Genomic DNA, 57,671 nt, shown 5'->3' on the forward strand with positions numbered 1-57,671 from the left:
GGCGTTCGCCGTCGAATTCGAGGCGGCTGATGTCGATCCCTTCGAATACCTTGACGCCGTTCTTCTGCGCATTCCTGAGCAGAATCTCGTCGAATTCCTCGCGCTTGACGTGGAAGGTGTAATCGTAGCGGAGCTTCTTCCAGTCGAAGAGCCAGCGCTCCCCTCCCCACTCCCAGAGCACGCCCTTTTTTCGCTGGAAACCGTGGGCTTCAACGGCCTCGCGTGCGCCGAGCAGGTCGATGATCGGCTGTACGGAGATGAGCAGCGATTCGCCGATGTGATAGCGAGGGAAAATGGCCTTCTCGACGAGCGTGACCTCGAAGCCTTCACGGGCCAGGAGGGTTGCCGCCGTCGAACCGGCAGGGCCGCCACCTACGACAAGGATCTTCGTTGAACTCGGCAATTGCATGTTGGGTGTGTACTTCCTGACATTCAGTGCGCGATGTCAAGTGAGGAACCGTTCAAAGAAGCGTGACGACGCCTCGCTCGCCATCCACCTCGACGAGCTGACCGTCACGGATGCGCTGCGTGCCCACCTGCGTTCCAACGACGGCGGGAATGCCGTACTCCCGCGCAACGACGGCGGCATGACTCAGCATGCCACCGCTGTCGGTGACGATGGCGGCGACGGTGGCGAAGAGCGGTGTCCAGGCGGGGAGCATGGCCATGGCGACGAGGATCTCGCCGGGCTCCAAGGTGGGGACGTCGGCGAGGTTGCGCGCGACGCGGGCCTTGCCGCGGGCCTTCCCTTTGGCACCGGAGAGGCCGACGATTTCCTTCTCGTCGTTCGAAGGGCTCGGTGCCACGCCGGTGAACCTGGCGCTCGCGAGCGAGAGTGCGTCATGGAGGGCCGGCAAGGGGGATGGCGTGCCGAGGAAGCGCGGGGGCTGAACGCCGTGGAAGCGCTTGGCCTCGTCCTTCCGGGCGCAGGCAAGATGATAGAAGCGCTGGTTGGCGGAGAATGGTCCCCCTCGCTTCGTCTCGACCGCCGCTCGGCTCACGTCATCCATCGACAAGTAGAAGATCTCCTCGCAATCGCCGAGCAGCTCCCAGTCCTTGAGCTGCTCACCGAGGTAGAGGCACAGGTGACGAAGGCGGTGGGTGATCTTGTAATCGATCCAGTAGTTGTGATCCTCGCTGAGGACCGTGGCCGTCTGCGCCGCGGTGAGCGCCTGCTCGAACTCGTCCACCACGGCTCTCGGGTAATGACGGAGGCGCGCCCGGAGGGCATCGAGGCGCTGTGTGCGCTGCTCCGAGAGGGCGTTCAGCTCGGCGTCGAGATCGCGCTCCGGCTGCGTCATGTACGCCTGCAAATTGCGAATGACGGGCGTCGGGTCTTCTTCCCAGGTGGGGGCGTCGAGGTACGTGCTGTCGTTTCGCTGACCGTAGGTCGCGAGGTACGCATCGAGTTGCGCGACGAAGGCTCTCCCCCCGCGTGTGCTTCTGAGCTTCCAGCTGACGCGCGACGCCTCGTTGCTGGTCAGGATGCTGGCCACCTCGGGGGTCTCCAGGGCGAGCCGGCTGAGCGACCACAAGGCGCGGTTGCCCTCGGTGGTCTTGTTCGGGAAGCCGACCAGAAGCGCGTAGGGGTCGATGGGGTCGTCGTCCGTGGAGAGGTCCTTGCAAAGGTCGACGAACCGGCTGATCGCCAGCATGACCGGCTGGAGCAGGCGAAAATGAATCTCCCAGAGGCGCGCCGTCCGACGATGCGCCTCGGCGAGGGCCTCCACGAGGGTGTGCCTGTGGACGAAGTCGTAATTGTTCTCGGGATCCAGGGCTTCGAGGTGCGCCTCGATCTCGGGCAGCAAGGTCTCCGTCCACCAGCGCCCGAGGTCGGGGAGGAGGGCGGCGACGCTGGCCTCGGCTCGCTTCATCGCCGCGGCGAGCTCGGTCGGCGACGCGGTGGTCGGGATGATCTTCTGGTAGACGTACGTGTTGATCAGGCGGATTTCGCCGGTGAAAGGGACCCCGTACGCGAGGTTGGCGAGGTTGCTCCCCTCGACCATCGCCTGCTGACGGAGACAGAAGTCGAGGGGGGTCATCTGCTCTCGGCAGTGGGTGACGTCATGGACCCACAGCATCCGCGCGTCCTCGGGGTGCTCCCAGACCACCGGAAACTCGGGCGGGGTCGGAAGCCCGGGCGCTTCGTCCGTGCGCTCCAGGGCGAGCTCGTCGATCTCACGGCGTAGCTTGATGGCGAGTCCCCGGACGTCCGGCTCCCGGAGCATCGTCATGTGGTCTCCCGGGACCTCGTGCGTCGTCACCGGGTTCGCGCAGAACGCTTGCCAACCCTCCGTGCTCACCTGGCGACCGTTGCGCATGGCGAACGCGGCGGAGAAGACGAGGAGTTTTCCCTGATGGGTGTCCGTCGGGACGTGGTCCCGGACCACCCGGACGACGTTCTGGTTCATGGCGCACAGGTGCTGGAGCTGCTCGACGTCGGCGTCCTTCGGCATCCATCGCGCCGCGATGAACGCATCGAGGGTGCGCTGCCAGGCAGCGGCTTCATCGAGCTTTCGCAGCTCCTCCGGGGTGACGAAGAGCACGCCCTCCCCGATGGCTTGCTTGATCATGGTGACGTAGCCGATCAGCCCGCCGATCTGGGTCCACTCGGCGCTCTCGTCCGACGTGGCGCCCCTGCCCGGGGGGCGCATGTCCACGATGCTCACCAGCGGGACCTCGGCGCCTCGACGCTGTAGCTCCAGGGCGACCGCGAAGGCGATGCGTGCGCCCGCCGAGTGTCCGCCGAGGTGGTACGGGCCCGAGGGCTGGATCTGCTGGATGGCGCCGATCAGCGTGTCGACCAGCGTGGCCATGTCCGTGATCTCCCCTCCCTGCGCCGGGGACTGGAGGGCATAGAAGGGCTGGTCTTCGCCGAGGTGCTCCGCCAGAGGCCGGAGATAGTGGGCGTGCATCCCCATGCCGGCAGCGAAGAACAAGGGGACCTTGGTACCGCGCTCGCGGAGGGGAACGACGAGGGAGAGCGCTCTGCGTGCGCCCGTGGGCGCGAGGGCCTCGTCGATGACCCGGGCGAGCACCGCGATCGTGGGCGCGCGGAAGATGCTGTCGACCGTGATGACGTGACCGAAGCGCTTCTGGATCTGGGTGGTGATGTTCAGGGCCAGCAGGGAGTGCCCGCCGAGCTTGAAGAAGTCGTCGCGGATGCCGACACGCGCGACGCCGAGGGTGCTGGACCAGATGGCGGTGAGCGTCTCCTCGGTCGCGGTGCGCGGGGCGACGAACTGCTCGCGATCCAGCATCGTGTCGTCGACGGGAGGCAGGCCCTGACGGTCGATCTTGCCCGTGGCATTGAGGGGGAGCGCGTCCATGCGGACGAACACCGACGGGATCATGTACGCCGCGAGCCGTTTGCTCAGGGCGTCGCGCAGCGCCTCGGTGGTCGTGGGGGGGGTCGACTTCGCCGCCCAGTAGGCGACGAGCCGGTTGTCCCCTGCCCCGTCCTTCTGCGCGACGACGACCGCTTCCCGGACGCCGGGGTGGTCGTTCAAGGCCGCCTCGACCTCACCCAGCTCGATGCGGTAGCCGCGTACCTTGACCTGGTTGTCCCGGCGGCCGAGGAAGTCGATGGTCCCGTCGAGCTGGTAGCGAGCGATGTCGCCGGTGACGTAGAGCCGCGCGCCGGGTCGGTCGCTGAAGGGGTGCGGGATGTAGCGCTCCGCCGTCAGCGCGGGGCGGTGGATGTAGCCGCGCGTGAGCTTGGCGCCGCCGATGTACAGATCACCAGGGACCCCCACCGGGACGGGGCGCAGGTGCGCGTCGAGGATGTAGATCTCGGTGCTCTGGAGGGGGCATCCGATGGGCGGGGGCTGCTCGGTCTCCTGGAACATGGTGACGGGGCACTCCATGGCGGTCGCGGCGACGGTGATCTCGGTGGGACCGTACGCATTGACGAAACGCCTTCCCGAGGCCCAGGTGCGCACGAGCGAGGCGGGGCAGGCCTCTCCGGTGACGATCAGGACGTCGAGCGCGGGCAGGCCCCTGGGCGAGAGCCAGCGCAAGGCCGCAGGCAAGAGGGTCACGTGGGTGATGGCGCGCGTCGCGAGGAGCTTCTGGAGCGGAGGACCCGGCACCAGCTCGTGCGCCGGCGCCAGGTGGAGCGCGGCGCCTGCGCCCAGGGCCATCGCCACCTCGGAGATGGATCCGTCGAAGCTCAGCGAGGAGTACTGGAGGACCCGGCTGCGCGGGGTGACGTCGAAGGCCGTGATGAGGGCCGGGGTCAGGCGAGACAGGTTGTCGACCGTCACCTGGACGCCCTTCGGGGTGCCCGTGGAGCCGGACGTGTAAAGAACGTAGGCCAGGTTGTCGCCAGCGGTCCTGTGCTGGTGCGACACCTCGGGCTGCGCTTCGATCTCCGCCCACGCGGTGTCGAGCGCCACGCGGCGGGTGGCCTGCTCCGGGAGGCGATCGTTCCAGCGTTGCTGGGTCAGGACGACCTCGGGCCGCGCATCGGACACGAGGTAGGCGAGGCGCTCGAGCGGTTGCGAGGGGTCGAGGGGGAGGTAGACGCCCCCCGCCTCGAAGATGGCGAGCATGCCGATCACCAGCTCGATGGAGCGGTCCAGGCAGACGCCGACGGTGACCTCGGGCCCGACGCCCAGCCCCCGGAGATGGCGCGCGAGCAGATGGACGCGGGCGGAGAGCGCTCGGTAGGTCCGTGACACCGGGCGCTCGTCGGTCGACTGCAGGGAGGGACCGACGAGGGCGAGCGCGTCAGGGGTCTGCGCGACATGGTGCTGGAAGAGGTCGAGGAAGGTGCTCTCTGCCGCGAGCTCCTCGCCGAAGGGCTCCTCCTCCCCTCGGTACTTCCTCTGTTCGTCCACGTAAGGCCTCGCATTCCACGTCACGAGGAGCTTCTCTCGCTCGGCGCTGGTGAGGTGAGGCAGCGTGTGGATCCGCGCGTCGGGACGCCTGGCCATCCCTGTCAGAAGCTCTACCCAGTGCGCCGCGAGGCGCTCGACGGTGTGCTTGCTCAGGCGCGAGGTGTCGTGGTCGAAGAGCGTCTCCACGGTTCGACCTGGCACCACGGCGATGACGAGGGGGTAGTGCGTCGGGCTCGCCATGGTGCTGACGGTCAAGCGGAGGCCACTCTGTTCGAGCAAGGCGCTGTCGAGCGGGTAGTTCTCGAAGACGAACATGCTGTCGAAGAGCTGAGTGCCTCCCGGGACATCGCTCCAGCGCTGGATGTCCACCAGCGAGACGTACTGGTGCTCGCGCTGCTCGATCTGACGCGCTTGCACCTCCTTCAGCCACGCGCCGAGCGTCTGGCTTTCGTCGACGTGGAGCCGGAGCGGGACGGTGCGGATGAAGAGCCCGACCATCTCCTCGATGCCTGGCACATCCGCTTCGCGGCCCGATACGGTGACGCCGAAGAGCACGTCGGACATGCCGCTGTAGCGGTGGAGCAAGAGGGCCCACGCCGCCTGGTAGACGGTGCTCAGCGTCACCCGAAAGGACTCGGCGAGGGCTTTGAGGGCCTGGCTCGTCTCGGCGGAGAGCTTGCAACGGTGATGGAGGTGCTTCTGCTTCCCGGTGGGCTCCTCGTTGTCGACGACGAGTGGGGTCGGCGCGCTGAACCCGCGCAGGTTCTCGCGCCAGAATCGCTCGGACGCCGTCCCGTCTTGTCGCTTCAGCCAGGCGACGTAGGCCTCGTAGGGGGGCGGATCGGCCGCGGTGCGCGACTCCCCGAGGAGCTGGGCATCGTAGGAGGCGAAGACGTCCTTCAGGATGAGGGGACCGCTCCAGCCGTCGAGCAGGATGTGGTGTGACGTCCAGATGAGGTGGTGCTCCGTGTCCTCCGCGCGAAGGAGGTTCAGGCGGAACAGGGGGGCTTCATCGAGGAGCATCCCTGCCTGTTGTTCCCGGCGGGCGTGGACGCGCAGCGGGGAGGACCAGGAATCCTCCTCCAGTTCGTCTTCTTCCCAGCGGAGGTCGGCGCTGCGGAGCACCACCTGGAGCGGCCGTTCGCAGCCCTCCCAGACGAAGCGTGAGCGCAAGAGCGGGTGACGCTGGACGGTCTCTTGCCAGGCCGTGCGGAACTTCTCGGCGTCCAGGGGGCCCTGGATGCGAAAGACGAGCTGGGTGACGTAGACGTTCTCGCCGTCGTCGTCCTCCTCCTCCTCCTCGTCTTCATCTTCCTCGTCGACCTCCGCATCGAACTCCTCATCGAGTTCGTCGTCCTCCTCGTCATCTTCATCCGCCAGGGCGGGGACGGGCGCGGGAACCGCCGACAGGCTGTGGAAGAGCAAGCCCTCCTGGAGCGATGTGAGGGGGTAGATCGCGGCGACGTTGTCGCGATCCGCGCCCAGGGCGTCGAGCACCACGTCGAGCTGGTTCTGGGAGAGCGTGACCGCCGGGAAGTCCCCCGGCGTGGGATGGCTCTCGTGGGCGAGGCAATGCTGGGTGAGCCGCCGCGCTGTCTCGGCGAAGTCGTGCGCCAGCTTCTGCACCGTCTCCGGGCGATGCAGCTCGCGGCTGTAGGTCCAGGTGAACTGGAGCGAACCGTCTTTGACCATGCCGTTCACCTGGAACAGGTGCGTCCGGTCTCCGGTGGGCCCGTCGCTGGGTCCGATCTCCTCGGGGGCGAAGCCGAGGAGAGGCGCCGTGTCGGTCATCGCGTCCAGCTGGCCGAGGTAGTTGAAGTTCACCTGCGGTGCAGGCCAGGAGGCGAGGCTCCCCTCCCCGCTCGCGTAGCGGAAGAGGCCATAGGCAATGCCGCGGCCAGGCTGGGCGCGGAGCTGCTCCTTCACGGCCCTCAGCGCGAGGCTCAGCTCGCGGCCCGGGAGGCGCAGCGCGACGGGGTGCATCGTGGTGAACCACCCGACGGTGCGCGAGAGATCGGCGCCGACGAGGTCCTCCTCTCGGCCGTGACCTTCGAGATCGAGCGCGAGGGTCGCGTCGCCGGTCCAGGCGTTGAACGCCAGCGCGAGTGCGGTGAGGAGGAGGTCGTTGACCTGGGTGCCGTAGGCCCTCGGCGCGTCATGGAGCAGGGCGTGGGTGTCGGCCACGGAGAGGGCCACCTGGACCTGGGCCGCCGAGGCCTTGCGGTTCGTTCCCTGGGGGTGATCGAGCGGCAACGCGGGGACGGGCACGGAGCGCCAGGCATCCCGCTCAGCGCGTGAGGATGCGGTGTTCGCTTGCTCCTGCTGGGCCGTCGCGTGGAGCCGCTCGGACCACTCCTTGAACGAGGTGGTCTTGGGCGGAAACCGCGCTGGCTGGCCTGCCTCGAGCTGGCGAAGCACGGTGACGAGGTCGTCGAGCAGGATGCGCCACGAGACGCCGTCGACCACGAGGTGATGGAGGATCCACAGCAGGCGCGCTGGTTGTTCCGCCCCCAGGTGGATCAAGGCGATCCGCGAGAGGGGGCCCGAGGTGATGCTCAGGCGCTGCTGCAAGCTCGTCGCCGCCTCGGTGAGGGCCCGGGTCTGTTCCGCGGCGGGGAGGTGCGCGAGGTCGATGACGTCGACGGTGACGCCCTCGATGGGGCCGAGATTGACCTGCTCGAAGCCGTCGGCGGTGCGAGAGAAGCGCATCCTCAGGGCGTCGTGGTGGGTGAACAGGTGATGGAACGCTTGCTCCAGCCGTGATGCCGAGACGTCGGCAGAGACCTTCAGGAGGATGGCCTGGTTGAAGTGGTCCGGCGTCTCCTGGTGGGTCTCGAAGAACCACCGCTGGATGGGGGTGAGCGGGATCGATCCTTCGACGAGCCCCTGTTCGGCCTGGATGGACTTGCTGGCACTGGCGACCTCGGCCAGGGCGGCGATGGTCTGGTGCTCGAACATCTGCCGGGAGGTGAGGCTGAACCCCGCCTGCTTGGCCTGGCCGACGATCTGGATGCTCAGGATGGAGTCGCCGCCGAGTTCGAAGAAATTGTCTTCGACGCCGATGGGATCGACGCCGAGCACCTTGCTCCAGATGGCGACGAGGGTCTCCTCGCGCGCGTTCCGCGGGGCGACGTAGGTGGACGCGCGGCTGCGGCGCTCGATGTCGGGGGCAGGCAGGGCGCGGCGGTCCAGCTTGCCGTTGGAGGTGAGCGGCAGCGCCGGGAGGGGGATCAGGACCGTCGGCACCATGTATGCGGGGAGCTTGTCCTGGAGGTATCGGCGCAGCTCCTGGCCCAGGGTCTCGCGCACGACCTTCGCCTGGAGGGGATGGTTCACGTACGCCGAGAGCTGCTCGTCGGTGAGGTCGACGGCGGGACTCCAGGGGGCACGTCGCTCGGCCTGGGGTGGGGTGACGACGAGATCGAAGCTTCCGTCGGGGTGACCCGCGGCCCAGCTCAGGTGGACGCGGCCAGGCCACGTGGTTTCCAGGGCCCACAGGGCCTCCGGCGCGCAGCCCTCCGGAACGTCGTGCTGGCGTGCGCGCCAGGCATCGAGGGACGCTTCGGCGCGGGTCGCGAGCCAGCTCAGGATGGCGAGGTCCGGTTGCAGGCGGGCGTTGGGGACTCTGCGCAGGCCGACGCCAGCATCCGGGGAGGTGGCCAGCGTGTCCGAGAGCCATGGGGGCAGGCTGTCCGAGGTCAGGCCTTCTTCTCGCCAGTCGAACCAGGTGATCGTCGGTGCGCCCTTCGGCGTTCCGCCGACCTGCAGCGCCACGTCGTAGCGGAACAGGGTCAGCTCGTTGCGATGCAGGCCTCGCTTCGGGGTGACCTCGACGTGGGTGATCTGGGGGAACTTCCGGGAGAGGGCGGTGAAGAAGCGTGGATCGATGACCAGCTCGTTCTCGTTCATCACGCCCTGCTGGACCCGGTAACGCAGCTCGTCGCGAGAGAGCGTGCCAGAGGCCTTCGCCGTCTGCACGGACGCATGGAACGCGTCCAGGAGGGCGAGGTTCCGGATGTCTCCGAGGAAGAGCGTCCCGCCCGGCTTCAGCACCCGCAGGGCTCCCTCGATCACCGCGCTCAGGTAATCGAGCGTGGGGAAGTACTGCACGACCGAGTTGAGGACGATGGTGTCGAACTGTCCCGCCGAAAAGCCGGTAAAATCGTCGGCCATGCGTTGCAGGAGGGTGACGTTCGACAGCTCGGGCGCCCGGGCCTTGCACGTCTCCAGGTAGCGGATGGCTTCGAGGGAGAAGTCGGTCGCGAGGTAGGCCCTGACGCGCGGAGCGATGCGTGCGAGCAGCAGGCCGGTCCCCGTGCCGATCTCCAGGACGTCCTTCGGGCCATGAGCGAGGATGCGCTCGACGGTCGACTCCACCCAGAGGCGCATCTCGGCGGCCGGCAGGGCTTCGCCGGTGTAGCTGCTCTTCCAGCCGGTGATGTTGAACGACCAGTCCTCGGGGGCCTGAGACTCATCGAGGAGCTGCTCGTGCAGCGTCTGCCAGGACGCGATGTGATCGCTCTGCGCCCCCTCGGGCTCCCATCCACGCCGGGGGACCACGTAAGCCACGAGGCGCTTGCCGTCTCGCTCGCTGGTCGCCTGATCGGCGGGGGCTTCGTGCACGATGACGGCGGCGTCGCCCACGTGCGGGTGCGACTTCAGGGCGCTCTCAATCTCTTCGAGTTCGATTCGCAGGCCACGCAGCTTCACCTGGTTGTCGACGCGGCCGAGGAAGACGAGGTTGCCGTCCGGCAGGTAGCGTGCGAGATCGCCGGTCCTGTAGATGCGTTCTCCGGGGGTCTCGCTGAACGGGTTGGGAAGGAACTTCTCGGCCGTGGCGGCCGGGCGGTTGATGTAGCCGCGGGCGAGCCCTGGTGAGGCGACGTAGATCTCGCCCGGGACACCGACGGGGACGGGCTGGAGGCGCGCGTCGAGGAGGTAGACGCGCTTGTTGTAGAACGGGCGGCCGATGGGCAATGCGTCGAGCTTTGCCAGGTAGGCGTCGTCGGCCTCGGTGAAGGCGATCATGGCGGCGCCCACGGTCGTCTCCGTGGGGCCATAGCCGTTGAGGATGCGCCTGCCGGGGAGCCAGCCCCGGACCGTCCCGACCGAGCTCGCCTCGCCCGCGACCATGATGGTTCGCACGTGTTCGAGGCCTTCGGGGGGCAATCGGGCGAGGAGCGATGGCGCGAGCTGGACGTGGGTGATGGCGTGGCGCTGAAGGAAGGCGTTGAGCGGAGCGCCTGGCAGGAGCTTCTCCTGGGGGGCCACGTGAAGCGCGGCGCCGCTGAAGAGGGTCATGGTGATCTCGACGACGGAGCCGTCGAAGTTCAAGGAAGCGAACTGGAGGACGCGGCTCTCGGGGGTGAGCGCGTAGGTCTCCGCGAGCGCCCTGGCGACGCTCCAGGTGTCTCGGCGTGGGATCAGCACCCCCTTCGGATTGCCCGTCGAGCCGGAGGTGTAGATGATGTACGCGAGGTGATCGGCGGTGGCCCGGAGAGGTGGGTTGCTGGTGGCGTTCGCGTCGAGCTGGGGAGCGATGGCGTCCAGATCGAGCACACGGGCCGTGTGAGGCGGTAGATCGTCGAACCACTTCTCCTGCGTGAGGATCACCTGCGCGCCAGCGTCGGCCAGGATGAAGGCGAGGCGCTGCTGCGGGTACGTCGGGTCCAGCGGCAGGTAAGCGCCTCCCGCTTTGAGCACGGCGAGGAGCGCGACGATCATGGTGATCGAGCGCTCGACGTGGATCCCCACGACCACATCCGGTCCGACGCCTTGCTGGATCAGGTGGTGCGCGAGCTGGTTCGCGCGCTCGTTCAGGGCGCCGTAGGTGATGCGGGAGATGGGGTCTCCGTCGAAGACGACGGCGATGGCGTCGGGCTGTCGTGCGGCGTTCTGCTCGAAGGCGTGATGGACGCCCTCGGCTTCGGGGCAGGCGAGCGCCGTGTCGTTCCAGTCGACGAGGAGGCGGTGGCGTTCCTCGGTCGTGAGAAGGGAAATGTCGCCGATCCGAGCGCCGGGATCCGCGACCATCGCGGCCATCACCGTGCGGAGGTGGGCGCTCATGCGCGCGATGGTGGCGTCTTCGAAGAGGTCGGTGTTGTACTCGACGACCACCTCCAGCTCCCCATCGACCTCGGTGACGAGGAGCATGAGATCGAGCTTCGAAGTGCGGAAGCGGAAGTCACAGGGTGACGTCGTCAACCCGGGAAGGGTGAGACGGTTGCTCGCGAAGCTCTGGAGGGTCAGCGCCACCTGCGCGAGGGGGTTGTGGCTCGCGGTCCGCTCCGGTTTCAGTTCCTCGACGACGCGCTCGAAGGGGAGGTCTTCGTGCTCGGTGGCTTCCATGACGGACGCCAGCACGCGAGAGAGCACAGTCCGGAAGGTGGGGTTGCCCGAGAGGTCGGTGCGGATGACCACCGTGTTCACGAAGAAGCCGATCAGGCCTTCCAGCTCGGCGTGCTTGCGGTTGGCGGTGCCCGACGCGATGGCAAGATCGTCCTGCCCCGAGTAGCGCCCGAGGAGCACGTTGAAGGCGGACAGGAGGGTGATGAAGAGCGTCACGCCTTCGCACTGGGCGAGCTCGTGGAGGCCCCTGGTGAGGCCTCGGTCCAGGCGGAAGATGGTGTGGTCGCCGCGGAACGACTCCACGGCGGGTCGGGGGTGATCGGCCGGGAGCTGGAGCGGCTGGACGTCCGAGAGCTTCTGTTTCCAGTAGGTCAGGTGCCGTTCGACGGCGCTCGGGGGAAAGCGCTCTTCCTGCCAGCGGCTGAAGTCGGCGTACTGGAGGGGGGGCTCGGTGAGGGGTGAAGGACGCGAGGCGGAGAAGGCGCCATAGAGGGCCTCGAATTCCCGGACGAACACGCCGATGGACCAGCCGTCGGCGACGATGTGATGGATGACCAGGCAGAGGACGTGCCGGGTCTCCGACTGGCGCAGAAGCTGGGCTCGAAGGAGGGGGCCGCGCTCGATGTCGAAGGGCTGGTGCGCGGCTCGATCGATCCGGCGCTGGATCTCGGCGGCGCGGGCCGGCTCGTCGAGGCTGCGGAGATCATGGAGGGGAAGGTCGAGGGGGGCGGGTGGATGGATGACCTGGACCGGGCCCTCCGCTTGCAACCGGAAGGTGGTGCGGAGGCTCTCGTGCCTCCGGATGATCTCGTCGAGGGCACGCTGGAGCGCCCGGGCGTCGAGGTGGCCGTCGAGGGCCGTGACGAAGGGCATGTTGTAGGCGACGCTCGCGCCGTCGAGCTGGCACAGGAACCAGAGGCGACGCTGCGCCTGCGAGACGGGGAGCACGTCGGCGTGAGGGAGAGGACGAGGGGGGGCGTGGGCGACGGTCCCCTGCCCTTCACGCAGCATGGCGAGGAGCACGTCCTTGTGTTCACGAAGCTCGTCGAGCAGCTCGTCCGTGAGGACGCCTTCCGCGGCGCTGTAGCCCAGGTAGCCGTCGTCGTTCCAGAGTTCGACGTGAAGTGCTTCGAGGCGGGCGACGAGATCGTGGAGGCTCTTCATTCGGCGGGGATCCTGGGCGAACGGGGGCGCCTCGAACGAGGCGCTGCAGTGCTCAAAGTCTTCCGGACTGGCGGCGCGCACTTCCGGGTGCGGGCTGGCTCTGGGCGAGCCGACGGAGCGCGTTCGTGGCATCGATGTGCTTCGCGAGCACGTGGACGGTGGGCATCTCGAACATGGCGCGCAGCGGTAGCTCCAGGCCGAAGGTCGTCCGGATGCGGTCGAGGACCTGGACGCTCAGCAGGGAGTGGCCGCCGAGGTGGAAGAAGCTGTCGTCCAACCCGATCCGCACGGCGCCGAGCACCTCGCGCCAGATGGAGGCGAGGGTCTGCTCGGTGGGGGTCTCCGGTTCGCGGTGCGCGCTGCGTTTCATGTCGGTGAGCGAAGGGGCCGGCAGCGCGCGGCGATCCACCTTGCCGGTCGAGGTGAGCGGGAAGGCGTCGAGGCGTACGTAGACGTCAGGCACCATGAAGACCGGGAGCGTCGTGGCGAGCTGGGGTTGGAGATCTTCGACGATCCCCTCCCCTGATGCCGTCCAGTAAGCGACCAGATGCTGTCGGGGTGCGGTCCCGTGGGCGACGACGATGGCCTTGTCGACCCCCGCGATGCGGCCCAGCGCGGCCTCGATCTCGCCCAGCTCGATGCGGAAGCCGCGCAGCTTGATCTGGTTGTCGATCCGCCCGAGGAACTCGAGTTCACCCTCCGGACGATGGCGAGCGAGGTCGCCGGTCCGGTAGAGGCGGCCAGGACCGAACGGGTTCGGTACGAAGCGCTCCGCCGTGAGGGCGGGACGCTCGAAGTAGCCGCGGGCCAGCCCCTCGCCGCCGAGATACAGCTCGCCGGGGATGCCTGGCGGGACAGGCTCGAAGTGCCGATCGAGGAGGTAGGCGACCGTGTTGGCGATGGGCCTGCCGATGGAGGTGTCCCGCTGGTCGCCGCGCACCATCGGCGCGCTCGTGGAGTACGTCGTCGCTTCCGAGGGACCGTAGAGGTTGTAGACGCGCTCGACCTGCGGGAGTCCGTAGAGCTTCTGGACGAGCTCCTGGCTGAGCTTCTCCCCTGCGAGGTTGATCACGCGGGCGCTCTTCGGGACGGCGTTCTGGCGCAGCAGCTCCGCCATGGCCGAGGGCACGGTGTTGATCAGCGTCACCTGCTCGCGCGCCGCGAGGTGCGGAAGTGCGAGCGCATTGTCGGCGAGGACGATGGTCGCGCCGACGCTGAGCGGGAGGAAGATCTCGAAGACGGAGAGGTCGAAGCAGATCGAGGTCGAGGCGAGCGTGCCGCGGAGGACCTCCACGGGGAACTCTGCCCTGGACCACTGGAGCATCGCCACGGCGTTGCGGTGCTCGATCGCCACGGCCTTCGGCCTGCCCGTGGAGCCGGAGGTCGTGAGGAGGTATGCGAGCTGATCGGAGAGGACCTGCGTACCAAGGGCCCCATCTGGCTCCGCAGCGATGGGGGCTGCCGCTTCATCGAGGGCGACCCGACGGAGCCGATCGTTCGCAAAGCTGGCACCGAGTGTGCCGCGGGTGATCAGGAGCGCTGCCTGGGACTCCTCGATCATCAAGGCCTGACGCGCCTGAGGGTAGGCGGGATCGACGGGTACGTAGGCTGCGCCGACCTTGAGCACGGCGAACAGGCTCACGATCATGTCCAGGGAGCGCTCGACGCAGACGGCGATTCGGCTCTCGGGGAGGGCGCCCTGGCGCCGCAGGTGATGCGCGAGCTGGTTGGCCCGTCGGTTCAGCGCCGCGTAGGTGGTGGACTGATCGCCGCAGAGGATGGCCGTCGCGTCGGGGGTCTTCTGTGCCTGGGCTTCGAAGAGGCCATGGAGGGTGGCGCAGCGATCGTGATCCAGTGCGGTGCGGTTCCACGCCACGAGTACATGCTCGCGCTCCTCCGAGCCGAGGAGAGGGAGCAGGCTGACGGGTCGCTCTGGGTGGGCGACGCCGGCCGCGAGCAGCGTCTCGAGGTGGCTGGACATGCGCTCGATGCTCGAGGCGTCGAACAGGTCGGTGTTGTAGCGGAGGCCGAGGGTGACGCTCTCGGGCCGCTCGGTCACCTCCAGGGTCAGATCGAGTTCGCTGATGCGCTGCTGCTGAGGGACGAGGGAGAAGCGGGTGGCCCCCACCACGACGGGCGCGCCAGCGAGGAGCCGGGTGGCAGTCTCCCCGAGTGACTGCACGCGCTGATGGACGAAGGAGACCTGGACGACCGGAGGCCGGCTCGGATCACGCTCGACGTGCAGATCCTGGACGAGACGCGGGAAGGGATGGTCCTGCCGCTCCATCGCTGCCAGGACGCGATCGCGGGTCTGCCGGACCAGCGAAGCAAAGCCCTGCGCGCCGGCGGTGTCGAGGCACGAGCGAATGGCGACCTGATTGACCATGTACCCGAAGACCCCCGCGAACTCTTCGTGCTCGCGGCCGGCCACGATCGACCCGACGCAGAGATCTTCCTGGCCGCTGGTGCGGTGGAGCAAGAGCTGGAAGCCCGAGAGAAGGACGGTGGAGAGGGTCGTGCGCTGCTCGCGCGAGAAGGCGCGGAGGCCTTCGACGAGCGCCGGATCCAGCACCCGCTCATGGGTCGCGCCGGTGAAGGTCTGGGCGGGGGGGCGCGTGCGATCCGTGGGCAGGTCGAGCACCAGGGGGGCGCCATGAAGTTCGTTCGACCAGAAGCGGCGGAGCGTCTCACCCTGGGAGGCCAGGCGCTCACCTTGCCACGCGACGAACTGCTGGTACGTCCGACGGACGGGAGGGAGCGGGTTGGGCTTTCCGTCGGCCTCGTAGAGGCGGAGCAGCTCGTCCACCAGCATCCGGAAGGACCATCCATCGCACGCGATGTGGTGCAGGCAAAGGAGCAGCAAGACCTCGCCCGCGCTGCAGCGGAGGAGGCTCACGCGGAAGGCGCCTTCTCGTTCGAGATCGAACGGGCGCTGGTGGATGGCAGCCGTGGCCCGCGACAGCGTCTCGGCGTCCATGCCAGAGGCGTCGGTCTCGTGGAGATCGAGCGTGTGATGACCACGCACCCGCTGCCGTGGGGTGCCGTTCACCGCCGGGAACCTGGTGCGCAGGACGGCATGACGATCGACGAGCTTCTGGAGGGCGCGGCGGAGCGCTGGGGCGGGGTCACTCTCCGACGCGATCCGCAGGGCGAACGCGACGTTGTAGGCGACGCTCTCGGGAGCGCTCTTCTGGATGAACCAGAGCCCCTCCTGACCCACCGAGAGCGGCGACTCGACGTGGTGCTCGGGGAGGACGCGCACCAGCTCGTCCTTGCGGCTACGCAGTGTCTCCAGCGTCTCCTTCGTCAGGACGCCATCGGGCGCTCGGACCCGGACCTTGCCGCCTTCGATGGACAGCTCCACGCCGTGGAAGAGCAGGTGACTGAGGAGGTCGATCAGATCGCTCATAGCTCGGTGTCCACCCAGGCCTCGGCTTCCTGACGCTCCACGGGGGCCGCGGTCGGTCCGGAGGTCGGATGAACCAGGAGCGAGGAGAGTCGTTCGATGGTCATGTCGGACAGCAGTCGGGCCACGGGGATATCCACGGTCGTGCTGCGGCTCAAGCGGTGACGTAGCTCCAGGCCCATCAGCGAGTCCAGCCCCAGGCTGGTGAGTGGCGCACCGATATCGAGCGAGCTCTCAGGGAGACGGAGCACGCGAGAGACCTCGCCGCGCACGAGCGCTTGTAGCAAGGGGCCGCGCTCCTCGGACGTGGCACGAGCGAGTCGCTCGGCGAGCGTCTCCGCGCTGGCGTGGGCGGTGAGCGTGGGTCGCTCGACGTGGAGGTCGGAAAACATGGGGGAAGAAGCGGCTGCCGGGTAGGACGCGAGCCACTGCGCTACATCCAGAGGTACGACGGCCGTCTGGGGGCTGCCCCCGTCGAGGAGGCGCTCCAGGGCCTCGATGCCCTGCGCGGGGGTCAGGCTCTGCGCTCCCCGTGAGGCCAGCCGCGCCGCGCGGTCGTCGTGCGCGATGGCGAGGCCGACCTCGGAGAAGACGCCCCAGTCGACGCTCAGCGCTGGCAGTCCACGCGCCCGCCGATGGTGGGCGAAGGCGTCGAGGAAGGTGCTCGCCGCGGCGTAGTTCCCCTGCCCTGGAGATCCCAGCAGGCCGGCGCCCGAGGCGTAGAGCACGAAGAAGTCGAGCGGGGCATTCGCCGCGAGGGCGTCGAGGTTCAAGGCGCCCAGGATCTTCGGGGCCATCACGCGGCGGAATGCGTTCGGGCTCTGGTGGAGGAGCAGGCCATCTTCGAGGAGGCCTGCCGCATGAAGGATGCCGGCCAGCGGCATCCCGGAGGAGCGGATGGCGTCGAAGGCGGGCTCGATCTGGGTCCGCATGGCGACGTCGCCCTTCACCAGGGTCAACCGGGTCCCCGTGGCTGCCAGCTCGGCGACTGCCGCTTGCTGCGCTGCGGTGGCCGCGCCAGACCGACCGATCAGGACGAGGTGACCCGCGCCCTTCTCGGCGAGCCACCGAGCGACGCTCAGTCCCAGACCGCCGAGGCCTCCCGTCACGAGATAGCTCGCGTCGGGTCGGATGCGCGGTCCTGCGGTCGCCGTGATCCGGAGGCGCGCCGTGGCATCGTCCGTCACGAGGACCAGCTTCCCGAGGTGCTGCGCTTGCGCCATCTTGCGGAATGCCTCGCTCGCCCGGGAGATGGGGAACGTCTCGACCGGGAGCGGCGCGAACACGCCGCGCGCGAACAGCGCGACCACCTCGTGGAGGAGCGCCGAGAAGCGCTGGGGTCGGCGCTCGGACAGGCCGGCGAGGTCCACGGCGCTGTACGAGAGGCTCTTCTTGAAATGGGCGAGCCCCAGCGCGCGGTCGGCGTGGATGTCGGTCTTGCCCAGCTCGATGAAGCGGCCGTCGGGGGCGAGCGCGGAGAGGCTGGCCTCGATGGCGTCTCCGGAGAGGGAGTTGAGGACGACGTCGACTCCCTCGCCGCGGGTCGCTGCGAGCACCTCGTCCGCGAAGTGGAGCGAGCGCGAGTCCATCACGTGGGCGATGCCCTGCTCGCGCAACCAGGCGCGCTTCTCGGGCGAACCGGCGGTGGCAAAGATCTCCGCCCCGAGGTGTCGTGCGATCTGGAGGGCTGCCTGCCCGGTGCCGCCCGTCGCCGAGTGGACGAGCACCCGCTCCCCCGCCTGGAGTCGCGCCAGATGCACGAGGCCATACCACGCGGTCATGAACACCGCGGGGATCGCGGCCGCCTGGGCCGGGGTCAGCGCGGAGGGGCGTGGGGCCACGGACCGCGCGCCGACCGTCACGTGGGAGCCGAAGCTGCAAGGAGCCATCGCCAGCACGGGCTGCCCTGCGACGAGGCCTTCGACACCGGGCCCTACGCGGACGACCTGTCCTGCGCACTCGCCGCCCAGCACGACGGGGCCGTCCTTCATGCCCGGGTAGATCCCGAGCGCCTTCAGCACGTCGACGAAGTTGAGTCCTGCGGCTTCGACGGCGATCTCGACCTCGCCGGGCCCGGGGGCTCGGCGCGCCACCGGGCGGAGTTCGAGGCCATCGAGAACGCCCGGGGGCTCGATCTCCAGCCGGAAGGGACGCCCCTCCACGGGTTCGAGCTGGGTGAGGGGCTGAAGGGGTCGAGGCGGGGCATGACGGAAGCGGGCGACGTGGCGCGACGTCCCTCGGAGCGCGACTTCATGCTCGTCCCCATCGGCCAGAAGCTCGGCGAGCAACGCCTGGAGCTGAGGTGTGTGTGAGAAGGGATCGAGGTCGACGCGCGCGCAGCGGAGTTCCGGGTGCTCCATGGCGATGACGCGGCCGAGGCCGAGCAGTGGGGCCTGGTCGAGCGAGACGATGCGCTGAGCGACGGGCTGCGCGCCGCGGGTGACCAGCCAGAGCCTGGGAGGAGCCCGGTACGCCATCGTGGCCAGGGCCTGCACCGTATGCAGCACGCTGTCGTAGAGCGCGCAGAGGTCGGCTTCGAGCGCCTGTCCATCGAGGGGGGTGGTGGAATCACCAGGGGTATTGAGGGGGGCTGACGTCGAGGGCGTCGCCCGACCTGCAGCGGTGCGTAGATGAACGACGGCGGTCGGTGGCTGCCCTCCGAAGGCGTCCGAGAGCTGCGCGCGAATGGTTTCAAGGCTCGCGGAGTCGATCGAGGAGGCGCCAAGGCCCGGCTCCGTGGAAGTGCCGAAGGCGGCGCAGAGCACGACATGCCCAGCCTCTTCGAGGGCCGAAGCAAGCTCTCGCTCCAGCCCGTCGCCGTCCCCGATCAGGAGGTAACGACCGGGGGTGAGGCGGGATGGCCCCACCGATGACTGGATCCACCCCACCTCCAGAAACCAGTCGGCCATCGGATCATGACGGCGGGCCCCCTGGGAGAGTTGCTGCACGACCAGACCCGACAGCTCGGCGATGCGTGTGCCGCTGGCGTCCAGCACCGAGAGGTCGACCCTCTGGCGCCGAGGTGCCCTGACGTCGGGACGTGACGTCACGGGGGCAAGGGATGCGGGATCGTCCTGCGTAAAGCGCACGTGACACCAGATCTCCCCGGTCGGGGGCTGTGCCATCTCGAAGGCGCCGAGCGCCACTGGCATCCAGGCGCGACGCTCCGGGTCGTCGAGTGCGCCAGCCACGGTCTGGAGGCAGGCGTCGAGCAGCGCTGGGTGTAGCTGGTAGCCGGCTGCGACGCTTGCAGGCTCGGGCAAGCTCACCCTCCCCAGGGCCTCGTGGGAGCCGCGCCGTAGTTCGAGAAGGCCGCGGAACGTCGGACCGTAGTCGAGGCCCCTTGCGCTCAGCAGCCGGTAGATCTCTTCCCCGGCGAGCACCTGGTCGAAGCGGGCCCGCAGTGCACCGAGGTCCACTCGGTCCGGAGCACTCGCGTGATCCAGCCTGCGGAGCATGCCCCGCGCGTGAACCGTCCAGCCGGCGCTCGTCGCGGCGGGGCGCTGGCTCGCGATCTGGAACCGAGCGAGAGCCTCCCCTTGTGTCGAGGTGACCATCTGCACGGTGGTCGGTTCGTCGTCGGCGGGTGTGAGGGCCTCGATCAGCGCCACATCCGTGACAGCGAGGGGATGTTCGCCCCACAGGGAGCGCCCTGCCGAGAGGGCCATCTCCAGGTAACCAGCGCCAGGAAAGACCAGCAGCCCTTGCACCCGGTGATCCTGGAGCCACGGCAGTCTGTCGTGATCCAGGGTCGTCTCCCAGAGGTGCATGCCTGCGGATGCCGACACGGACAGCCCCTCACCGAGGAGAGGATGCTCGCCGGCATGTCCACGGTGTCCGGTCTTGCGGTGGGCGGAGAGATCGACCCAGTAGCGCTGCCTCTGCCAAGGGTAGGTCGGGAGCGTCACCCGAAGGCCCCCGTCGCGCAGCACCCGGTCCCACGACACGGCCTGCCCTTGCGCCCACAGGGCGCCGAGCGACTCGAGCAGCGCGGATCGTTCTGCCCGCTCCCGCCACAGCGAGGCCAGCGCACCTCCAGGATCACCCTTGGCGTGCCGCATCTCCTCGATGGCGGTCACCAGCAGCGGGTGCGGGCTCATCTCGACGAACAGGCGGTGCCTGCCGTCCAGCAACGCCTCGACCGTCTGGGCGAACCGCACCGGCTGCCTGAGGTTGGTCACCCAGTAGCTGGCCCCGAGTTCCGGCCCCTCGACAGGCAGCGCCGTCACCGTCGACTGCATGCGCATGCGGGCCGGCTGGGGTCTCAGATCGCGCAAGCCACGTGTCAGCTCTTCCTCCAGCGGGTCGACCTGAGGGCTGTGGCTCGCCACGTCCACCTTCACCCTCCGGCAGAAGACCCCCTGGCCTTCGAGGCGCGCCATCACCTGTCCGAGTGCCTCGGGATCGCCCGACAGCACGGTCGCGCGCGGGCTGTTGCTCACCGCCACGCTCAACCTGTCCTCGTAGCCCGCGAGCGCGGCTTCGGCCGCTTCGAACGACAGCTCGACCAGAGCCATCTCGCCCTGCCCGCTCAGGCGCCGCAAGAGCTGGCTACGACAACAGATCACCGCGACGGCATCCGCCAGCGAGAGCACGCCGGCGACGTGGGCTGCCGCCACCTCACCCATGCTGTGGCCCACCACGCCGTCCGGTTCCACGCCCCACGAGCGCCAGAGTGCGGAGAGCGCCACCTCGATGGCGAACAGCACCGGCTGCACCACGTCGATGCGCTCCAGGGGGAGCGCGTCGGGGCTTCCCTCGAGCGTCTGCAGCAGCGACCACCCCGCCTCGGCGCGGACGGCTCGATCACTGGCCTCCAGTGCCTCCCGGAATACGGGCTCCTCGGCGAGCAGCTGCCGGCCCATCCCTGCCCACTGCGATCCTTGTCCGGGAAAGACGAAGATCACCTCGGGTCGGCGCCTCAGCTCGACCCGACCTCGCGCCCCACCAGCCGGGGTCTCGCCACGTGACGCGGTGGCCAGGGCCTCCAGCAGGCCTTCGCGCGACGTCGCTGCGATCGCCAGCCGATGGGGCATCTCCGTTCGGGTCCTCGCCAGACTGAACGCGACGTCAGGAAGCTCGAGCTCGGGGTGCGCCTGCAGGTGCTCCCCCAAGCGGCCCGCGGCATCGGCCAGCGCCTGCTCGTTCCTGGCTGACACCACGACCAGCGCGGCGGCGGTCGGCTCGTCCGGGGGCGAGGATCCTGTGCGATCCGGCGTGTTCTGTGCGGGAGCCTCTTCCAGCACCACGTGGGCGTTCGTCCCGCTGATGCCGAACGAACTCACCCCCGCCAGGCGACGACGTTCCTGACGTGGCCACGTCACCGTCTCCGTCGGGAGCACGAAGGGGGTCCCCTCCAGCGAGATCCTCGGGTTCAGCTGCCGCAGATGCAGGTTCCCGGGGATTGCTTCGTGCTGGAGTGCGAGCGCTGCCTTGATCAGGCCCGCCACCCCGGCCGCAGCTTCGAGGTGGCCGACGTTCGTCTTCACCGCTCCGAGCAGGCATCGTGAGCCATCGGGCCGCGCGGCTCCCAGAACGGCACGCAGCGCCTCGACTTCGATCGGGTCCCCCAACGACGTTCCCGTCCCATGCGTCTCGACGAAGCCGATCTGGTCCGACGTGACGCGGGCGTTCTCCAGGGCTTCGTGGAGCAGCGCTTCCTGGGCGAGCACGTTCGGCGCGGTCATCCCCGTCGAGCGGCCATCCTGGTTGATCGCGGAGCCCCGGATCAGTGCCCGGATGGGGTCACCGTCGCGCTGCGCGTCGGAGAGGCGCTTCAGGACCAGGAGGCCGCACCCTTCGCCTCTGGCGAACCCGTTCGCCAGGGCGTCGAAGGTCTTGCAACGACCGTCGGGCGAGAGCGCTTGCGTGCGTGAGGTGCCTTCCATCACGTCCGCCGAGAGCATCAAGTTCACCCCTCCCGCCAGGGCGAGATCGCACTCGCCGGCGCGGAGGCTCCGACAGGCGAGGTGCACCGAGACCAGGGACGAGGAGCAAGCCGTGTCCACGGTCATGCATGGCCCTTGCAGGCCCAGCGTGTAGGAGAGACGTCCGGCGGCGACGCTGAGCAGGTTGCCCGTCATCCCGTAGGCGTCCTGCTCGGTGCGAGGTCGCTGCTCGACGAGGCGAGCATAGTCGGTCGTGAGCGCACCGACGAACACCCCCGTGCGGCTCCCTTCGAGCGTTCCCGCGAGGATGCCTGCGTCTTCGAGGGCCTCCCATCCGACCTCCAGCAGCAGGCGGTGCTGAGGATCGAGCGACACGGCCTCGCGCGGAGAGATGCCGAAGAACGCTGCATCGAACGCATCCACGGCCTCCGTGAGGAGCCCCGCCCAGCGAGGGACATCTCCTTCCGGGGACACTCCCACGAGTGCCCATCGGTCGGCGAGCGGGCCGACGGCATCACGGCCTTCGAGGAGCAGGTCCCAGAACGCGCTCGGGCTCGATGCGCCACCGGGGAAGCGGCAGCCGATCCCGACGATGGCGATCGGCTCGTACTTCTCCCGCTCCAGCGCGTCTCGCTCGTCGAGCGTGCGGCGCAGCGCCAGGGTGGCTTCACGCAGCCGCTCGAGGAGCTGGTCTTGCCGTTGCGTCATTCGACCCGTCTCCTCCCGTCCTTTGCGCCACGCTCGGCGTATCCCTTCGCCCGCGCGAGGGACTCGTCGAGCAAGGCGAGCAGTCCCTCCTCGTCCAGGTCATCGAGAGGGGTCGGGTCATCTTCCTGGGGCTCCTCATGGGCGACAGGCGTCGCGCCCGGGTCCAGCAGAGGAGCGAGCTGGCTGGTCAGGTGATCGCTCAGCGCCACGACCGTCGGGTAAGTCCACAGCAGGGTCGCAGGCATCCTGAAGCCGAGGCCAGCTTCGAGGCGGTTGCGCAGCTCGAGGCCCATCAGCGAGTCCATGCCCAGGCTGGTGAGGGGGGCGCTCGTGTCGAAGCGGGCCTCCGGAATGCGCAGGACCCGAGCAGCTTCCTCACGGACGAAGGCTTGCAGGACGACAGGGCGCTCGGCGGGTGCTGCGCGCGCGAGCCGTTCGGTGAGCGGAACGCCCTGCGCCGTGCGCGAGGTGCGGGAGGACGTCTCGGCCAGCAGCCGTGACAGCATCGGGGAGGAGGCCGCTGCCGGATAGAACTCCACCCATTGCCGTACATCGAGCGGCACCACGCCCGCCTGCGAGCGCTCTGCGTCCAGCAGACGCTGGAGCGCTTCGAGGCCCTCCTCGGGCGTGAAGCTCCGCATGCCGCGCGCAGCGAGGCGGGTGCCCCGGTTGTCCTGCGCAGCGGCCAGACCGACCTCGGAGAAGGCGCCCCAGTCGACGCTCAGCGCCGGTAGCCCGCGTGCCCTGCGATGATGGGCCAGGGCATCGAGGAAGGTGTTGGCCGCAGCGTAGTTGCTTTGGCCGGGGGAGCCGAGCAGCCCGGCTGCCGAAGCGTAGAGGACGAAGAAGTCCAGGGGAGCTCTGCGGGTCAGCGCATCCAGGTGCAGCGCCCCGAGGATCTTCGGGGCCATCACCCTGCGAAACTGAGCCGCTGTCTGCTGCATGAGGAGGCCGTCCTCCAGCACTCCGGCCGTGTGGATGACGCCACGCAGCGGCAGTCCCGACGCGTCCACCTGGGAGAGGATCCGCTCGACGTCGGCCCGCTGCGCGACATCGGCGGGTGCCACCGTGACGCGAGCGCCGATGGCTTCGATCTCGGCCACGGCCGCCTTCTGCGCTGCGGTCGTCACGCCTGTGCGGCCCACGAGCACGACATGGCCGGCGCCCCTCTCCGCGAGCCACTTCGCGACGCGAAGGCCGAGGCCGCCGAGCCCTCCGGTCACGAGGTAGCTGGCCTCGGCACGGGGCGCGGTAGGCGATGGCTGCGGGGCGACGGACGGGAGGTCCGGCGGGGCGTGGAGGAAGCGCGCGACGAGGCGCCTGGCATCACGGAAGGCGATCTCGTGCTCGCCGTCGTCCGCCAGCAGCTCGGTGAGGAGCATCTGGAGGTCGTGTGCGGAGTGGATGGCGGCGAGATCGAGGCGCGTGCAGCGGAGTTCTGGGTGCTCCATGGCGATGACGCGGCCGAGGCCGAGCAGGGGGGCCTGGTCGAGCGAGAGGAGGCCGACCTCGACGGGCTGCGTGCCGCGGGTGACCAGCCAGAGCCGGGGAGGATCCCGGTACGCCATGGCGGTGAGGGCCTGCACCGTGTGCAGCACGCTGTCGTAGAGCATGCCGAGGGCATTCCCGAGCGCCTTCGCGTCGAGCGGCTCATCGTCGGTCGCGCCACGCTGGGGTGGTTCGTCGAGGGCGCGCAGGTGCACGAGAGCTGTCGGAGGTCGCTCTCCGAAGGCATCGGCGAGCAATGCGCGGACACCTGCCGGGGTCGTGTCGTCGATGGGCCAGGTGCCCCTGGGGACCTCCCCCGGAGCGCTGGCGACGGCGTGCACGACGACATGGCCTGCGCGTTCGAGGGCCTCGCGAAGCGAGAGGCCCAGGTCTCCTCCGTGGCCGAGCAGCAGGTAGCGGCCCGGAGCCGGGCGTGCCGCTCGCGCTGGGGCCTCGCTCCACGAAAGATCCAGGAACCACTCGGCCATCGGGTCCTGGCGGCGAGCCCCTCGGGCGAGCTGCTGTACCACCAGGCCAGAGAGCCGGGCGATCAAGGCACCGCTTGCATCGACGATCGACAGGTCGGCGCTCTTGCGTCGGGGTGTGGGGGGACCCGATCGAGGAGTTGATTCGTCGGGCGCTCTCGATGCCCGAGGCGCCTCGGCAAAGCGCACGTGACACCAGAGTTCACCGGCGGGTGGCTGCACCACCTCGAGGGCCCCGAGGGCTACCGGCATCCAGGCACGACGCTCCGGGTCGTCGAGCGCGCCCGCCATGGCCTGCATGCAAGCATCGAGCAGCGCCGGGTGCAGTCGGTAGCCCGTCGTGGTCCCTGCGGCCTCCGGCAGGCACACCTTTCCGAGCGCCTCATCAGCGCCTCTTCGCAGCTCGAGGAGACCGCGGAACGCCGGCCCGTACACCAGGCCCATCTCGCTCAGCAGGGCATGGATGGCCTCGCCGGAGAGCACCTTTCGCAGGCGTGCGCGCACCGCCCCGAGGTCCACACGGGCTGGTGCTTCTGCAGGCGCCACGAGACCGAGTGTGCCGCGGGCATGGACAGTCCAGTCTCCATCCTGTCCAGCACCGCGCCGGCTCGCGACCTGCATCTGGACGTTCCCGTCCGCCTGCGGGGTCGTCACGAGCTGGACCGGCGTGGTCTCGTCGTCCGTGAGCGTCAAGGCCTCGACGAGCGCCACGTCGGTGACGGCGAACGGTCGCTCCCCCCACAGGGTGCGGCCTGCGCAGAGCGCCATTTCCAGGTAACCGGCCCCCGGAAAGACCACCAGATCCTGCACCCGGTGATCTCTCAGCCACGGCAACCGGCCGAGATCCAGCGTCGTCTCCCACACGCGCAAGCCAGACAGGGTCGACACCGAGAGCGCCTCACCCAGGAGTGGATGACCTCCCGCATGCCTGCGAGGGTCAGCATTCTGTGCGATGGGTCCGTCGATCCAGTAGCGCTCTCGTTGCCAGGGATACGTCGGTAGCGACACCCGTCGTCCCTCGCCTCGCAGCACACGGTCCCACGCCACGGGCTGTCCTTGAGCCCACAGCGCACCGAGCGACTCGAGCAGCGCCGATCGCTCCGCGCGCTCTCGCCGCAGCGAGGCCAGCGCGCTCCCCGGCGGCCCCTTGGCCTGGCGCATCTCCTCGATGGCCGTCACCAGCAGCGGGTGCGGGCTCATCTCCACGAACAGGCCATACCCGCCGTCCAGCAGCGCCGTCACCGTCTGGGCGAACCGCACTGGCTGCCGCAGGTTGGCCATCCAGTAGCTGGCCCCGAGTTCCGCCCCTTCGACCGGGGTCGTGGTGACGGTCGACCGCATAGGTACCCGGGCGGCCTGCGGCGAGATCGCGCCCAACCCGCTCATCAGGTCCTGTGTCAGCGGATCGACCTGCGGACTGTGGCTCGCCACGTCCACCTTCACCCTCCGGCAGAAGATGCCCCTGGCTTCCAGCCGCGACACGACCTGCCCGAGGGCCTCGGGCTCGCCCGAGAGCACGGTCGCGCGTGGGCTGTTGCTCACCGCCGCACTCAGCTTGTCCTCGTAGCCCACGAGCGCTTCCTGCGCGGCTTCGAGCGACAGCTCGACCAGCGCCATCTCGCCCTGCCCACTCAGCCGACGCAGGAGCTGGCTGCGACGGCAGATCACCGCAACCGCGTCCTCGAGCGAGAGCACCCCGGCGACGTGAGCTGCGGCCACCTCGCCCATGCTGTGGCCCACCACGCAGTCTGGCTTCACCCCCCACGACTGCCACAGGGCGGAGAGCGCCACCTCGATGGCGAACAGCACCGGCTGCACCACGTCGATGCGATCGAGAGAGGCCCCCTCGTCGGCTCGGAGCGCTTCCAGGAGGGACCACCCGGCTTCGGCACGAATCGCCTGATCGCAGGCCTGCAGTGCCTCCCGGAAGACCGGCTCCTCGGCGAGAAGCTGCCGGCCCATCCCTGCCCACTGTGAACCTTGTCCGGGAAACACGAACACCACCTTGGGCCGAGCGCCCATCTCGACACGCCCACGACTCCCTCCCGCAGGGGTCTCTCCCAGCGAGGCGGCGTGAAGCGCATCGGCGAGTGTCTCGCGCGACGAAGCCGAGATGGCCAGGCGGTGCGGCAATGCGCTTCGCGTCGTCGCCAGGCTGAAGGCGACTGCGTCGAGCCCCTGTTCGGAGTGCGCTTGCAGGTGTGCGTACAACCTTCCCGCTGCAGCGCTCAGTCCCGCATCGCTCCTTGCCGACACCACCAAAAGCTCCGTGGCGTCCAGCCTGGGAGTCGATCCAGGAGGCAGAACTGCGGCCGGCGTCGCAGGGCTCGTTTCGACATCGCTGCCTTCCGAGCCTCCGGGAGATTCTTCAAGGACGATGTGCGCATTCGTCCCGCTGATGCCGAACGAACTCACACCCGCCAGGCGACGCCGCGTCTGACGTGGCCAACCCACCGTCGCCGTCGGGATCACGAACGGCGTCCCCTCCAGCGAGATCCTCGGGTTCAGCTGCCGGAAGTGCAGGTTTCCGGGGATGGCTCCGTGCTCCAGCGACAGGACGGCCTTGATCACGCCAGCGACACCGGCTGCAGGCTCGAGATGGCCGATGTTCGTCTTCACCGCCCCCAGCACGCACGTCGCTCCATCGGTCCGGGGCCTGCCCACCACCTCGCGGAGGGCATCGAGCTCGATCGGATCGCCCAGCGGCGTTCCGGTCCCGTGCATCTCGACGTACCCGATCTCGTGCGCTGAGACCCCGGCGTGCGTCAGCGCCTTGCGGAGCATGTCCTGCTGGGAGAGCACGTTCGGAGCGGTGAGGCCGCTCGACTTGCCGTCTTGATTGACGGCCCACCCACGCACCAGGGCCCAGATGCGGTCGCCATCGCGGCGTGCGTCGGAGAGTCGCTTCAGGACCAGAAGGCCAGCGCCTTCCCCTCGAACGAACCCGTTCGCGCGCGCGTCGAGCGTCTTGCAGCGGCCGTCCGGCGAGAGCGCCTGCGTGCCCGCCAGCGCGGCCATGGCGTACGGGGAGAGGATCAGGTTGACGCCTCCCGCCAGGGCCAGATCGCAGTCCCCCGAGCGCAGGCTCTGACAGGCGAGTGAAATGGCCACCAGGGACGACGAGCACGCGGTATCCACGGCGACGCACGGGCCCTGGAAGCCGAGCGTGTACGAGATGCGTCCAGCTGCCGTGCTGAGCAGATTCCCCGTGGTGGAGTAAGCATCGACATGCTGGATGCCGCGCTCGATCAGGCGGTGCTGGTAATCGAGCGCGTTGAGGCCGGTGAACACGCCGGTCGCGCTGCCCGTGAGCCGCTCAGAAGGCTGCCTCGCGTGCTCCAGGGCCTCCCAGGCGATCTCGAGGAGCAAGCGCTGCTGCGGGTCGAGGCTCGTCGCCTCGCGCGGCGAGATGCCGAAGAAGGCGGCGTCGAAACCATCGACCTGATCGAGCAGCGCGGCCCGTCGCGTCTCAGGCCGGTCGCCGGGGATCGCTTCCTGTGGCCAGCGATCGGACGGAATTTCCACCACGGCGTCGACCCCCTGCTCCAGCATGCGCCAGTAAGCGTCGGGACCGTCGGCACCTCCCGGGAAGCGGCAGGCCATCCCCACGATCGCCAGCGGCTCGTCAACCCGCGCGACCTCCTCCTGCGCGCTGGATGTCGTCTGCTCGACGCGCTCTTCCTCCATGCCGAGGTCCAGGCGCGCGAGGAGGTGGCGGGCCAAACTGGACACCTCGGGGTACGTGAAAAACAGCGCTGCCTGAAGCTTGGTCCCCAGGCTGCTCTCGAGACGATTGCGCGTCTCCAGGCTCGTCAGCGAGTCGAGTCCGAGGTTCGTGAAGGGGACGTCACGCCCGATGCGGGTGGGCGCGAGGCGCAGCACGCGGCCGAGCTGCTCGCTCACATGGCTCTCGAGCATCGCCAGGCGTTCCGCGGGAGACGCCTTGGCCAGGCTGTCTCGCATGCTTGCGGTCTCGACTTCGTGGGGCTGGGATGGCTCCCGAGGTAGCTCCGACAGGTAGCGCATGCCCGCGGCTTGCGGAATCGACTCGAGCCATCGACGCAGCGAGAAGCGGAAGAGGCCAATCTCGGCGCGAGGATGCGCGAGGGCGCGGCCGAACAGCTCCAGCCCCTCCTCGGTGGTGAAGCTTTCGAGCCCCTGCGAGGCGAGCCGCTGGCTCCGCTGATCCGGTGCGGCGACGCCGACGCCCGAGAACAGCCCCCACTGGAGGCTGGTCGTCGACGACCCCTCGGCCGTGCGCGCTTGCGCGAAAGCGTCCAGGAAGGCGTTGCTCGAGGCATACGCGGCTTGTCCTGGCACCCCCAGCAACGAGGACACCGAGGAGTACAGCATGAAGAAATCGAGGGGCTGGTCCCGGGTCGCCGCATGGAGGTTCCACGCACCGAGGACCTTGGGACGCAGGGTCGCCCAGAGCTGTGCCTCGCCCAGCTCCAGCAACGTTCGATCCGCCACGACCGCGGCCGCATGCACCACACCACGGAGCGGAGACATCGACCCCCGGATCTCGCTGACGATACGCTCGACGTCGGTCCGCAGTGCGACGTCGCCCTGGAGCACCCGCAGCACCGCCCCCGAAGCTTCGAGGGCCCGAAGCTCCGCACGCGCCTCCTCCGAAGGTGCACTTCGTCCGACCAGCGCCAGCGAGCGTGCTCCCCTGTCGACCATCCAGCGGGCCAGTGCGAGGCCGAGCCCGCCCAGCCCACCGACGATGAGGTAGGTCCCCTCCCCGTCGCGCATCGATGGTGTCGCCGCCCGCTCGCCGGGGAGGCTGCCGCGCACGAGGCGTGCGACGAAGCGCCCGTCTGGACGCAGGGCGATCTGTTCTTCGCCGTCCTGCGCCGAGAGTTCCCGCAGGAGGGAGTCCACTTCTCCCGTCCATGGGATGGACGGCAGGTCGATCCGTTTGCAGGAGAGTTCTGGGTGTTCGAGTGCGATCACGCCGCCCAGCCCCCAGAGCGTCCCCTGAACGGCCGAGACCCCCCCCGGTCCTGCTGAGCGTGAACCGCGTGTGACCAGGAAGAGGGGCGGAGGATCGCGAAATGCACGGCGCAAGATGGCTTGCACCAGGTGCACTGCCGCGAAGGGACCACGGCGCAGGTCGGCCTCCAGGGTGGCTGGCGTCGTCTCGGCCCACGAGGTCGCCTCGAGGCCACCACAATGGATCACGCCGCGGCACGCACGCGGCAGGTGCGCTGCGAGTTTTCCGGGGTCCGCACCGTCGACCTCGACGCACGGCTCGCCACGCGCTCGCAGGGCCATGGCCAGCGCAGCTCCTGTCCCGTGAGGTCCACCGAGCACGAGCCAGGAGGCCGGCTCTGGAGTGCTGGAGAGACGGATCACATCTCGCCCAGGCGTCGCGTTTCCCGGAAGCTGGCGGGCGTCTGGCGCTTGTTCGAACTGCGGGAGATCACGGCGACGCCACGCCACCTCGTGGACGCACGCATCCAACGGGTCCTCCGCAGCGCCGAGCGGGGCAAAGCGCAATCCGCGCACCTCGAGCAGGGGAAGTCCTTCGTCATCCAGGATCGTCAGCGTCGCTTGCTGCGCATTTCCGCACGCATGCACCCAGATCTGCTCGGGGAGGCGACGGCGGAGCCGCACGCCAGAGAGCATCACGGGGACCAGGAGGCGGTCGGGAGACTGCGAGATCACCAGCGCCATCAGGACCTGAAGCGCGCCATCGAGCAGGACCGGGTGACCGTGGAACATGGCCGCCCCGTCGGTCTCCTCATCCCCGGGCAGCGCGCTGGGGAGCCTCACCCGACCGAGCGCCACGCCGTCTCCCAGCCAGAGTCGCTCCACGCTCTGGAGACGGGGACCGTAGATGACCCCCAGTCGCTCCAGGCGAGCATGGTGCTCCGCGACATCGAGTTCGCGCCTGCATCGCTCCTGGATCCTCGAGAGCGTCTCCCCCGCGGACGTCTGCTCTTCTCCTCGAACCTGACGCAGTTCCGCGCGCCCATAGCGTTCCCACGCCACGGCAGCGCGAGCACGGCTGGCGATCTCCACCGCCGCGCCAGCATCCGACCGTACGATCGAAAGCTCCAGGATGGCGCAGGGCAGTGAGAGCATCTTCTCCAGACGCAGCTCGGAGATCTCGAAGCCGCTGGAGCCGTAGAGCGAGGCTCCTGCCGCGAGGACCATCTCCAGGGTGGCGCTTCCCGGGAGGATCTCGTCATCACCGATGCGGTGATCGGAGAGCCACGGAACGCGACGGGAGACATCGTTTTGCTGCCAGAACTGCTCTCCTGGATGCCGTGAGGACGTGAATGGGGCGCCCAGCAAGGGATGCTGCCCCGAGGCTGCCACCTTGCCGTGATGGACGACGGGCGGCGTTTGCGTGTCCAGCCAGAAGCGCTCGCGCTGCCAGGGGTACGCCGGTAGCGGCACCACCCGTCCCCCCGAGGGGAACAGGGGGCGGAAGTCGACGTCGACGCCCCGCACCCAGACCTCTCCCAGCGCCTCGAGCATCGATCTCCGCTCGTCCGAGCCCCGGCGCAGCGAAGCGATGGCCGCGCTTTCCCCGCTTCCACCACGCTGTTCCCGCAGGTGCTCTTCCAAGGCAGGCACCAGGATCGGGTGGGGGCTGATCTCGACGAAGATCGTGGGCCCATGGGTGAGCAGCTCCTGGATCGTCCGTGAGAACAGCACCGGAGCACGCAGGTTCGAGGCCCAGTAGGCCCCATCCAGCGCGGCTCCCGTCACGTCCGCGCCCGTGACGGTGGACCGCATCGTGAGCGTCGCCTCTCCTGGCGCGAGGTCGCCCAGCATCGACCGCAGCTCGTCCAGCAGCGGATCCATCTGGGGGCTGTGGCTCGCCACGTCCACCTTCACGCGGCGACAGAACACCCCCCGCTGCTCCAGTGTGGCGAGGACCTTCTCGAGTGCGTCTGGATCTCCGGACAGCACCGTGGAGCGAGGCCCATTGCTCACCGCCACACTCAACCGCCCCTCGTGGCCCAGCAGCGCGGCCTCGGCCTCGGCCATCGTCAGCTCGACGACGCCCATTGCGCCATGACCGCTGACCTTGCGCAGCAGCTTGCTGCGACGGCAGATCACCCGGGTCGCATCCAGAAGGCTCAGTATCCCCGCCACGTGTGCCGCGGCGACCTCGCCCATGCTGTGCCCCACCACGGCGACGGGCTCGACACCCCAGGAGCGCCAGAGCGCCGCGAGCGCCACCTCGACGGCGAAGAGCACGGGCTGCACCACATCGATCTCGTCCAGCCGGGAGGACGTCTCGGGGGCCGCGAGTACCTCCAGGACCGAGAAGCCGGCCTCTCTGCGGATGGCCTCGTCGCATGCCTCCAGCGCCTGGCGGAAGACACCTCCCGCTGCCAGGAGCGCCCGTCCCATGCCGGGCCACTGCGAGCCTTGCCCGGGAAAGACGAACACCACCCTGGGTGGTCCCGAAGCTGGCATACGCCCACTCGTGGCCCCCTGCGCCAGCTCTCCGCGCGAAAGTGCCGCAAGTGCCGTCCCGACTTCCTCGCGTGAGGTCCCGACCGCTGCGAGGCGGTGCGGGTGATGCTCTCTCCGAACACTCGCGGTGTAGGCGATGTCGTTCATCCGGAGAGAGGATCTGCCCGGGCGCACCAGCGCGGCATGATGCGCGCTCAGCGTTGCGAGCGCCTTCGGATCGCGCGCCGAGAGCGGGAGGAGCCAGAGCGCGTCGACAGGAGCGACGACCTCCTCTCCTGCCGGATAGACCGCATCCCAGCAGACCCGAACGCCGCGGGTATGGAGCGCTGCGAGGGAGCCGAGCAGCTCTCCACGTGCGTCCAGATCCCGCCCCTGCGATGGGAGAATCATCCCCTCTACCCCCGCACGGCGGAGATTGCTCTCGATGGATCGACGGGTGGTGGGGTGCGGCCCGACATCGAGGAACAGTCGGTGGCCCCGCGCGATCAAGGCGTCGATGGCGGCAGAAAAGAAGGCCGGATCGCAGAGGTTCCGCACCCAGTGAGAAGCGTCCAGCGTGTGACCATCGACCTCGGCGCCCGTCACCTCCGAGAAGAGAGGGATCCGTGCGGCGCGCGGGCGGATCGCTTGCAGTGACAGAGCCAGCGTTTCGCGCAGCGAATCCGACAAGGGGCTGTGTGGCGCGACGTTCGTCCGCACGGGGAAGCCGAGGATCCCGCGCTTCGACAGCGCAGAGAGGACCTCCGTCACCGCGTCGGGTTCTCCGGCCACCACGGTCGCGTCCACGCTGTCCTGGATCGCGCGGAACACTCGCCCTTCGAATCCGACGAGCGCTTCGGCCGTGTCCTCCCACGACAGCCCGACGAGCGCCATCTGGCCCTGGCCGCCGAGAGCGCCGAGCAAGCGTCCCTGCATGCAGATGATCCGCATGGCGTCGTCGAGATCCAGGACGCCTGCGACATGGGCTGCCGCGATCTCACCCGTGCTGTGGCCGACGACCGCCGCAGGCTCCAACCCCGCCGCGCGCCACCACGCCGCGAGCGCGATGTCGACGGCAACGATGGCCGGGAAGCTCACCTCGATGTGATCGAGCCGGGACGCCTCACGCGATGCCGTCAGCTCGTCGAGCAGAGACCAGCCGAGGTGCTGATGGATGCGTCGATCGCATGCCTCGATCGCCGCCCGGAAGACCGGCTCGGTCGACAGAAGATCGCGCGCCATCCCGTGCCACTGCGATCCCTGACCCGGGAAGGAGAACACCACACCCCTCGACGCGTGGAGCGGCTGCGCCTCACTTTCGAGGAAGCGTATCAGTTCACGCTCGAGCTCACCGTGGGAGCGCGCCGTGACAGCCAGGAACGAGGCCCCGGGGCGGCCGTGAAGGGAGTCAGCTGCCTGGTGCCGGATCGCAGCCTCGGCACAGCGTTCGCGAACTGGCGTACGCCCCGCATCGAGCGACAGCGTGTGCAGCAGCTCCGTCACCCGCGCCCGCAGAGCCTGAGGGCTCTCCGCGGCGAGTGGCAGAACCTCGACGGGGGGGCCGGGCCACTCCTCCACGACGGCATGGCTGTTCGTCCCACCCATCCCGAAAGAGCTGACCCCAGCAAGCAACGCGCGCTCCGGTACGGGCCAGGGACGTGCCGTGGTCGGAACGTCGAGCCCCAGCGCTGCCAGCGGAAGATCGGGATTCGCAGACGCAAAGTGCAGGTTCGGTGGGACCACCCGGTGCTCGATCGCCAGCACCACCTTGATCAACCCGATGATCCCGGCGGCGGCCTCGAGGTGACCGACATTCGTCTTCACCGACCCGATCAGGAGGGGAGTCTCAGGAACTCGGCCAGCGCCGAGGATCTCGCCGAGCGCACGGCCCTCGATGGGATCGCCGAGCGGCGTCCCCGTCCCGTGCGCCTCGACGAACTGCACGTGGGCCGGGAGCACTCCCGCGCGCTGGTACGCCGCCCGGAGCATGTCCTTCTGTGCCGCCGGATTCGGCGCGGTGAGACCATTGCTCGCGCCATCGTTGTTGACGGCCGCTGCCCGGATCACCGCGCGAATGGGATCTCCGTCTGCGAGCGCGCGCGAGAGGGGCTTGAGCACCACCACGCCTGCCCCCTCCCCGCGAACGTAGCCGTTCGCGCGGCCATCGAAGGTATAGCAACGTCCGTCCGGTGAGAGCGCGCCGAAGCGTGCCATGGCGACGGCGCTCTCCGGCAGCAGGTTGAGGTTCACGGCTCCTGCCAGGGCCACATTGCACTCGCCGCGGCGCAAGCTCTCGCAAGCGAGGTGCACGACCACGAGCCCCGAGGAGCAAGCCGTGTCGACGGAAAGGCTCGGCCCCTGGAGGCCGAGGAGGTACGAGATGCGGTTGGCGATGATGCTGTGGTGCGCCCCCGTCACCGCATACTGATCCAGCGCACCTGCTGCGCCGCGGTACATGAGGGCCTCGTAGTCGGACCAGATGGCCCCGGCGAAGACGCCTGCCGGGCTGCCCGCGAGCAAGCGTGGCGGAATTCCTGCTCTCTCCAGCGCCTCCCAGCACAGCTCGAGCATCAGCCGTTGCTGCGGATCCATCGACATCGCCTCCCGAGGGGAGATGCCGAAGAAGAAGGGATCGAATGCGTCGACCCGGTCCAGGAAGGCACCGCGTCGCACCTTGTCCCGCTCTGCCCGATCGACACCGGCTGCAACGAGCGCTTCGTCCCAGCCTCGGTCGGACGGCACGACACCGACCGCGTCCACGCCGTCACGGAGGAGGTCCCAGAACGACGCCTCGTCAGGTGCGCCAGGGAAGCGGCAAGCCATTCCCACGATCGCAATGGGCTCGCCGGCCCCGTACGTCGCTGCGCCGATTTCTCCAGCGCCCACGCTCGCTTCCTCGATGCGTTGCGTCTCGCCGCCGAGATGCGCTGCGAGTGCCTCGATGGTCGGGTACTCCCAGATCAGTGTCGGTGAGAGCGATCGCTCCAGGCGCGTGGACAGCTCCGCGATGAGCCGGGTCGCATGCAACGAGTCGATTCCGTGGCGTCCGAACCGCTGCCGGGCATCAATCTGGTGAGGATCGCTCCCGCTGATCGCCGCGACACGGGCGACAAGCCACGCCTTCAGGCCCGACGCCGTCATGTCTCTCATGAAAAACTCGACCTCACGAACTCAGCACACGGACGATACCCGCGTCTCCGTCGACCTCGACGAGCTGACCATCACGGAGCGTCTCGGTCGCCGTCTGCGTGCCGACGACGGCGGGAATGCCGTACTCCCGCGCGACGACGGCCGCGTGGCACAAGGTGCCGCCGATGTTGGTGACCACCCCTGCCACGCTCGCGAAATAGGGCGTCCAGGAAGGCAGCGTGAACGGGGCGACGAGGATGTCGTTTGGCCGGAGCGAGTCGGCGTCCCTCTGGGTGCGCACGATCCGTACAGGGCCGCGCACCGTCCCGCTGGAACCCGGCATTCCCCGGAGATCGCCCGCACTGGGGGGCCCCATCGGGCCTCCGTTGAACTTGAATCCTGCGCGCATGATCGCGCAGTCCATCGGCAAGATGGGCCGTGGAACGCCGAGAAAGGGAGGAGGCGTGACCCCTGAAGAGCGGGCCCTCTCGGCTTCACGCTCGGCGACCAGCACCTTCAGTGGAGCGTCTTCGAGCGGGGCATGCTGGCGAGCCACCAGTTCTGCGAGCGTCAACTGGAACACGTCTTCGGCGCGCTCCAGCAAGCCACGTTGCGCGAGGCGCCTGCCCAGCTCCAGGCCCACCCGCCTGGCGTGGTAGGTGATCTTGCAGTCGATCCAGAAGTGGTGCTCCTCGCTCAGCACCGTCGCCGTCTGGGCCGCTTTCAGGAGTGCGTCGAACTCGTCCACCACCGGACGAGGGAGGGATGCGAGCCGCGACCGCACCTCGCTCAGCCGTGTCTCTCGCTGCTCCGCCTGGCGCTGGAGTTCACCAGCGAGGTCCCGATCGGCCTGCGCGACAGCCTCACGCAGTCCATTCAGCACAGGTGTGGTGTCCTCGATCCACGTGGGACGATCGATGTAGAGGTCATCATTGCGCTCGCCATACGTGCCGACGTAGGCCTCGATGTCCTGCAGCAACGCGCGTCCTTCGGGGAACTCCGAGAGTGCGGCGAGCACGTCGGCCGTGGTGCGCTCGGGGGCCTCCGTCCGTCTCCCGCCCAGATCCCGCGCGAGGAGAGTGCGAAGGGAGGGGGTCTGCGCCGCTCGTCGTCCCAGATCCCACAGGCGGAGGTTTGCCTCGACGGTCTTGTTGGGAAAGCCCGAGAGCAGCTGATACACCTCGAGCGGCTTCGCCTCCGGAAAGAGGTCACGGTACATCTCGTCGAAGTCGTTCAGCGCGACGAGCACCGGCGTGAGCAGCTCCGTGTGCAGCTGCCAGAGGCGCTCCATCCGCTGCTCCACATCCACGAGATGCTCGAGGAGCACAGGCAGCGGTGCGCCGCTCAGATCGAATGCCGAGAGGTGAGCGAGATGGGACTTGATCTCCGGCAGCCAGCGGCGCTCCCAGGCGCCCTCGAGATCGGTTCCAGTGTGACGCACTGCCGCGTCGGCCCGGCTCAGGATGGCAGGGAGCTCATCGGCCGTGACCTCCAGGCTGATGAGCTTCTGGTAGACGAACCCGTGGATCAACGTCGGAGCCAGCCGGATGGGGACCCCGTAGTGCTCGTAAACCCGATTGGTCCCGCGCAGCATCGGGCGCATGCGCAGGTCGAAATCGAGACGGCTCATCGGCGCAGGGCAGTGGACGACGTTGACGACCCAGAAGGCCTGAGCGTCATCGGGGTCGTCCCACACCACCGGAAACGGATCATGGTGGGTCTCCACGTAGCTCCTTTTCTGCGTTCCGGTGAACGCTCCTCCTCGACGAAGCCTCCCCGACGCCCTGCCCGCCGGTGCGCTGCGCGCGAACAGGACGCGGCCGCGTGCCAGGTTCTCGTTCCATGCCGATGAAGCAGGGCGCCATCGCTTGCAGGTATGCTGCAATCCGCCAGTTGCTACTTCCCCCCGGTCCCAGTGTCAACATTGCATCCAACCGCTTGCCCAGGCGGATCTCGCGGGCACCCAGCAAGCGAATCGATGACCCCCTGGCACTCATGGTCTGCGAATGGGTTCTGTTATCAGCACGCCGTGACCAGGACGACCGTGACGCCCTCCCGTCCTCCTGTCGTGAAGGACGCCCAACGAATCTCTCCACGCGAAGCGAGCCACTCAGTTGGTCAGCGTGAATTGGCTTCCCGCATAGCAACCACTGAAGCTGCTCAGCTTCAGCTCGGTCTCCTCTTCCACGGCGGAGATCAGTTCGCTCGTCTCCGAAGAGGGCCATTCGAATCCCCCTCCCAGGTAGCGGCCATTGCCCTCGAAGACATGGCTGCTCACCGTGACGCCGAGAGGCGCGTCGACGGAGGAGGGTTCGTAGCTCGAAAGAACGATGCGCCCGAGGTTTGCCCCGGGGGCGACCGTCACACGGAACGATGTCGCCACGTAGGCCGTGAGGGCCAGCGTCATGTCTCCCGAGCGTTCGATGTGGACGTCGACCTGTCCGCCTACGCCCGTGGAAGGCTCGTAGATGCCGACGACGTGTAGCTCTTCGCCGCTGCCCTGGGGAGCTGCGTAACTCGTGAACTCGTAGGCCGCCGAGCAGGTCGCCTGCACGGGCGCTGGAGATGCTGGCATTCCACCGGCGCCGACGTCGATGCAGTGCCCGTCTTCATCGCCGGTGAGGCCGGCGGCGAAGGGGGCATAGCCCGCTGGTATCGCATGCACGAAGTCGCCGCTCAGGTTGATGGTCAGCGTGTCGCCCTCGGAGACCCCGACCGCCGGGTAGTAGGCGTCGACGCCAGGCAGCACGATGATCGGCACACCTCTCGTCCCCTGGAGCGGATCGCCTGCGTTCAGCCAGACGCCATTCCTGCTGAAAAAGACGCGCCCTTCGTCCAGATCGGCTGCCACCCCGATGACGTCTCCCGTACCGAAGGCCTCACCGAAGAAGGGCTCGGGTGAGCCGAAACCGGGCATCAGGCTCCCCCCGCTGTTGAGGAGCGCGCTCAGTCCCCCGCTGCTGCCTCCCATCGTGCGAATCCCGTCGGGCGTGCCGATGCCGATGTTCTGAGCCCACCACACGCCGTCGGCCAAGGTGTCGACGGTGACCTCGAAGTACCACCGTCCCCCTACCCGTCCGACGCTCCCCTGCAGCATCTCGGTGGCGCTCAAGCTGCTCACGGTGCGGCCATCGTTCGAGACCTCGAGTCCCCTACCCACGCCGCCGAAGGGCAACGCGAACGTCAGCTGGCAGGGGCCAGAGGGGGGCGACGGGGGGACGTGGTCGTCCTGCTCACCGGACCTGGCGTCGACGACCCGCACTTCACCGCAGCCCAGAAGCCAGAGGGTCGACGAGAGGGCGATGAACGGCAGGGTGCGGCGCACGAGCATGGATTCGTTCCCCGGTGACGACGGCCCCGCACGGCAGATCGGGCGCAGCCGCAGGTGTGGCATCGTACCGTCAGGCGTCCGATCCGCTCCACCGCAGCGAACGCGAGCGCGAGGATTTCTTTTCACTGCAAGGCACTTCTTACAGACACATCGTCTGCGCGGCAGCCTCAAGCCCTTGTGCCACGGGTTTCCTGCGCGCGCAGCAGCCGCCCGAAGCCCGGGCGCTTGCCGACATCGGGGAGCACCTCGCCATCACGCACCGCGAGGTTCCCGTTCACGAGCACCGCGCGCACGGCCCGCGGGTTTCGACGCACCAGCCGCACCATGCCGGAGAAGCCCTCCATGGGCTCCTCGTGCACCTTCTCCACCGCACCATCGATGCCCGCCGGATCGAGCACCACCACGTCGGCCTGCCGCCCCGGTGCGAGTGTCCCCGCCGCGATTCCGAACCAATCGCCCAGCTCGCCCGTGAGGCGCCAGATCGCGCGCTCGATGGGCATGACCTCTCGTCCCTCCCGCGCCGCCTCCTGGACCCGGAAGAGCATACGCAGCGGGAAATTGTAGTGCGCCATCTGCCGCAGGTGTGCCCCCGCGTCCGAGAAGCCGATCAGGGCCCCCGGGTGGCTGATGATGTGCTCGAGCTGATCCTGCCGATCGTTGCCCATCACGGTGTACCAGCGCAGCGCAGCTCCGTGCTCCGCCACCAGATCGAGGAACACGTCGACCACATCGCGCCCCTCTTCTTGCGCGATCTGCACGAACGACTTGCCGACTACGCTTGTGTCGGGACAGCTCAGGATCTCCGAATGGTTGAAGTCGCGGTGAAACGCTTTTGGCAGGAGCCGCGACGTCCATTCCTTCCGGAAGCGCTCTCGGTACGCGGGATCGCGAAGGAGCTTCGAGCGTGCTCCCTCCTCCGCGAGGTGGAGCGCCGCCGTCCCCGCGCCGAACTCCTCGAAGACCACCAGGTCCATCCCGTCGGCCCAGAGGTCGAACACCTCCGGCAGCGCCTGGATCCGGAAGTCGGCGTCGAACCACTGGTTCGCGAGCTGCGCCCCGAAGCCCGCGAGCCGGTGGATCAGACGATCCGCGCGCAGATCCATCAGGGAGATGATCGTCGTCTTCAGTGGCTTGCGGAAGATGCCCATGCTCTCCATCAGGAACAGCGCTGCATTCACCTTCGTCGACGCGTTGGGCACGCCCTGGAACACGCGCCCCCGCTCGCGCAGCAAGCGGTTCAGCCGCCGGTACTCCGACCAGCTCGCGTACGTCGAGGGCAAGGGGCGGCTCCGGATCGAGCGGTTTCCACCGATCTTGTCCCACTTCAGGGTCATCACGCTCAGGCCGAGGTAACCGGCGTCGAGGGCTTCGAGGAGGATCCCTTCCATCCGCGACAGCTCCGCCTCGGTGGGCGGTGTCTCGTGATCGAGCGAGCGCTCGATGCCCATCACGTGCGCTCGCAGCGCCGAGTGCCCGAGGAACGAGCTGACGTTCGGGCCGAGGTTCAGGGTCTCCAGGTGCTCGAAGTACTCCGTCACCGTGCTCCAGGACTTCCGCTCCTCCAGCAGCGGACGCACCACCTCGTACGGGATGGCCTCCACCCGACAGAACTGATCGGCGAGGTCTTCGGGCGTGCCGACCGCGAGGCTCAGGCTGCAGCTCCCGAACACCACGGTCGTCACGCCGTGCCGCAGCGACTCCGACAGCGATGGGGCAATCTCGACCTCCGCGTCGTAGTGGGTGTGCATGTCGATGAAGCCCGGCGTCACCCAGCAGCCCGCCGCATCGAGGACCTGCGTGTCCGGCCCGCGCTGGAGAGGTGCCTCGCTGATCGCGGCCACCTTCCCCGCGCGGATACCCAGGTGCCGCGGCGCTGGGGGCGCCCCCTGCCCGTCGAAGAACAGTCCGTTTTCGATGACCCAGTCGAATCCGTCGCTCACGCGGAGCAGCCTACCACCGCGCCATCCTTCGACGCGACCGAACCGACCCGACTCCGATCGGCTCGGCAGTCGCCGGAGCGGGCTCGGCGCCCCTCGCGCGCCAGGAGTCGTTGCTGCTGATACAGTTCGCCCATGCACGTCTCCTCAGCGTTCCCTCTCGCGGTGGCGTCGCTCGTCTGGCGACCCCGCCCGGACGCTCTCGTGCTCACGGTCGTCTGCAAGGCGACGTACCTGCTCCGCCCAGGCACGTCCCCCGTGGCGTCCGCGTTGGAGGCCCCGCAGCCATCCAACGTCTACACCCACGAGGGCGCACGCCGAAGCCTCACCACCCCCTCGGATCTCGTCCCCTTCAAGCGACGGATCGACGTGCTGCTCGGAGGCAATGCGCACGCTCCAGGGGGGCTGCCCGTGGCCATGCTCGTCGCGCGGGTCCGTGTCGGGACGATGAACAAAGCGATCTCCGTGTACGGAGACAGGTACTGGACGGCCGAAGGGACGCCCTCGATCCCGGCCCCGTTCAAGGCGATGCCGCTGCACTGGGAGCGCGCAGCCGGCGGGCCACGAAGCTGGAACCCCGTTGGCATTCCGCCCAACGGGCCGCTGGGGGGGCGCATCCGCTGGCACCCACCGAACCTGCAACCCGTGGAGTTCGTCGTCCATCGTCCCGACCAGGTGATTCCACCGGTGGGATTCGGCCCGATCGCACCGCACTGGCCCGCACGGATGGGCTTCCTGGGAGAGCACGCGAGCGGGTGGACTCACGAGACCTGGGCCACGCGTCCTCTCCCGACCAGCGTCGACGCCGCCTATTTCAACGCAGCCCCTCTGGATCAGCAGCTGGAGCAGCTCCCTCCCCAGATCGAGCTGCATCTCGAGAATCTGCACCCGGAGATCCCCCGCTTGAGCACGGTGATCGACGACATGTGCCCGCTCGCGCTCGTGAAAAAACCTGGGGTCTCGCCCCAGGAGCGGCAGATGCGGTGCGACACGCTGTTCATCGATGCCGAGCGAGGGACGTGCTCGCTCACCTGGCGAGCCGGGGTGCTGCTCGCTCACGCCGAGGAGTCCGTCGAGGTGGCCGTGAAGCCGACGCGCCACCCCACGACCTCGCACGTCGTTCTCTCCCAGCGTGCCGCCCTCCAGCAGCTCACCCCACCTCCGGTGCGACGGGTCGAGACGCCTGCGGCCGACCTCGAAGACACGATGCCGCTCGTGGCCGCCCGAGCGAACTCCTCGCGGCATGGGAATCTCCTTCCCCGAGAAGACGAGACGCTCCCCCTCGGTCGAGACGACGACGATGACGCCGAGACGCTCATTCCGGCTCCCGCATCCCGACGCCCAGAGGCACAGGCCGTCTCCGCGCTCGACGACGACGCCGAGACACTCGCTCCGGTCCCCCTTCCACGCCCTGCCGAGACGATGCCACTTCAGGCCGAGAGCCCGACCAGACCCATCGAGGAGGACGAGGGAGCGCGGACGCTCGTCGCGCTGCCATCCGGCGCGCGTGGAGCGACCTTGCCGTTTCACCCTTCCACGACGCTCGACACCGAGGATCCTGCGGGGACGACGCAAGTCCCCGCTCGTCCTTCGCTCCCCGCTGCGTTGCCGTTTCGAACGGCGACCACGGACGCGAGCGACGACGAGGCGGGGGAGACGCTCGTCCCTGCGCGGAATGCACAGGCCCACATCCAACCGCTCCCTTTCCAGCCTGCACCATCCACCCAGGCGCCTCCCCCCTCCGCGCCATCTTCGTCCCTCTTCCAGATTGCGTCTGTACCCCAGGTGTCACCTCCAGACCCGCCGATGCCGCAGCTGGGAGCGCCGATCTCCCTCTCGCACGGTCAGCCCGGTGCAGCGTTCACCCTCGGCAGCTCTCCCAGGGAGCCGGCCGAGCCTCCCGCCGAGCGCGCCGAGCCCCCTCGCAGCAAGTCGCAGCTCTCTCTGGCGCACTACGCGCGTATCAAGGTCGCCTCCTGGAGGGGGGACGCGCCGCTCTCGGAGCTCCTCGAACAGCATGGCCTGGACGAAGTCGCGTGGCGCATGCACGAGCGTCAGCAGTCGGAGTCGCTCGCCGCAGAGGCACGCGAGGGGCGCTGCGACATGGCCCTCTCTCTGCTCGCAGCGCTCGAAGCCGCGCAGTCCGGGGTCTGCGACTCCCGCGCACTGGCGGAGGGCTGGAACTGATCTTCGAGCCGCGTCCCTCGAGGGGCGCGAGATCTGTCGAGGTACGCCGCCAGTCCAGCACCTCCAGGGGTTCCTGGACGGTACGACGCGGAGTACGATGGCATCACCGGAGGAGACATGAAGCCAGCAGCCGCCGTGCAGGAAGCCGATGTGACCACGGACAAGCGTGTGACGAGGCTTCAGCCCGTGCCCAAGGTGCAGCGACCGACGCTGACCACGGCTCTGATCCACGAGATCGGAGAGACGGACGTCGTCCTCCAGCTCGGGAGCAGTCTCGCGACTGCAACGCTGGATCCTGCGGTCCATCCTGCGGTGATCGCAGGCGCACACGCACGGCGAGAGCGCGTGCTCGTGGAGGACGGCGGGGAAGGTGCGATCGTGGTTCTCGGTGCGCTCCGTACCCAGCCCACGCCTGGTGTCGAGGTGGCCGACACGTACACCATCAAGGCCAGACACATCTCCCTGGAAGCCAGTGAGGAGCTCTCGCTCAAGGCGCAAACCGCAGCGGTGGTGGTCCGCGCGATCGGAGAGGTCGAGACGTATGCCGAGCGCATCCTGTCGAGGGCCGAAGGTGTCCACAAGATCATCGGACGCATGCTTCGGCTCAACTGACGGACCCTGGACGCGTCACCCCCTGTGAGCCAGCAGCTCGCGGCACGCCGCGATGTCACGACGCTGCGCGGCGACCCAGCCCTCCACGTCGAGATGGGCCATCCGGCCGGTGGCGAGGGTGAGTTCGCGGGTGAGCACGGGTCGCTCGCCCTGCTTCGTTTCGGCGGCTTCCAGTTCGGTGAGGATGGCGCCAGGGGTCCATGGCGCCCCGAACCTCAGCCGGGGAACGCCGAGAGGCGTACGTCCGACGAGCGCCTGGCTCCAGGCGGTGAGTTCTGCCTCGAAGGCGCTCGGGACGAGCTTTCCCGGATGCGGGACCTGCCCCCCTCCCAGGCGCTCCAGTGCGCGCACGAGCCGCTCGGCCTCGTCGTAGGCCCCCGACACGGCTGCACGCCGAAGAGCCTCCTCGAGCAAAGGCGCGTGCTCCGGATGTCCGTGCCAGCCCAGCCAGGGCATCATCTCGGGGACGGCCGCCGCCTCGACCGCCACCAGGCTGCGATCCCCCGCATCGCCGAGAAGACAGAGGGTCTCCAGCGCGATCCGGCGCGCCTCCTGATCCCTCGGATCGTCACCTCGGGGCTCCTGGAGTCGTTTCCGGAGGTGCCTCGGACCCGACTCCTCGCCGAGCGACGCCAGCGCGGCGGCGCTGAGGACGCCGACGACGGGGTCAGGACTGGCCATGAAGCGCACCAGCAAGGGGTTCGCGGCTTGTGCCGGAAGCCGGGCGGCGAGCTCGATCGCCTTGCTGTTGAACCCCGAACCCGGCCGCATCGACAGGAGCACGGCGCTCGCCATGTCCGTCTCTCCTCGACGCGCCATGGCCTCGAGCGCGACCGAGGCGATCGCCGGATCCTCGTCGACGCAAAGCTCCACGATGGTGCGCCCGATGGCGGGGTTCGAGCCGAGGGCGAAAGCGTCGACGAACGCCGGGTACGTGCGCGGGTGCGAGCGACGCAGAGCGAGCACGACCCACCTCATCGCTCCCTCGGGCGCCAGGCAGCACAGGGTGAATGCCAGGGCGAAGGTGCGGCCGAAATCGGGCACCGTCCACTCCGTGGCGTAGGCGAACAGCGATTCGACCACGTCGAGGGCCGGCGCCTCCGGATCGAGCGGAAGTTCCAGCGACACCAGGGCATCGAGCGTATCGAGGAGGCGCTGCTCGAACGGGGCGGCATCGACCCAGGGCTCGACCGGGTACAGTTTCCGCAGGCTACCGAGGCTCGCAAGGTCCTCGAAGCAATCGCGCGCGATGGTCTGGATCTGCGCCAGCTCTCCGCTCGGTCCTCCCGGTCCGCGCACGGCGAGGCGTGGACGCCCGGGATCGTCCTCGCGCGCGATCACCTTGGGCGCGGGGACGTCGATCCGATGAGCGCGCGGGACACCCACGCTGGCGAGGAACTCATCGATGCCGGGCACCGCACCAGCGCCCCGGCTCGATGGCTGCATGAGCGGGCTCCCGCGAAGGATCTCGCTGGCTTCCCTCAGCCATTGCGCGGCGCTCCGGAGGCGCGAGGCAACCTCCTCCTCACCGCCGAGCAACTCCTGTGCGGAGGTGACCCCTCCGGCGACACGCGCAATCCCCTCCGGCGAGACCGGGGTGAGTCCACCTGGGCCCACCGCCTCGGCGAGCTGCGTGAGCGCATCGCGCAGCGCCTCCAGCACGGCATCGGAGCCCCGGCGGTCGGCGAGGACCATCAGGCTCTCTTCCAGCGCGAGCCGCGCCGTCGCCAGCAGCGCCGAGGTGCGTCCGGCGCCTCCGCCGCTCACGGCGCCTCCAGCGCGAAAGCACCGCGCGTACGGCCATCCGACGCCAGCGTGATCAAGGCCTGTCGTGCGGGCGCGAAGCCCAGACGAAAGGCCATGCTCACGTAGGCTGCATGCACCGCCCCACTCGCGGCTCCCACGTCTCCCAGCTCGTCGTACAAGCGAGTCTCCAGCGTCACGCTCTCGTCGAGGTGCTCGCGGTTCCGGATGCGCACGAAGCTCCACTCCTTGATCCGGTGACGCTCTCCATTGACGTCCGGCAGCACCCAGGGAACCGGCGCGCGGAGGGACTGTGCCGCCGTGCGGACCACCTCCGTCGCGGTCTCTCCGCAGGGGGGCTCGCCCGGATCCTCCTCTTCGCGCTCCATCCCCGTCGCCACCGCGGTCACCCTCGCCATGGCGGGCGATGGCCCGGGCAAGCTGATCACCACGAACGCGGCAGCCTCGGAGGGAATGAACCCATCCCAGACCTCTTCGGCGTGCAGTCGCCGCTCGGCGTCGAGGGCTGCGAGTCGCCCGGGATCGTGATGGCTATCGACCCCTCCCACGACGGCGACGGACCCCAGCCCCGAAGAGGGACTCGATAGCGCGGCCAACCCTCGCGCGAGGGCCGCAGCGAACCCGGCGCGACCCAGAGGAAAGGGTTCGGAGTGCTCCAGCGCCACGTTCACCTGGGCGCGCTTCGCGATGGCCTCGACGAAGTCAGGGCCGAGCGGTTCCTCGCTGGCCGTGCTCCGCTGGGGCAACGCCAGGAAAAGGGGAACAGGGGTGCGCCGGTCGATCCGCCCGCGCGTCGCCTCGGCGAGGGCTGGCGCCGCGAGCTCGATCAACCGCGCTCGGCCAACACATCCATCGTCGAGCCGCCGCGCCCGCACATTCCCCACCGCCCGCCCTCGCCCATCGTGGAACGCTGTCTTCCCCGGCGTGAGCTTGCGAGCCCGGAGCACGAGCGACGACTGCCGCGCATCGAGCCCGAGCGGCGTGGACATGCCCACGCCGACGATGACGCCCGTGGTGCTCATGCGCTCCCCTCCCCGTCCCTTTCATCGCCGCGCGCTTGCTGGACGCCGTCTCCGCCAGCCGCGGCGTCGCCGGGACTCGTCCCCGCACTGGGCGGTGGGAGGCCACGTTTGTCGTGACGTGCCTCTTCTCGCGCGCGCAGCTCCTTCAGCTCGGCAGCCACTACGGCATTCTGGCTCGCCTCGTTTCGGAAACGGCGCTCGACACGGCCGAACCCACCCAGCCCCAACCCAGCCGCCGCGAGCGCGCGCGTCCCCTCACCTCGCGCGAGCCGAGCGGCGAGCGTCACGTACTGTGCCGGCGTGATCCGAGCCTCCGCTGGCGTCGCGAGGGCTTCCGAGGCGCGCTCGAATGCCTCCCGGTACGCGGCGCCGATTCCCCCCTCCTTCCCCTCTCGGACGCTCGCGAGGTACTGCGTCCAGGCACGCTCCTCGATCCCCCACGCGTAGTCGTCGATTCCGTGGCGCGCGAGCACCTCTGCCCGAGGCCAGCGCCCTTCTGCAAGTTCAGCCGCGACCGCGGCGGCGACCTCGGGCTCCAGCTCGGGCTCGGCGGCATTGCGGTGCCCGCAGGCCTCGAACCGCGCCATCGCGAGCGCCTCCCGTCCCAGTGGCGGAGGCGCCTCCCCCCGCAGCACGTCGTCACGCTCCACCGCCCACTGGAAGCCCCCGCGAGGGAGTTCACGCAGAACGTCGTCCCAGGCGTCGCGTCGATCTCCCTGCCACTGATCGGGCGTCGCCCACCCGATGACGATCCGGTCCACGTCGAGATGAGGTGTGGCGGTCGTCTCCACGAGTCCCCGCCAGGTGATGTCCACGGTGCCACGATCGACGTCCACCGCGACACCGTCGAAGAACAAGCGCACATCACCACGCCGCACGGACGCCTGCGTGTAATCGACGAGCGCCCGAGGTTCGAACTCCGGCAGCGCGATCTCGACCAGCTCGTCCGGATCGCCCCAGAAACCACGGAGAAAGAGCGCCGTCATCTCGTCCAGCGCGTAGCGCAGGGGTGGGGTGGCCGCCTGGTAGACATCGAGCACGAACTCGGCATCGTGATGAAACCTGTGGGTCGACCCATCGTGGCAAGGCTGTGGACCCAGATCGATCGCGCGGCCTTCCGGCGTCCGCGTCGCTGACGGTTGAAGTGGGATCCTGCCGGGCGCCTCGGCGTGCACGAACACCACGGAGCGCCGCTCCCCGAGTCCGACCTCCAGGCGCCGTGCCTGGAGGTGTCCGGACGGCGCGGGCATGATCTCCACGTGACCGGTCACGGTCAGATCCACGGCCAGGCGCAGCGGCACGAAATCATCGATGTGGGGCCGCTCTGGGCGACTCGGTCCGGCGTGGAAGGGGCCTGGCGCCATCGGATCGAGCAGGAGGGGACGCCGCGCGCTGGCGGGCTCGAAGCGGAAGCAGGTTCCCACGACGATCGTCAGCCAGTTCTGCTCGACAGACCAGGGGAGCACACCCACGCGGCATGGCAGGAGCCGCCCTCGCCGCTCGCCAGGAAATCGAACGGGCGCCTCGGCCACGAGGATGCGTCGGAACGGCTTGTCCATCAGTTGCCGATGACGTTCCACTCGAACAGCGAGCCCACGCGGTTGGACCAGCTCTCCGGGTACCACGTGCCCGACTCGTGGAAGGAATAGAACCAGGTGTCGATGTGGATCATCCCGGCGAAGCCGACGCTCACCCAGAACTCGGGCGCCTTGACGACGACGCCGGTGGGCGTCCCAAGGATCATCAAGGAAGGGTCGGCGTTCACCACCGCCTGCCCCTCGATGTGGACCCAGTCGCGCAGCCTGATCCGGGCGAAGAGGTAGAATTTGAAGTCGATCGGGACCCGAACACCAGCCCCCGTGAACTCCCATCCGGTGGCCTTCGACCACCTCACCTGGATGACCGCGTTCAGCTTGATCTCGAGCGAGACGTTGAACCCGATGCTCGCGTCCGTGCCGAGCTTTCGGAGGATCCACCCGATCGCGCGAGCCGCCACCGCTCCAAGGACGGGGATGATGGCGAGGAAATTCGTCAGCGGGCAGCTGGCCTCGAACGACCACTTGAGGACGGTCCCCCCCAGCGAGCACTCCGCATCCCGTACGATGGTGTACGGCTCTGGCGCCCCGCCGCTCGTCCCGTAGAACTCCTTCCACTGGAACTCGACCCCGATGTCGAGGTTCGTTCCCGGGCACTGGAGGCTGTTCTCCACCGGCATGTTCGCGAGCTGGCCGACGCTCCGGATCACGGTGAAGGCACGGCTGATCGCGCGACCCAGCGCGATCAGGCCGTCGAGGGGCACCTTGAACTTGTAGGTGCTGCTCGGGTAGCAATGCACCTCGTAGCTGACCGTCCCGCTGCACGCACTGCCGGTGATCGCGACGCGCACAGGGTTCTGCTGCGCACGCCACGCCACCAGGAACTGCGCCAAATTGAGGAGGGTCTGAGCGGTCTGACGGGCTGCATTGAGCTGACGGCTGTGGTGCCTGTCCGTCTCGTCGATCCGTTCCCTGACCTGCTGGTACGCGAGGCGCCCGTCCTGGTTCTCGACCCGCTGCGACCCGCGGATCGTCGCATTGGACTGCGCGAACCGGTTCTTCTGATCGATGTAGTAACGCTGCGCGTCCGGCGAGAGGTTCCGCTCCTGGTTCCCGTCGTAAGACAGCGTGCCCGACGGCGCAGTCCATTCACCGTCGAGCGTCAACGTGTCACCCGTGAACTCAGCCGACATGTCCGGCAGCGCCGCGCCAGCCGCGTTCATCCCTCCCGAGCGCGTCACCAGCCATTTCATGTGAGGCATCTGTACGCACGAGGGATCCTTTCCTGGCTCCTTCGCGTTCTTGCGCTTCGCCTCGATGATGATCGTGTCCGCGCGCCAGATGTCGATCTGCTTCTTGTCGACGAACTCCAGGTGGCCGCATTTGATCAGCGACGTGTCGTACGAGCAGCGCGCATAGAAATCCTCCGGGTTGTCGTCGAGCGCCCCGGGAGGCACCACCTGCACCATCTTGCCCGTGGTGTTCGCGTGGTTCTGCGTCGTCGGATCGTCGGTCCGCGCCGGCGGCTTCCCTTCCGCGCGAACATTCGGTGATCCGCTCGTCGCGCGCGCCTCGGCGCGGTACGTCCCGCTCACCACGCCGCCCCCCGAGTCCCCGTGGGCCGGATCGGACGGCGTGATGGCCTCACCGACCCGCACCACGTTACCCCCCTGGAACAACGTCTTGCCCGTGGTGTGCTCGACCGCGCGATCCGTGGTCACGTGATTCACGTGCGGCACCGGGATCTTCTTCGGTGGGTCGAAGCAGACGTCCGTCGGGCCATCCGTGAGGGCCGTGTGGTCGCTGGTCTTCGTCGTGACCCCGAGGTCCTGGTTCGTCACGGTCGCGCTCATCGTTCGTCGCCTCCGTCGCCTCGCCGGGAAGCCCCCGTCGTCATCACCAGAAGATCTGCCAGCGCCCGTCCAGCCGCGTCATGTAGAAGTTCGACCCCCAGCCCAGGTACGGCTCGTCGCGATGCACCGCCTTCACGGCCGGCTTCCCCGACGCGCGCCGCACATGGACCACGCGCCCATCTACGTAGCGGTCGAACCTGAGATCCTGAGCGTCGAACGGCTCCATCACCCAGGGCGCGTTCATGCGCTGGAGCGCCTCGACCCGCGACAGCGGCTGCGGACCGTAGAAGCGCTCGAACTCCTGCACCTTGAGGCCCATCACCGCCTCGAAACGAGCCGCGTCACGCGCACCGAATGCGTCGTACAGCGCGTAGACCGCCTCGTGCTGCTCCCTCGTGCCCTCGACCGGGAAGTCTTCCGGTGTGCCCCGCCGGTAGGCGGGCTCTGGCAAATCCTCGTCCACGAGCAGGATCCCCTGATGCACCCAGGGCAGCTCCGGTGTGAGGCCGACCGCCGCCACGCCGTCGGGGTACTCCCAGCGGAAGAGTGGCTGATCGGTGGCGCCGTCCCGCGCCACCTGCAGCTCGAAATGGGGCCCGAGCAGCGGCGTACGCGGAGACGGTGGCGCCGAGGTCAGCTCCACCGTGATCGCATTCTCACCACGCGAGAGCCAGTGGGTGATGGGCCCGATGGGCGACACGTTCGCTTCGGGCTCGCGCTCGTAGATGGGGATCCCGTTGATCATCGCCCGGGCGCGGGACGCCGGGCGATGCAGGATCCGGTAGAGGTAGTTCGCGTGGGTCATCGTCTGGTGCCTAGTTCTGCGACGACGTCGTGGCGCCTTGGTTGTTCTGGAGCTGCGTCTCGACGGTGATCTCGCTCGGCGCTTTCATGTCGATCCTCCCGTCCTTCAGGTGGATCTCTGTCTCACCCACCTTCAGCGTGATGCTGGGCCCTTGAAGGACCATCGACGTGGCGTCCACGCGCAGCTTGTCGAGCCCTGCCAGCAAGACCTCCTTCAGCGCCGTGACCATGTACCCGCTGCCTACGGTCGTGGTCCGCGACACCTCGGCCCGTGCCCCGTGCTTGCCGTCGGCCATGCTGAAACACAGACCGCTCACCGTCTCTTTTCGACTCTCGCTCGTCCCCTCACTCTTGCCGAGCTTCGCCACCTCGAACAGAGACCCCCCGACCATCAGCACCGAGGTCTTCCCCCCCGTGGTCGTGTTGGTCCGGTCCGACATCTCGAGCACGTCCCCCGAGATGATCTCGGTGAGATCCTTCGACACCGCCATGTTGTCGTCGGTGCCTGCGATGCGCGTGTGATCGCCACCGATGGTCAGCGTGTGATCCTTCGTGACGCTCTCGATGTGGACCCCGGTCACCGTGGCGGTCCTGCTCCCGCCGACGCTCACCGACTGATTGCCGTTGACCTTGGCCACGCTGTCCACGGTCACATCGACCGTCTCGTTCGATCCGATGCGAATCGCCTCGTTCCCCTTCACGAGCCGCGTCTCCACGGCCCCCACGTCCTCGCTCTGGTCGTTGGCGACGACGATGTTCTGATCCCGCTGCGCATGGATGTCGATGACCTGGGAGCCCGCTAGGTCATCGAACCGGATCATGTTGTACCCGGAGGGGCCATCCGTCGCGCGGGGTGACGAGAGCGACTGCAGCGAGATCCTCATCTTGCGGATGGGAAGCTCCTCCATGAAGGGGTCGGCCGCGTTGAACACGCGCCCCAGGACCACGGGCCTGTCAGGGTCGCCTTCGAGGTACTGGCACAAGACCTCCCATCCGATGCGCGGCATCGCCGATGACCGGCCCGTGTTGTCCTGCAGCACCGGGATCCAGTGCGAGCAGGAGTCGTCCTTGGGTTGCAGCCGGTCCCAGGGGAAGTGCACCTTCACCTGACCCCACCCGTCCGTGTGGATGTCGGCGCCGGAAGGACCCGTCACGTAGCCCGTCAGCGGGTTCGGGATCATCGGCACGTACGTCGTCACCGGCGGCCGGAACACCACATCCCCGGGGAGCGCCTCGAACCCCACGGTGAACGACGTCGCCGTCCGGTCCCAGGCGTGGGTGACCAGGGTGAGCACATACTCGCCGTCCGTGACGCCCGACGGAGCGTCCACCAGCGAGAACCGCGCTCCAGCGGCGAGGCGTCCGGAGATCGAGCGCCCTGCGAGCCGTCGCTTCTGGCACGCGAGCGCCTCCGCGCGAAGCCGCGCCTTGCTCTGCCCCTGCGCCGGCAGCTCGTACTCGCCCGGGTAGTCGTACCACTCCGGTCCCCAGGCCGTGGGCCCAGGCGCGCTGACATCCATGTCGAGGCGCGGGCGCTCCGGGTTGAAGTCGCGCAAGGACACCTTCCCTGCCGTCGCACGCCCGACCCACCCCACCTCGTAGATCGCCTCTTCTTGCCCCTCCAGACCTGCGTCATGCGCGAACGGCAGGACGCCTGGACCCTCGAGGTACGCCGAGGTGTAGTCGCCGAGCACCATCCGGCCCTCGTCGTCGACCACGTAGAAGATGCCCTCGTCCTCCAGGAGCCGCGCCGCAAAGTCGTAGTCCGACTCGCGCATCTGCACGCAGTACGGTCGCCGCGTATACGACCCGATCAGGCTCTGCACGACCTCCACGCCGTGCGCGCCGATTACCTCGGCTACGATCTCCGGCGCCGTCTTGTCCCGGAACACCCGGATGTCCACCCGGTGGCGTGTGATCGCGAGACGCGGCTCGAACAAGACCCGCACTTGCCCAGCGCCCGCGTTCTTCGTCCGCGTCGCCGCCCGCTGTACCCGCGTCACCAGCCCCTGAACACGGCGCTCCTCCATGCCGCGCATCACCACCAGCGCCGCGTCCGATCGCACCACGGCGTCGGGATCGAGCGGGTCGTCGGGCGCGACGTGCAGCGTCACCTCGAACCTGTACGTCCGCGAGATCCCCTCTTCTCCCTGGAGGGTGTTCACCTCCCGGAGCGAGCCACCGAGGTCGATGAAATAACGGAGCGGATCCAGCGTCGCCACGGTGCCCCCTTCAGTTGTGCTCGATGGTGCCGCTGTCGGCGTCCAGGTGGGCGCCCGACAGGTCCAGGTTCTTCGCCGTGAGGGTGATCGCCTGCTGGGTCAGCGTGAGCACGCTCTCTCCGCACGTGATCCTCACCAGGTCCACCGCCTCCACGTGCAGCTCGGGCGCCTTCCCCGTCAGCGCATCCTTGATGGTCCAGGTCGACGTCGTGTCCGCGTTGTCGATGTACTTGCTGTTCGACTGGAGGAAGATGGACTCGCCGACGTCCTCTTTGTAGTCGGTGGTGACATCCAGCGCGCGGTCCTTCTTCGCCATCTCCAGCTTCGATCCGCCGATCTCTTGCTGTGACACCTTCCGGGCCGCCTCCGAGATGTCCTGTCCAGCGACCTTCATCGCGCTGCCACTCACCACCGTCGTCGCGTCGCGGGCCGTCATGTTGATGTTGCCCAGCGTCACCTCGATCAGCGACCCGCCGACGGTCAGGACCCGGCTCCCCTGCACGAACCCCTTGTGCGCATCAGCCACGGTGATCGAGCGTGACCCGCCGACGGTCTCGGTCTCGTTGCCGGTGATCGACTTGGTACGCATCCCCTCGACGGTCAGCGTCTCGTCACCGCCGATCTCCACGGTCTGGTTGCCGACGACGCGCTCGTCGAGCGACGATCGGATGCTCAGCGCGTGGTCCACGCCCACCGTGCGCGTCGCGTCGTTCTCCACCGTGTCGTATTTTGCGTCGAGGACCTTGTAGGTCATGTCCCGCGAGGCGTTGATGAACATCTCCTCCGTGCTGTCCATGTCCTCGAAATAGATCTCGTTCGTCGTCCCATCCGCAGGCACGGTGGCCGTCTTGAAGACGACCCGCGTCATGTTCCCCGGCAGGGCATACTCGGGCCGGTGCTCCCCATCGTGGATGCGACAGATCAAGCTCGGCGCGTCGACCCCGCCCTCCTCGTTGAACGTCGCCACGTTCCAGCCCATCCGGGGGAACAGCATCGATCCAGGCGCCCCACGCTGCGCCACGCGCATCCACGTTCCCCCTTGCTCGTTCCGCTTCCCGAGCCGGTCCCAGTGCAGGATCGTCCTCACCCGTGCGCGCTCGTCCGGGTGCACCTCCTGTCCATCCGGCCCCACGACCTGGCCGAGCTGCAGCCCGGCCTGCTTCGCCTCCTTCGTGACCCGCTGCATGCGGAACGGCACCTCGGCGCGGATGGCGGTGAAGCGCGTGGCGCAAGGGCGGTGCTCGTCGCCCTGCACCTCGACCCGGGTCACGAGGTAGCGCGTGTCCAGCCGCCCGAGCGGGTGCCCCTCCACCTCGAAGATTCGCCCCGGCGAGAGCCTCACGCTCTGGGCGAGCCCCGAGACCCCGGCGCGCGCAGCCACGGCGGCCTCCCGCTGATCCCGCAGGCGCAAGGCGAGGATGGCTTCCATGTTCGTCCCTCCGCCAGGAGCGTCGTACACCTCGTGCCGCCCCTCGCCCACGCTCCCCTCGATCGTCATGAGCGGCCGCTCCGGATCGAACGAGCGCCCGGAGAAGCGCCCCGTCGACGCGAGGCTCGTCGATCCCAGCTCCGTCACCGCGTCCTGCTCCGGCAAGAGGGCGCTCTCGCGTACCCAGGGCAAGAGCGCCCCCGCCGGGATGTCGGGCGCGACCGTGGAGTCGTCCGAGAACACCGCGACCGAGCCAGCGTCGTGATCGAACCAGTAGAAGATCCCCTCCTCCTCCAGGATCCGGCTCACGTAGGTCCAGTCGTCCTCCCGGTACTGCACCCGGTAGGGGTATCGCGGATAGCTCCGCCCCAGCTCCCAGCGGTATTTGCCGGTGTAGTCCGCGAGCACGTCATCGACCATGTCGATGACCGTCACGTCCTGCGATGCGTAGCAGTCTCGCCCCAGCGACTGCCGCCAGATCTCCGGACGCAGGACCACCGTCGCCCGGGCGTGCTCGTTGTCGAACGCCTGCGCCGACGCCTCGGCAACCACGCCGACCACCGTTCTCTCCCGACCCGCCCGATCGCGCAACACGAGGCTCGCTTCGGCGCCGATCAATGTGTCCGCGTCGGGCAGTGGGAGATCGATCTCGGCCTCCACCGCGTAGCGAAACAGCGTGGAGAGGGCCTCCTCGCCGTGTGCCGAGAGCACCCGCCGAACCGACATCCCTTGAACCTCGAGCACCGCGAAATCGAGCTTCATCGGCAGGCCTCCTTCAGGGCGTGAGCTTCTCCGGGTTGCCGCGCACGGTGATCTTCGTGTCGCTCTTCAGCTTGAGCGGCCCGACGATCTTCACCTGGTCCGGGGTCAGCTCGATCGAGATCCCGTCCCCCTGCAAGGCAATGCGGGACGTGGCGTTCAGCTCGATTTCCTTGCTCCGCAGCTCCATCCGCTCGGCGGACTCGAACGAGGCCGAGGTTCCCACCGTCACCTTCGAGGTCTTCGCCGAGACGCTCATGTCGTCCTTCGACTTGCGCAGCACGAGCCCCGTCACCGTGGTCGTCAGGTCGCCGGCCACCGCCTGCTTGATGCTCTCCTCCGTGGCCACCGTCAGCTTCGATCCCGACGCGATTTCCACCAGCTCCTCGCCTGCCTCGTGGGCGATCGAGCCACCCGCCTGCGCGATCCAGGATCCTTCGACGATCCGGGTGAAGCGCTCCTGCACCGCCCGGTCGATCGACCCGTTCTCCTCTTTGCCCGTCCGTGTCAGCCGCGTCCCGCCCACGCTTTCCGTGTCGTCGCCGGTCACCGAGGTGTCCATGAAGGCGCGCACGTCGATCGTCTCGTCGCCCCCGATGTCGTGCGTCCGATCCTTCTCCACCGTCACGATCACGTCGCGGCCCACGGTACGTGTCTCGTCCGCTCCGATCGAGATCGTCTGGTCCTTCTGCACCGTCCGGTTCGACTCTCGCTCGATGGAGACGGTCAGGTTGTTGCCGATCGTCTCGTTCCGATCGTGCCGGACCATGTTCTTGAAGTCCTTCTGCGCGTGCCAGTCCATCGTCATGGATCCGGCCGAGTCCTCCATGCGCAGCTCGTTGAAGCCGTCCTTCCCCGGGTAGGTCTCGGTGCGGATCGTCATCCGGTTGCGCATCGCAGGCTGGCTGTAGGTCGGCACCATTTGCCCGTTGATCTGCCGCGCCAGCCCCACGGGCCGCTCCGGGTCGCCGTCGATGTAGGCCACGCTCATCTCCCAGCCGACCCGCGCGAGCGCGATCGACGAAGAAATCTCCTGGAGCGTGCGGATCCAGCGCGAGTCCGCGTCCGTCCCCTTCGCCTCCCGGTCCCAGTGGAACTGCACCTTCGCGCGCCCGTAGGCGTCCGTGTGGATCTCCTCGCCCACCGGGCCCCGGACCATCGCCGTGTGGTTGCCGGCGACGATCGGATACGGCGTCTCGACGGGAGGCCTGAACGGAACCTCTGCCGGGATCGCGCGGAAGCGGTTCTCGAACCGCGCCTCTCCTTGCTCTGCGCTGTAGGTATGCTCCACGTGCACGAGCAGGTAGCGTCCGCTGAAACTCATCGCCTCCTCGTGCGAGAACGAGAACAGCCGCGCCGGCGCGAAGGTCGGCACGGTGCCCGTCCCCTCCACGAAGCGCTTCGAGGCTTCCAGGGCCTCCAGGCGAAGCCGCGCCAGGGTCTCGCCCGAGCCCGGATCGCGGTAGCCGGTCGGGTACTCGTAGATCTCCAGGTCCGCGTCACGCGCCCCCGCCTTCGACGCGAGCAGCGACACCTTCGGCGTCTTCCAGTTGTAGTCGTTCACGGTGGCCTTGCCCGGCCCCACGAGCGCCCCGCGCTCGAACGAGGTGATCCCGAAGGCCCCGTGCTCCAGCGCGCCCGCGGCCTCGATCAGCTCGTACGTCGCCCCCCCTTCCACGTCCGGCGAGGCCGACGAGGCGTCCCCGATGATCATCGTCCCGTCGGGATCGAACGTGTAATAGAACCCCTCGAACTCCAGCATCCGCCGCACGAAGTCGAGGTTCGTCTCCCGGTATTGCACGCAGTAAGGCTGCGATCCCGATGGCCGCGTCGTCCGGAAGGCATGGCGGACCTGCCCCTCGTCGAGGATGCGCCCGACGATCGCCTCCGTGGTCTCGTCCCGGAACTTCCGCGTGTTCCTGTCGAGCCCCAGGAAGAACAGCGCTGGCCGCAGCTCCAGCTCGTACCGGAGGTGTCCCTCGTGCTCCCGCAGGAACGTCCCTCGCGCGAGCCGCAAGGTGAAGCGCCGCTCCTCCCCGCCCTCCCAGCGCACCGTGAGCTCGGCTTCCTCTTCCAGGAGCGGCTCGAGGTCGAGATCCTCGTGCTGCGCGATCTCCACCCACGCGCCGCCGATCTCGCTCATCCCCTCCACGATCCGCGCCGTCACCGCGGGCCACGAGGCGCCGCTCAAGCTCAGATCCACCTCGACCCGCTTCGGCGCCTGACTCATGGCTTACCCTCTCCCCCGACACCGGCCCCCACCTGTGCCCGCTCTCCAGACCGTTTCCCTGCAGGCGGCCCTTGCCCACGCAGGACCTCCTCCGAGAGCTCGCCGACCCCGAGCACGAGGATGCGCTCCAGCCGCTCCCACTTCTTCGGGAGGCGGATCGACGCCCGCCAGCACAGCTCCACCGCCCGCGTCTCGCTGTCGATGAGGAAGCTGTCGAGGTGGGTCGCGTGGACCTCGTGACGCCCCTCGCAGACGCTCTCGAACGCCACCGCATACGAGGGCAAGCGGAACCGCCACGTCCCCTCCGGCAGCACGCCACCCACCTCCACCGGCTCGTCGCCCACGAGCGGTGCCGCGCTGTACAGCCCTGGCGTCGACCACGCATGGTGACGTGGATCGAAGTCACGCGGCCGCACGGGCGCCCGCTCTCTGGCCCAGGCGGCGTCATGCGTCCCCGCGAGCGAACGCCGAGGCTCCCACTGCGCTGGGATGGGGGCGAACGTCGCGTGCGCCGGGGGCCCGCTCGTCACTCCCTCTGTCTCCTCCGCGAGCCCCAGCGGTGGCACGGGGAGGCCGATGAGGCGCAACGGGTCGCTCGAGAACCCCATCCCGATGGGGTTCAGCGCCTCCACGGCCCCCGTGAGCGGATCCGAACCGCCGTAGGCGAGGTCGTAGCGAAGCGGCACGGGATCGACCAGCGGACCAGGCTCCGATGGCGCCACGCCGCGCCACCCCTTCACGTACACACGCGGGCCATGCACCGTGATCACCTTGCGCAGGCCTCCCACCGACAGCCACGCAAACGAGCGTCCTCGAGGCCCTCCCCCGCCGCGTAGAGGAGGGTGAGCGACCCCCACCAGGCCCACGTCCGTGCCTGGCTTCTCGTCCGCGGTGAGGTCTCCCGGAAACCGCACCCCACCGCCCTCATCCCGCACATCATCACGGCGCACGGGCGCGAGCACCCGCCGCACGACCCCCTCTGGCGAGACGCGGTACGCCACCTTCGCCACCACCACGGCGACATCGCGGCCCGATCGATCCAGCGTCGGATTGACCCCGACCGCAGCCCAACTCACGTTCGAGACCCGCCCCTCGAGGTTCATCGCT

19 protein-coding genes (1 of these 19 only partly in view) are annotated in these 57,671 nt (G+C 68.6%); 2 read left to right on the forward strand and 17 right to left on the reverse strand.

Annotated elements, in window-relative coordinates:
- From CMC5_RS23420 to CMC5_RS23455, 8 genes are all read right to left on the reverse strand, one after another.
- Window positions 1–409, reverse strand: the 5' portion of a protein-coding gene (locus tag CMC5_RS23420; RefSeq protein ID WP_050432504.1) for an NAD(P)/FAD-dependent oxidoreductase. Its footprint begins 1,160 nt before the window's first position; the window shows 409 of its 1,569 coding nt (coding positions 1–409); its start codon is at window positions 407–409; its stop codon lies beyond the left edge, outside the window.
- A 52-nt stretch (window positions 410–461) separates the two neighbouring features.
- Window positions 462–12,353, reverse strand: coding sequence for a non-ribosomal peptide synthetase (locus tag CMC5_RS23425; RefSeq protein WP_169796632.1), 11,892 nt, complete (start codon window positions 12,351–12,353; stop codon window positions 462–464).
- 52 nt (window positions 12,354–12,405) lie between these two features.
- Entirely contained in the window at window positions 12,406–15,762 is a 3,357-nt protein-coding gene (locus CMC5_RS23430; protein ID WP_050432506.1) for a non-ribosomal peptide synthetase, read from the reverse strand.
- Entirely contained in the window at window positions 15,759–22,355 is a 6,597-nt protein-coding gene (locus tag CMC5_RS23435; protein ID WP_050432507.1) for a type I polyketide synthase, read from the reverse strand. Before CMC5_RS23435 ends, CMC5_RS23430 begins: the two co-directional genes overlap by 4 nt.
- Window positions 22,352–34,900 carry a type I polyketide synthase gene (locus tag CMC5_RS44865; protein WP_156338820.1) on the reverse strand — a complete coding sequence of 4,183 codons (12,549 nt, stop codon included), beginning with the start codon at window positions 34,898–34,900 and terminating at the stop codon, window positions 22,352–22,354. Before CMC5_RS44865 ends, CMC5_RS23435 begins: the two co-directional genes overlap by 4 nt.
- A gap of 13 nt (window positions 34,901–34,913) precedes the next feature.
- A complete protein-coding gene (locus CMC5_RS48630; RefSeq protein WP_050432509.1) occupies window positions 34,914–36,605 on the reverse strand; it encodes a PEP-utilizing enzyme in 1,692 nt (563 codons plus the stop codon).
- Window positions 36,606–36,989: 384 nt separating this feature from the next.
- Window positions 36,990–38,210 (reverse strand): SPRY domain-containing protein, encoded by a 1,221-nt coding sequence (locus CMC5_RS23450; protein WP_050432511.1) that lies wholly within the window; start codon window positions 38,208–38,210, stop codon window positions 36,990–36,992.
- A gap of 167 nt (window positions 38,211–38,377) precedes the next feature.
- Complete coding sequence (locus CMC5_RS23455) at window positions 38,378–40,150, reverse strand: N-acyl-D-amino-acid deacylase family protein (protein ID WP_050432512.1); 1,773 nt, start codon at window positions 40,148–40,150, stop codon at window positions 38,378–38,380.
- Between the two features lie 132 nt (window positions 40,151–40,282).
- Between CMC5_RS23455 and CMC5_RS23460 the strand changes: the two genes are divergently transcribed.
- Window positions 40,283–42,334 carry a DUF2169 family type VI secretion system accessory protein gene (locus CMC5_RS23460; protein ID WP_050432513.1) on the forward strand — a complete coding sequence of 684 codons (2,052 nt, stop codon included), beginning with the start codon at window positions 40,283–40,285 and terminating at the stop codon, window positions 42,332–42,334.
- Between the two features lie 117 nt (window positions 42,335–42,451).
- Window positions 42,452–42,946 carry a hypothetical protein gene (locus tag CMC5_RS23465; protein WP_050432514.1) on the forward strand — a complete coding sequence of 165 codons (495 nt, stop codon included), beginning with the start codon at window positions 42,452–42,454 and terminating at the stop codon, window positions 42,944–42,946.
- Between the two features lie 15 nt (window positions 42,947–42,961).
- Here CMC5_RS23465 and CMC5_RS23470 read toward each other — a convergent pair whose 3' ends face one another.
- From CMC5_RS23470 to CMC5_RS23510, 9 genes are read right to left on the reverse strand one after another with little or no spacing between them, the layout of a single operon-like run.
- Window positions 42,962–44,713: a HEAT repeat domain-containing protein gene (locus CMC5_RS23470; RefSeq protein ID WP_050432515.1), complete on the reverse strand. Its 1,752-nt coding sequence runs from the start codon at window positions 44,711–44,713 to the stop codon at window positions 42,962–42,964.
- Window positions 44,710–45,732 carry a hypothetical protein gene (locus tag CMC5_RS23475; protein ID WP_050432516.1) on the reverse strand — a complete coding sequence of 341 codons (1,023 nt, stop codon included), beginning with the start codon at window positions 45,730–45,732 and terminating at the stop codon, window positions 44,710–44,712. The genes CMC5_RS23470 and CMC5_RS23475 overlap by 4 nt, the downstream gene beginning before the upstream one ends.
- Window positions 45,729–47,291 (reverse strand): hypothetical protein, encoded by a 1,563-nt coding sequence (locus CMC5_RS23480; protein WP_050432517.1) that lies wholly within the window; start codon window positions 47,289–47,291, stop codon window positions 45,729–45,731. The genes CMC5_RS23475 and CMC5_RS23480 overlap by 4 nt, the downstream gene beginning before the upstream one ends.
- Window positions 47,291–49,120: a PAAR-like domain-containing protein gene (locus CMC5_RS23485; RefSeq protein ID WP_050432518.1), complete on the reverse strand. Its 1,830-nt coding sequence runs from the start codon at window positions 49,118–49,120 to the stop codon at window positions 47,291–47,293. The genes CMC5_RS23480 and CMC5_RS23485 overlap by 1 nt, the downstream gene beginning before the upstream one ends.
- A 43-nt stretch (window positions 49,121–49,163) precedes the next feature.
- Entirely contained in the window at window positions 49,164–49,925 is a 762-nt protein-coding gene (locus tag CMC5_RS23490; RefSeq protein ID WP_050432519.1) for a hypothetical protein, read from the reverse strand.
- 10 nt (window positions 49,926–49,935) lie between these two features.
- Window positions 49,936–52,146: a type VI secretion system Vgr family protein gene (locus CMC5_RS23495; RefSeq protein ID WP_050432520.1), complete on the reverse strand. Its 2,211-nt coding sequence runs from the start codon at window positions 52,144–52,146 to the stop codon at window positions 49,936–49,938.
- 10 nt (window positions 52,147–52,156) lie between these two features.
- Window positions 52,157–54,337 carry a type VI secretion system Vgr family protein gene (locus tag CMC5_RS23500; protein WP_050432521.1) on the reverse strand — a complete coding sequence of 727 codons (2,181 nt, stop codon included), beginning with the start codon at window positions 54,335–54,337 and terminating at the stop codon, window positions 52,157–52,159.
- Window positions 54,338–54,350: 13 nt separating this feature from the next.
- Window positions 54,351–56,564, reverse strand: a complete 2,214-nt coding sequence (locus CMC5_RS23505) for a type VI secretion system Vgr family protein (RefSeq protein ID WP_050432522.1) — start codon at window positions 56,562–56,564, stop codon at window positions 54,351–54,353.
- Window positions 56,561–57,640: a DUF2169 domain-containing protein gene (locus CMC5_RS23510; RefSeq protein ID WP_169796633.1), complete on the reverse strand. Its 1,080-nt coding sequence runs from the start codon at window positions 57,638–57,640 to the stop codon at window positions 56,561–56,563. The genes CMC5_RS23505 and CMC5_RS23510 overlap by 4 nt, the downstream gene beginning before the upstream one ends.
- Window positions 57,641–57,671: the final 31 nt, after the last annotated feature.

It is taken from the genome of Chondromyces crocatus, assembly GCF_001189295.1.
Classification (GTDB): domain Bacteria; phylum Myxococcota_A; class Polyangia; order Polyangiales; family Polyangiaceae; genus Chondromyces; species Chondromyces crocatus.

Coding starts and splice junctions, on each gene's coding strand:
- CMC5_RS23485 (WP_050432518.1), bottom strand. CDS start 49,120: ATGAGCGCGACCGTGACGAACCAGGACCTCGGGGTCACGACGAAGACC.
- CMC5_RS44865 (WP_156338820.1), bottom strand. CDS start 34,900: ATGAGAGACATGACGGCGTCGGGCCTGAAGGCGTGGCTTGTCGCCCGT.
- CMC5_RS23425 (WP_169796632.1), bottom strand. CDS start 12,353: ATGAAGAGCCTCCACGATCTCGTCGCCCGCCTCGAAGCACTTCACGTC.
- CMC5_RS23490 (WP_050432519.1), bottom strand. CDS start 49,925: ATGACCCACGCGAACTACCTCTACCGGATCCTGCATCGCCCGGCGTCC.
- CMC5_RS23505 (WP_050432522.1), bottom strand. CDS start 56,564: ATGAGTCAGGCGCCGAAGCGGGTCGAGGTGGATCTGAGCTTGAGCGGC.
- CMC5_RS23480 (WP_050432517.1), bottom strand. CDS start 47,291: ATGGACAAGCCGTTCCGACGCATCCTCGTGGCCGAGGCGCCCGTTCGA.
- CMC5_RS23500 (WP_050432521.1), bottom strand. CDS start 54,337: ATGAAGCTCGATTTCGCGGTGCTCGAGGTTCAAGGGATGTCGGTTCGG.
- CMC5_RS23450 (WP_050432511.1), bottom strand. CDS start 38,210: ATGCTCGTGCGCCGCACCCTGCCGTTCATCGCCCTCTCGTCGACCCTC.
- CMC5_RS23435 (WP_050432507.1), bottom strand. CDS start 22,355: ATGACGCAACGGCAAGACCAGCTCCTCGAGCGGCTGCGTGAAGCCACC.
- CMC5_RS23475 (WP_050432516.1), bottom strand. CDS start 45,732: ATGAGCACCACGGGCGTCATCGTCGGCGTGGGCATGTCCACGCCGCTC.
- CMC5_RS23430 (WP_050432506.1), bottom strand. CDS start 15,762: ATGAGCGATCTGATCGACCTCCTCAGTCACCTGCTCTTCCACGGCGTG.
- CMC5_RS23465 (WP_050432514.1), top strand. CDS start 42,452: ATGAAGCCAGCAGCCGCCGTGCAGGAAGCCGATGTGACCACGGACAAG.
- CMC5_RS23460 (WP_050432513.1), top strand. CDS start 40,283: ATGCACGTCTCCTCAGCGTTCCCTCTCGCGGTGGCGTCGCTCGTCTGG.